This is a genomic window from Nostoc favosum CHAB5714 (assembly GCF_020829495.1).
In the GTDB taxonomy this organism is placed as follows: domain Bacteria; phylum Cyanobacteriota; class Cyanobacteriia; order Cyanobacteriales; family Nostocaceae; genus Nostoc; species Nostoc favosum.
Genome location: NZ_JAIVFQ010000001.1, coordinates 57,672 through 115,342 on the forward strand (window position 1 = coordinate 57,672; position 57,671 = coordinate 115,342).

General features: G+C 40.9%; 55 protein-coding genes and 1 pseudogene (2 of these 56 cut by a window edge). 32 read left to right on the forward strand and 24 right to left on the reverse strand.

Annotated features, from left to right (window positions below):
- The 6 genes from devC to LC586_RS00240 all read left to right on the forward strand — a co-directional run.
- Nucleotides 1-812, forward strand: partial view of an ABC transporter permease DevC gene (devC, locus tag LC586_RS00215; protein ID WP_229482402.1) — the 3' portion only. Its footprint begins 367 nt before the window's first position; 812 of the gene's 1,179 nt are visible here — the last part of the coding sequence; the start codon falls outside the window, past its left edge; it ends in the stop codon at nt 810-812.
- 208 nt (nt 813-1,020) lie between these two features.
- Nucleotides 1,021-2,025 (forward strand): NAD-dependent epimerase/dehydratase family protein, encoded by a 1,005-nt coding sequence (locus tag LC586_RS00220; RefSeq protein ID WP_229482403.1) that lies wholly within the window; start codon nt 1,021-1,023, stop codon nt 2,023-2,025.
- 240 nt (nt 2,026-2,265) lie between these two features.
- Complete coding sequence (locus tag LC586_RS00225) at nt 2,266-3,249, forward strand: glycosyltransferase family 2 protein (protein ID WP_229482404.1); 984 nt, start codon at nt 2,266-2,268, stop codon at nt 3,247-3,249.
- A gap of 79 nt (nt 3,250-3,328) precedes the next feature.
- A complete protein-coding gene (locus LC586_RS00230) occupies nt 3,329-3,793 on the forward strand; it encodes a DUF2141 domain-containing protein (RefSeq protein WP_229482405.1) in 465 nt (154 codons plus the stop codon).
- A gap of 137 nt (nt 3,794-3,930) precedes the next feature.
- The gene (locus LC586_RS00235; protein ID WP_229482406.1) at nt 3,931-5,217 is read left to right on the forward strand and encodes a glycosyltransferase family 2 protein; all 1,287 of its coding nucleotides are present in this window, start codon (nt 3,931-3,933) and stop codon (nt 5,215-5,217) included.
- A 577-nt stretch (nt 5,218-5,794) separates the two neighbouring features.
- Complete coding sequence (locus LC586_RS00240; protein ID WP_229482407.1) at nt 5,795-7,069, forward strand: glycosyltransferase; 1,275 nt, start codon at nt 5,795-5,797, stop codon at nt 7,067-7,069.
- A 299-nt stretch (nt 7,070-7,368) separates the two neighbouring features.
- Here LC586_RS00240 and LC586_RS00245 read toward each other — a convergent pair whose 3' ends face one another.
- Together LC586_RS00245 and LC586_RS00250 are read right to left on the reverse strand one after the other, a co-directional pair.
- Nucleotides 7,369-7,893 carry a hypothetical protein gene (locus tag LC586_RS00245; protein ID WP_229482408.1) on the reverse strand — a complete coding sequence of 175 codons (525 nt, stop codon included), beginning with the start codon at nt 7,891-7,893 and terminating at the stop codon, nt 7,369-7,371.
- Nucleotides 7,894-7,991: 98 nt separating this feature from the next.
- Nucleotides 7,992-8,558, reverse strand: coding sequence for a DUF6658 family protein (locus LC586_RS00250; protein WP_229482409.1), 567 nt, complete (start codon nt 8,556-8,558; stop codon nt 7,992-7,994).
- A gap of 340 nt (nt 8,559-8,898) precedes the next feature.
- Between LC586_RS00250 and LC586_RS00255 the strand changes: the two genes are divergently transcribed.
- Nucleotides 8,899-9,819 carry a lysylphosphatidylglycerol synthase domain-containing protein gene (locus LC586_RS00255; protein WP_229482410.1) on the forward strand — a complete coding sequence of 307 codons (921 nt, stop codon included), beginning with the start codon at nt 8,899-8,901 and terminating at the stop codon, nt 9,817-9,819.
- A gap of 12 nt (nt 9,820-9,831) precedes the next feature.
- Here LC586_RS00255 and LC586_RS00260 read toward each other — a convergent pair whose 3' ends face one another.
- Together LC586_RS00260 and LC586_RS00265 are read right to left on the reverse strand one after the other, a co-directional pair.
- Nucleotides 9,832-11,151, reverse strand: a complete 1,320-nt coding sequence (locus LC586_RS00260; RefSeq protein ID WP_229482411.1) for a Sll1247 family protein — start codon at nt 11,149-11,151, stop codon at nt 9,832-9,834.
- Between the two features lie 1,132 nt (nt 11,152-12,283).
- Nucleotides 12,284-12,442 carry a hypothetical protein gene (locus LC586_RS00265; RefSeq protein WP_229482412.1) on the reverse strand — a complete coding sequence of 53 codons (159 nt, stop codon included), beginning with the start codon at nt 12,440-12,442 and terminating at the stop codon, nt 12,284-12,286.
- 520 nt (nt 12,443-12,962) lie between these two features.
- Here LC586_RS00265 and ndhL point away from each other — a divergent pair.
- The 5 genes from ndhL (at nt 12,963) to LC586_RS00290 (ending at nt 16,464) form a co-directional block, all read left to right on the forward strand.
- Nucleotides 12,963-13,175 (forward strand): NAD(P)H-quinone oxidoreductase subunit L, encoded by a 213-nt coding sequence (gene ndhL, locus LC586_RS00270; protein WP_100900242.1) that lies wholly within the window; start codon nt 12,963-12,965, stop codon nt 13,173-13,175.
- Between the two features lie 24 nt (nt 13,176-13,199).
- Entirely contained in the window at nt 13,200-13,511 is a 312-nt protein-coding gene (locus tag LC586_RS00275) for a DUF3007 family protein (protein WP_229475123.1), read from the forward strand.
- Between the two features lie 197 nt (nt 13,512-13,708).
- On the forward strand, nt 13,709-14,536 hold the full coding sequence (gene trpA, locus LC586_RS00280; RefSeq protein ID WP_229482413.1) for a tryptophan synthase subunit alpha: 828 nt from the start codon (nt 13,709-13,711) through the stop codon (nt 14,534-14,536).
- A gap of 236 nt (nt 14,537-14,772) precedes the next feature.
- The gene (locus tag LC586_RS00285) at nt 14,773-15,435 is read left to right on the forward strand and encodes a heterocyst differentiation related protein (protein WP_229482414.1); all 663 of its coding nucleotides are present in this window, start codon (nt 14,773-14,775) and stop codon (nt 15,433-15,435) included.
- 321 nt (nt 15,436-15,756) lie between these two features.
- Nucleotides 15,757-16,464 carry a PEP-CTERM sorting domain-containing protein gene (locus LC586_RS00290; RefSeq protein ID WP_229482415.1) on the forward strand — a complete coding sequence of 236 codons (708 nt, stop codon included), beginning with the start codon at nt 15,757-15,759 and terminating at the stop codon, nt 16,462-16,464.
- Between the two features lie 130 nt (nt 16,465-16,594).
- Here LC586_RS00290 and LC586_RS00295 read toward each other — a convergent pair whose 3' ends face one another.
- Nucleotides 16,595-18,523, reverse strand: a complete 1,929-nt coding sequence (locus tag LC586_RS00295; protein WP_229482416.1) for a serine/threonine protein kinase — start codon at nt 18,521-18,523, stop codon at nt 16,595-16,597.
- 163 nt (nt 18,524-18,686) lie between these two features.
- On the opposite strand from LC586_RS00295, the gene LC586_RS00300 reads away from it, so the two are divergent.
- Nucleotides 18,687-19,175, forward strand: a complete 489-nt coding sequence (locus tag LC586_RS00300; protein WP_229482417.1) for a hypothetical protein — start codon at nt 18,687-18,689, stop codon at nt 19,173-19,175.
- A gap of 97 nt (nt 19,176-19,272) precedes the next feature.
- Here LC586_RS00300 and LC586_RS00305 read toward each other — a convergent pair whose 3' ends face one another.
- Both LC586_RS00305 and LC586_RS00310 read right to left on the reverse strand, forming a co-directional pair.
- A complete protein-coding gene (locus LC586_RS00305; RefSeq protein ID WP_229482418.1) occupies nt 19,273-19,611 on the reverse strand; it encodes a hypothetical protein in 339 nt (112 codons plus the stop codon).
- A gap of 83 nt (nt 19,612-19,694) precedes the next feature.
- Nucleotides 19,695-20,081, reverse strand: a complete 387-nt coding sequence (locus LC586_RS00310) for a dynamin family protein (protein ID WP_229482419.1) — start codon at nt 20,079-20,081, stop codon at nt 19,695-19,697.
- A 215-nt stretch (nt 20,082-20,296) separates the two neighbouring features.
- Here LC586_RS00310 and LC586_RS00315 point away from each other — a divergent pair, with 215 nt between their 5' ends.
- Nucleotides 20,297-20,506 carry a hypothetical protein gene (locus LC586_RS00315; protein ID WP_229482420.1) on the forward strand — a complete coding sequence of 70 codons (210 nt, stop codon included), beginning with the start codon at nt 20,297-20,299 and terminating at the stop codon, nt 20,504-20,506.
- Nucleotides 20,503-20,769, forward strand: coding sequence for a type II toxin-antitoxin system RelE family toxin (locus LC586_RS00320; protein WP_229482421.1), 267 nt, complete (start codon nt 20,503-20,505; stop codon nt 20,767-20,769). The genes LC586_RS00315 and LC586_RS00320 overlap by 4 nt, the downstream gene beginning before the upstream one ends.
- A gap of 34 nt (nt 20,770-20,803) precedes the next feature.
- Here LC586_RS00320 and LC586_RS40460 read toward each other — a convergent pair.
- Both LC586_RS40460 and LC586_RS00325 read right to left on the reverse strand, forming a co-directional pair.
- Nucleotides 20,804-20,929 (reverse strand): annotated as a pseudogene (locus LC586_RS40460) (type II toxin-antitoxin system HicA family toxin); the annotation flags it as partial.
- Nucleotides 20,930-21,161: 232 nt separating this feature from the next.
- The gene (locus LC586_RS00325; protein WP_229482422.1) at nt 21,162-21,368 is read right to left on the reverse strand and encodes a type II toxin-antitoxin system HicB family antitoxin; all 207 of its coding nucleotides are present in this window, start codon (nt 21,366-21,368) and stop codon (nt 21,162-21,164) included.
- Between the two features lie 136 nt (nt 21,369-21,504).
- Between LC586_RS00325 and ygfZ the strand changes: the two genes are divergently transcribed.
- Nucleotides 21,505-22,500, forward strand: coding sequence for a CAF17-like 4Fe-4S cluster assembly/insertion protein YgfZ (gene ygfZ / locus LC586_RS00330; RefSeq protein WP_229482423.1), 996 nt, complete (start codon nt 21,505-21,507; stop codon nt 22,498-22,500).
- Nucleotides 22,501-22,505: 5 nt separating this feature from the next.
- On the opposite strand, the gene LC586_RS00335 is transcribed toward ygfZ, so the two are convergent.
- Both LC586_RS00335 and LC586_RS00340 read right to left on the reverse strand, forming a co-directional pair.
- Entirely contained in the window at nt 22,506-23,432 is a 927-nt protein-coding gene (locus tag LC586_RS00335; protein ID WP_229482424.1) for a DUF5331 domain-containing protein, read from the reverse strand.
- Nucleotides 23,433-23,480: 48 nt separating this feature from the next.
- Complete coding sequence (locus tag LC586_RS00340; protein ID WP_229482425.1) at nt 23,481-23,819, reverse strand: (2Fe-2S) ferredoxin domain-containing protein; 339 nt, start codon at nt 23,817-23,819, stop codon at nt 23,481-23,483.
- Here LC586_RS00340 and LC586_RS00345 point away from each other — a divergent pair.
- Nucleotides 23,813-23,950, forward strand: a complete 138-nt coding sequence (locus LC586_RS00345; protein WP_229482426.1) for a hypothetical protein — start codon at nt 23,813-23,815, stop codon at nt 23,948-23,950. The two genes, LC586_RS00340 and LC586_RS00345, sit on opposite strands and share 7 nt — an antisense overlap.
- Before the next feature lie 39 nt (nt 23,951-23,989).
- Here LC586_RS00345 and LC586_RS00350 read toward each other — a convergent pair whose 3' ends face one another.
- The 3 genes from LC586_RS00350 to LC586_RS00360 form a co-directional block, all read right to left on the reverse strand.
- Entirely contained in the window at nt 23,990-24,964 is a 975-nt protein-coding gene (locus tag LC586_RS00350) for a cysteine synthase A (protein WP_229482427.1), read from the reverse strand.
- A gap of 94 nt (nt 24,965-25,058) precedes the next feature.
- Complete coding sequence (locus LC586_RS00355) at nt 25,059-25,670, reverse strand: Uma2 family endonuclease (RefSeq protein ID WP_229482428.1); 612 nt, start codon at nt 25,668-25,670, stop codon at nt 25,059-25,061.
- A 139-nt stretch (nt 25,671-25,809) separates the two neighbouring features.
- Nucleotides 25,810-26,421 (reverse strand): Uma2 family endonuclease, encoded by a 612-nt coding sequence (locus LC586_RS00360; RefSeq protein WP_229482429.1) that lies wholly within the window; start codon nt 26,419-26,421, stop codon nt 25,810-25,812.
- Nucleotides 26,422-26,700: 279 nt separating this feature from the next.
- On the opposite strand from LC586_RS00360, the gene LC586_RS00365 reads away from it, so the two are divergent.
- The 9 genes from LC586_RS00365 to rppA all read left to right on the forward strand — a co-directional run bounded on the left by LC586_RS00365 (nt 26,701) and on the right by rppA (nt 40,244).
- Nucleotides 26,701-27,027, forward strand: a complete 327-nt coding sequence (locus tag LC586_RS00365) for a DUF3040 domain-containing protein (protein WP_229482430.1) — start codon at nt 26,701-26,703, stop codon at nt 27,025-27,027.
- Between the two features lie 15 nt (nt 27,028-27,042).
- Nucleotides 27,043-29,124: a dynamin family protein gene (locus LC586_RS00370; RefSeq protein ID WP_229482431.1), complete on the forward strand. Its 2,082-nt coding sequence runs from the start codon at nt 27,043-27,045 to the stop codon at nt 29,122-29,124.
- Between the two features lie 586 nt (nt 29,125-29,710).
- Complete coding sequence (locus LC586_RS00375; RefSeq protein WP_229482432.1) at nt 29,711-31,951, forward strand: dynamin family protein; 2,241 nt, start codon at nt 29,711-29,713, stop codon at nt 31,949-31,951.
- Nucleotides 31,952-32,069: 118 nt separating this feature from the next.
- On the forward strand, nt 32,070-32,765 hold the full coding sequence (locus LC586_RS00380) for a DUF305 domain-containing protein (protein WP_229482433.1): 696 nt from the start codon (nt 32,070-32,072) through the stop codon (nt 32,763-32,765).
- A 488-nt stretch (nt 32,766-33,253) separates the two neighbouring features.
- Nucleotides 33,254-34,822 (forward strand): efflux RND transporter periplasmic adaptor subunit, encoded by a 1,569-nt coding sequence (locus LC586_RS00385; RefSeq protein ID WP_229482434.1) that lies wholly within the window; start codon nt 33,254-33,256, stop codon nt 34,820-34,822.
- Nucleotides 34,823-34,887: 65 nt separating this feature from the next.
- Nucleotides 34,888-38,028 (forward strand): efflux RND transporter permease subunit, encoded by a 3,141-nt coding sequence (locus LC586_RS00390; protein ID WP_229482435.1) that lies wholly within the window; start codon nt 34,888-34,890, stop codon nt 38,026-38,028.
- A gap of 45 nt (nt 38,029-38,073) precedes the next feature.
- The gene (locus tag LC586_RS00395) at nt 38,074-38,550 is read left to right on the forward strand and encodes a copper resistance CopC family protein (protein ID WP_229482436.1); all 477 of its coding nucleotides are present in this window, start codon (nt 38,074-38,076) and stop codon (nt 38,548-38,550) included.
- Between the two features lie 400 nt (nt 38,551-38,950).
- Complete coding sequence (locus LC586_RS00400) at nt 38,951-39,424, forward strand: DUF2808 domain-containing protein (protein WP_229482437.1); 474 nt, start codon at nt 38,951-38,953, stop codon at nt 39,422-39,424.
- Between the two features lie 109 nt (nt 39,425-39,533).
- A complete protein-coding gene (gene rppA / locus LC586_RS00405; protein ID WP_229482438.1) occupies nt 39,534-40,244 on the forward strand; it encodes a two-component system response regulator RppA in 711 nt (236 codons plus the stop codon).
- On the opposite strand, the gene LC586_RS00410 is transcribed toward rppA, so the two are convergent.
- Nucleotides 40,219-40,479: a hypothetical protein gene (locus LC586_RS00410; protein ID WP_229482439.1), complete on the reverse strand. Its 261-nt coding sequence runs from the start codon at nt 40,477-40,479 to the stop codon at nt 40,219-40,221. The two genes, rppA and LC586_RS00410, sit on opposite strands and share 26 nt — an antisense overlap.
- A gap of 153 nt (nt 40,480-40,632) precedes the next feature.
- Between LC586_RS00410 and rppB the strand changes: the two genes are divergently transcribed.
- The gene (gene rppB, locus LC586_RS00415; RefSeq protein ID WP_229482440.1) at nt 40,633-42,021 is read left to right on the forward strand and encodes a two-component system sensor histidine kinase RppB; all 1,389 of its coding nucleotides are present in this window, start codon (nt 40,633-40,635) and stop codon (nt 42,019-42,021) included.
- 7 nt (nt 42,022-42,028) lie between these two features.
- Here the strand turns inward: rppB and LC586_RS00420 are convergent, their stop codons facing one another.
- Nucleotides 42,029-42,613 carry a Uma2 family endonuclease gene (locus tag LC586_RS00420; protein ID WP_229482441.1) on the reverse strand — a complete coding sequence of 195 codons (585 nt, stop codon included), beginning with the start codon at nt 42,611-42,613 and terminating at the stop codon, nt 42,029-42,031.
- 271 nt (nt 42,614-42,884) lie between these two features.
- Nucleotides 42,885-43,523 (reverse strand): peroxiredoxin, encoded by a 639-nt coding sequence (locus LC586_RS00425; protein WP_229459887.1) that lies wholly within the window; start codon nt 43,521-43,523, stop codon nt 42,885-42,887.
- A gap of 436 nt (nt 43,524-43,959) precedes the next feature.
- Here LC586_RS00425 and LC586_RS00430 point away from each other — a divergent pair, with 436 nt between their 5' ends.
- Nucleotides 43,960-44,673, forward strand: a complete 714-nt coding sequence (locus LC586_RS00430; protein ID WP_229482442.1) for a hypothetical protein — start codon at nt 43,960-43,962, stop codon at nt 44,671-44,673.
- A 272-nt stretch (nt 44,674-44,945) separates the two neighbouring features.
- Here LC586_RS00430 and hpsP read toward each other — a convergent pair whose 3' ends face one another.
- From hpsP to glmM, 7 genes are all read right to left on the reverse strand, one after another.
- Nucleotides 44,946-46,124, reverse strand: a complete 1,179-nt coding sequence (gene hpsP / locus LC586_RS00435) for a hormogonium polysaccharide biosynthesis glycosyltransferase HpsP (protein ID WP_229482443.1) — start codon at nt 46,122-46,124, stop codon at nt 44,946-44,948.
- Between the two features lie 154 nt (nt 46,125-46,278).
- Entirely contained in the window at nt 46,279-47,454 is a 1,176-nt protein-coding gene (gene hpsO, locus LC586_RS00440) for a hormogonium polysaccharide biosynthesis glycosyltransferase HpsO (RefSeq protein ID WP_229482444.1), read from the reverse strand.
- A 111-nt stretch (nt 47,455-47,565) separates the two neighbouring features.
- Nucleotides 47,566-48,546 carry a hormogonium polysaccharide biosynthesis glycosyltransferase HpsN gene (hpsN, locus tag LC586_RS00445; RefSeq protein ID WP_229482445.1) on the reverse strand — a complete coding sequence of 327 codons (981 nt, stop codon included), beginning with the start codon at nt 48,544-48,546 and terminating at the stop codon, nt 47,566-47,568.
- 831 nt (nt 48,547-49,377) lie between these two features.
- Nucleotides 49,378-50,532, reverse strand: coding sequence for a glycosyltransferase family 4 protein (locus tag LC586_RS00450; protein ID WP_229482446.1), 1,155 nt, complete (start codon nt 50,530-50,532; stop codon nt 49,378-49,380).
- 11 nt (nt 50,533-50,543) lie between these two features.
- Entirely contained in the window at nt 50,544-52,190 is a 1,647-nt protein-coding gene (gene hpsL, locus LC586_RS00455; protein WP_229482447.1) for a hormogonium polysaccharide biosynthesis protein HpsL, read from the reverse strand.
- A 66-nt stretch (nt 52,191-52,256) separates the two neighbouring features.
- Nucleotides 52,257-52,997 (reverse strand): glycosyltransferase family 2 protein, encoded by a 741-nt coding sequence (locus LC586_RS00460; RefSeq protein WP_229482448.1) that lies wholly within the window; start codon nt 52,995-52,997, stop codon nt 52,257-52,259.
- A 231-nt stretch (nt 52,998-53,228) separates the two neighbouring features.
- On the reverse strand, nt 53,229-54,701 hold the full coding sequence (glmM, locus tag LC586_RS00465) for a phosphoglucosamine mutase (protein WP_229482449.1): 1,473 nt from the start codon (nt 54,699-54,701) through the stop codon (nt 53,229-53,231).
- A 572-nt stretch (nt 54,702-55,273) separates the two neighbouring features.
- Here glmM and LC586_RS00470 point away from each other — a divergent pair.
- From LC586_RS00470 to cobW, 4 genes are all read left to right on the forward strand, one after another.
- Nucleotides 55,274-55,990, forward strand: coding sequence for a biliverdin-producing heme oxygenase (locus LC586_RS00470; RefSeq protein ID WP_229482624.1), 717 nt, complete (start codon nt 55,274-55,276; stop codon nt 55,988-55,990).
- 577 nt (nt 55,991-56,567) lie between these two features.
- A complete protein-coding gene (locus LC586_RS00475; RefSeq protein ID WP_229482450.1) occupies nt 56,568-56,918 on the forward strand; it encodes a type II toxin-antitoxin system RelE/ParE family toxin in 351 nt (116 codons plus the stop codon).
- Nucleotides 56,915-57,208, forward strand: coding sequence for a helix-turn-helix domain-containing protein (locus LC586_RS00480; protein ID WP_229482451.1), 294 nt, complete (start codon nt 56,915-56,917; stop codon nt 57,206-57,208). The genes LC586_RS00475 and LC586_RS00480 overlap by 4 nt, the downstream gene beginning before the upstream one ends.
- A 202-nt stretch (nt 57,209-57,410) precedes the next feature.
- On the forward strand, nt 57,411-57,671 hold the beginning of the coding sequence (gene cobW, locus LC586_RS00485; RefSeq protein WP_229482452.1) for a cobalamin biosynthesis protein CobW. 780 nt of this gene lie beyond the right edge of the window; 261 of the gene's 1,041 nt are visible here — the first part of the coding sequence; it begins with the start codon at nt 57,411-57,413; its stop codon lies off the right edge, out of view.

Genomic DNA, 57,671 nt, shown 5'->3' on the forward strand with positions numbered 1-57,671 from the left:
TGATGAACATCCCAGAAGTTGAGAAAAATTTAGATAAACTCAAAATTCCCGATGTCATGCTTTTTGACCGGAGTTCTCGCCCAGAGTTTGGCCCAATAGCTACAAAATTTGATGCGGGAGATACTACACAGACAATTGAAATATTTCCCTTCAATTCATTAATTGGCTATAGAGTCAGAATTGGTGGCTTATTCAGCTTGGGGCCTTCCTTTGGGGTAGACGGTAATTTACTTGTCAGTGACTCAACTTTCTTGAGGATAAATCCCAATACTCGTCCGGCAGATATGATAGATATCGGTTTGATTTCCCTCAAACCTGGTACTGATGCAGAAGCAGTACTGAAAAATTTGCAAGCAACTTTGCCTAATGATGTCCAAGTTTTTACACGCCAAGGCTTTATTGAGTTTGAGAAAAAATATTGGGCTGTCAGAACACCCATTGGTTTTATTCTTAACTTGATGTTGACAATGGCTGCGGTTGTCGGTGTAGTTATTGTTTATCAAATTCTTTACAGCAATATTGCTACGCAGTTCGTTGCTTACGCCACTTTAAAAGCCATAGGTTATGCCAACAAATATTTATTAAATGTGGTATTTCAACAAGCTTTTATTTTGGCAATTTTAGGTTATATTCCAGGATTTATTACTTCTGTTTTGTTATATAGCTTTGCAGCAGAAGCAACTAAATTACCAATATTTATGACCATTAATAATGCACTCATTGTCTTAACTTCAACAGTTTTGATGTGTATAGCATCAGGAGCGCTTGCTATCAACAAACTCCGCTCCGCAGATCCGGGAGATATTTTCTAGCTATTCCTCGCAGCAAAACAATCAAATTATTTTGCCTTGATATAGGCTCATAAGTAAGCCTTGGTGCAAGCTCTCCACAGAAAAATTGCTCTTTATACCCATTTTAGATATTAGGTTAAAAGTCTTTACCGAAATTCCGATCCGGTATAAATTTGAAACTTTTTATCTAATAAATCAAATTCACCTATTTAACAATAAGCCCAAATTTATGAACCTCAAAAACAAAACCCTCCTAATCACTGGGATTGATGAACTTGTCGGTTTGCGTACAGCCGAGTTAGCTATAGCGCAAGGAATGAATGTTCGTGGACTGCAAAGTTCTACAGAACAGAACAAACAATTACAGAATTTAGGTGTTGAAGTAATTATTGGGAGTATTACGGATTCTGCTATTGCTCAAAAAGCTTGCCAGGGAGTAGATATCGTTTTACATACAGAGCAAATTGCCGAAGAAGCTGGCGCAATTAACCGTTTTCGTGATGTTAATGTTGGCGGTACGGTCAATATAGCTAAAGCCGCTAAACAAGCTGGTGTCAAAACATTTGTGCATCTATCCAGTGTGATGGTTTACGGTTTCAACTATCCTAATGGTATTACAGAATCCGGGACACTATCTGGCGAAAATAATCCATACTGCCAAACGAAAATAGAAGCTGAACAAGCACTATTAGAACTCAATAATACTTCAGATTTTGGCATCATCATTATTCGATCCGGAGATGTTTACGGGCCAGGAAGTATTCCCTGGATAGTCAGACCAATTCTGATGATGCGTCAAAAATTATTTGCCTATGCCAACGAAGGTAAAGGAGTAATCAATCATGTATATATAGATAACTTGATTGATGGAATTTTTATTGCGATAGAAAAAGAAACCTCCGGTGAAATATTTAATATCACCGATGGACAAGAAACTTCGTGGAAAGAGTATTTTATGCGTTTAGCAGCAATCGAAGGTTTATCAGCACCGCTTTCATTGCCGAAAGATGAAATCAAGTTGTTTCTAAAGCTACGCGTTCAAGGACAAAAACTTTTTCGCAAAAAAGTTGATATCTTACCAGAGTCGATAGATTTTATGACTCGTCCCTATGCTTGTTCCATTGCCAAAGCACAAAACCTGTTAAATTATAAACCAACAATTGACCTAGAAGAAGGAATGCAGCGAACACATGAATGGCTGCAAAAAACAGATATTCAAAGCTTGATGAAATAGTCTTTTGGGGGTGGGGAGTAGGGAGAATATAAGAATTATAATAGTAGATTGGGTTGAGGAAGGTAGCAAGATACCGCAGGGTAACCCAACATTATCAAGGCTTTGTTGGGTAACGCTTATGCTCAACCCAACCTACTAAATTCTCACTTTTTACTTTTGGATTATTACGTTGCATCTGCCTAAGAATTATCTGCAATTAAGCATCTAATAATCCACAAGTTTTTAGAATAGTTGTTTTCTATGAGTAGCAATCAGCCACGATTGAGCATCGGATTACCTGTATATAATGGTGAAAAATTTCTCAAAGAAGCCATTGATTCACTCTTGGCTCAGACCTTTGAAGATTTTGAGCTAATTATTTCAGATAATGCATCTACAGATAAAACTGAAGAAATCTGTAGAACTTATGTCGAGCAAGACCAACGTATTTGTTACTACCGCAATGACAAGAATATCGGTTGCGCCCGTAACTTCAATCAAGTTTTTAAATTGTCTTCGGGTGAGTACTTTAAGTGGGCAGCCTATGATGATCTACATGCTCCAGATTTTATCAAGAAGTGTGTTAAGGTGCTTGACGAAGATCCTACTATAATCTTGTGTCATTCCCAGACATATTTCATTGATGAAAAGGGGAGTTTTCTGCAAAACTATGATATCAAACTCAAGGCAGATGCACTAAAACCACACAAGCGTTTTCACGAATTGCTGACCAAGTATTTATGTTATCAATGTTACGGTGTAATTCGCGCCAGTGCCTTGAGAAGGATACCGCCTATGGGTGGTTACGGTAATGCAGATGGAATTCTCTTGTTAAGACTTGGTATTCTCGGTAGGTTTTATGAAATTCCTGAATACCTATTTTTTGCCAAAAGCCATCCACAACAATCAATGAGTATGTATTTTCCTAATTATTTGTTGTTTACTAACAACAGAAAAAAACACTCATTGAGTATGCTGCCTGATTTTTATGCCTATGCAGTGTGGTTTGATTCAGCAAAGAAAGGACAAATTTTATTGCCACATTGGAGAATATTCTGGGAGTATTTACTCTCTATATGGCGGAGTCCCTTGAGTTTGTATGAGCGGCTGTGTTGTCATAGAAGTTTACATCAGCAGTTAAAAGGGACAGAATATCTTCTGCTGAAAGATTTGCTAATGGTGGTGCAAAAACTTTGGAAAGGTTGGCAAGCAGCATCAATTAAAAAACAGCAAGTCACACTTTGAACAAATCAGTTAAAAAATCAAAGCTGGTAAATACAGCTTTTTCTCAACCCACGAATCACCTATTATTCCCCACAAAACTATGTTGAAACTATCTCAATGTCATGTTTTGCTTGCTACTTTAGTGAGCTTCAGCTTTGCTAAAACAGTGAATGCAGAGCCAACTGCAACACTTAATGTTGTGGTAAATGGAATACATCACCAAAAAGGTGAGATTTGCTTCAGAGTTTACGCAAATGAACAAGGATTTCCGATGAGTAATTCTAGTGGATCTCAAAGTGGCTGCGCTAAGATTACTGGCAATTCTGTAAAAAAAGAATTTTCCGGTTTGAAGCCTGGAACTTATGCTGTCGCCGTAGTTGACGATCAAAATGGCGATCGCAAACTCAATAAAGACTTTTTCGGTATTCCCAAAGAAGGTTTTGGGATTTCCAAAAATCCAACTGTGTCTATACAAACAGGTTCGCCAAAGTTTCGTGATGCCAGTTTTGTTGTAAACAAAAATACAACAGTCAACATCATCATGAAATATTCCCTGGATTCGTAAAGGGAATAAGGGACAGGTTACAGGGTACAGATTATTTCCTGTAACCTGTTCCCTGTCACCTCTCTTTCTTGAGAATTACGGTTTAGATCACACCTACATATAAACAAGCCGATATTCTACCGGAGACTAAAAATTTAATGGAAGATTTGGCGATATTTCTGTCTAAGTCTTTGACGGGTTGGTTGGTTATTCAGGTGTGTTTAACGCTTGTCTTTATATGGTATCTGCGCTCATCTAAAAAAAAATTATTACCAGATGATCAGTTACCCAAAACAGCAGTGATTCTTTGCCTACGCGGAGCCGATCCGTTTTTGCCTAGATGTTTGCGATCGCTCCTGAACCAAAACTATCCACAGTATGATTTAAAATTGATCGTTGATAGTCACGAAGACCCCGCTTGGAAAATTGCCAGTGAAACCATCACAGAGCAAGAAGCGACCAACGTTCAAATCAGCCCTTTGAGAATAGTACGCAACAATTGTAGTCTCAAATGCAGTTCTTTAATCCAAGCTGTCCGTGAGTTGGATGATTCCTACAAGGTGGTTGCTTTAGTAGATGCTGATACTATAGTGCATGTAAATTGGCTCAGAGAATTAGTCAGTCCTTTGGGGGATGCGAAAGTAGGGGCAACAACAGGTAATCGTTGGTATGTACCGACAGGTAAGTATTGGGGATCTATAGTGCGCTACGTCGGCAATGTATCCACAGTCGTGCAAATGTTTCTCTTCCAGATTCCTTGGGGTGGTACTTTAGCTGTGAAAACAGAAGTACTTCGCCAAACAGAACTGTTAGATAAGTGGGGACAAGCTTTAGGCGAAGATTTTATGATGCACGACATCCTCAAAAAACAGGGGTTGCAGGTAAAGTTTGTGCCTTCACTGCTGATTGTAAATCGTGAAGAGACTAATTTATTCAACTTAATAGATTATCTCAAGCGGCTCATCCTTTATTCTCGACTGTATCACCCACGTTGGTTAGCTTTAGTTAGTGAAGCTGTTTCTAGCATTTTGTTTCCTACTGCACTAATCATTTTAGTTCTTGAGTCGTTGTTAGAGGCAAAATGGGAAGCTGCGACTCTCTTGTTAGGCTGCTATGGTGTCTATACTGTAGGGTTACTCTTAATAATGCTTGTGTTGGAATTAGAGATACAGCGAGTGGTTCGCTCTAATGACCAGGCGATGCCTATCGGCAAGCCGTTCCACGTCTACGCAAAATTATCAGCTGCTACAATCATCAAAATGTTAATTGCGATTCCCTTGACACAGTGGGTTTATGGGTTAGCGATGCTATCATCCCTCTGGGTTTCAACAGTCACTTGGCGCGGTGTTTCCTATCGGGTTCAAGGGCCCTGGAATGTCCGCCTAGTCGAATATCGCCCTTATCAATGGTTAGATCAGCCTATTGATAGCAAGGTTTCTCTTTGAACTAAATCGCTAAATATGAACTAGGGCATGAAAGTTATTACACTAAACATTCCCTAGTCTTCAAATTATATAATCTTATATTTAGTAGAACTATATTAGTTATAACCCAATACGCTTGGGTTAAGGCTAAAACCCTTTGTGAAATCAATTTTTTTAATGAACCTTATTAGGCGCAGAGAAGCCAGTGCGCCCTTGCGGTTAAGAGACTTGAAGCAACTGGCGCGACACAGAGAGAAGGAAAAAATGCTTAACTGAACTGTATTGAGTTATAACCTTTGTTAAAATACACGTTTTTGCTTGTTAATTACCTAAGTGTATTTGTATTCATGGCAAGGGTTTAGACAAATATATTAAGGGGAATTTTGACTTATTATTTTGGAGATTTTGATAGTTTCTAATCCAGGTTTAAAAACATTATCTTAACAATCAATAACTTCGGCTATTTGAAAAGGCGTAAATCTTTAGTCTAACTATATTAGTGAGAATCTTTGAGCCAAATAATCAGGATGTTCATGAAGCATTTCCTGCGTAAGTTCTAAATTCAAAACCAGCATTTTCGTGAAAGATTCCTTTTTTTATGACTAAGAAACCACTTCGGATTGCACTGTTTACAGGATTGTACGCTCCTTTCTTAACTGGAGTTTCCGTCGCAGTCCACCAACGGGTTCGTTGGTTGCTAGAGCAGGGACATGAGGTTTTTCTAATCCATCCGCAAATCAACGATCGCTATCCCAAAAATGTTGGCGATCGCCCCATGCCAGGTTTAAATGAAATTCAGTCTTTTCCCAACTTCTCTGCTTACGCATTCCCCACCCAACCACTGCTATTTTACAAGTCTCTGCCTCAACCATTGAACTATCGCCATTGGAGCGATACCAAGTTGCTGGAGAAATTCCAGCCGGATATTATCATAGTTGAAGAAGCCGCGCAAATGAGAGGTTTATACTCATTTTTCTTGCAAGGTTATGGTCGCCCAATCGGCACCGAATACGCAAGACGAACAGGCACGCCAACAATATCACTCTTCCATACAGATATTGTTGCATATATCAAATATTACTTTGGGGATAAATTCTTTAACTTTGTTCGGCCGATCATTCCCGCTTTAGTCAAGCAATTTAGTGAGTCTTATGACTACAATTACTTTTCTTCTAAAGAACAACTCACTAAATACGAAGAACTGAAATGCCAACGTGCCGAATACGTTCCTTATCAAGGCATCGATTGCGAAAAATTTCACCCGCGAAACATTTGTTACAACCCTATTCCTAACGACAACCGACCAACTCTCTTGTTTGTCGGACGCATCACCCCGGAAAAGAATGTCAACCAACTGCTTGATATCTTTCCACTCATCGCTGCCAAAATCCCTGATGTTCATCTGGTGATTGTTGGTAGTGGCCCACTAGATGAGGAAATTCGTCAGCGTGCCGAAAAATTTGGATCGGGTATTACTGTATGGGGCGAGTCTCACGGTACAGAACTTTTAGGTTGGTTTGCCAGAGCCGATGTCTTTGTCAATCCCTCCATTACGGAAAACTTCTGCACTACAAATAACGAAGCGCTAGCGTCTGGAACCCCTCTGGTTGCAGTTATTGCACCCTCAACCTCAGAACAGGTATCTCCTGGACGTAACGGCTTTCTTGCCCAACCCAACAACCCCACAGACTTTGCCCAAAGGGTGATTGCGATTTTAGAAAATCCCGAATTGAAAGCAGATATGACTCGGAACGCTCGCCCCTCCATACTTGACTTTGATTGGTCAGCATGTATGCAAAAATTTGAAGAGAAACTTTACCAAATCGTTGAAGGATCACAGAAGGTAGTAGGTACAGGCAGTATCAGACGATAACGTTGAAGGAGGCAGGGAGAGGTTCATCGAACTCACATTAATTAGCGATCGCTTGAGTTTGACAAAGCCTTTTAGTTCAAGGGTGCGATCGTAGACTCGCACTGGCTCCCCTTAATCCCCTCCTCGCTTGCGGGGAGGGGAGATAAAGCATAGCTTTGGCGGGGTGGGGTTCTTCCGGTTTAATAAGCAATCAAGCCGACATCAAACAAAGCCTGCTTATGCAGGCTTTGTTTTAGATAACCCCAGACTAAAGCTCTGTGGGCGCTTTCATATTTTTGCAGGAGATTGAAGAACTAATTTTAATCAACTGCTCTCTTCACTGCATTGCCTGCATCTTCGGCTGCATTCTGGGTATTTCCCTTAAGATTTTCAATTCCTCGTTGAGTCCCCTTAACAACACCTTTCCGAACTTCTTCAACTGAACTGCCGATATCTTCACCCAGATTTTTCCCTCTTTGACCCAAGGGTGTACCTTCCTTGAAATTGCGGACATATTCCCCTGGACTTTCAACCCCTTTCTCATCAATCCTCTTTTCAGCATTTCTTGCCAGCGCATCAGCTTTGTCATTCGCTGCCTTTTCATCTGTCGCTCTAGGATCTACATCACTAAAGTTATTTATCCCACCAGCAGGAGAAGAGAGTGGATAATCTTTTGTGGGATCGTATCGTTTGGTATAACCTGATTGCTGCTCAGGCTGTGGTGGTTGTGTTGCTACTCCTGGATCGCCACAAGCTTGTGTCAGAAATAAGAATATTCCTGCAAAAAAAACAGTTAAAACTTTCAAGGGACGAATGCTTTTGAGCCAATTCATTGCTTTTTTCATACTTCTACTCCGTGCATTTTTGTGACTAAGTTAAACTTCAACCAAGATGGCATTTGGAATTAATTTTGCATTCCAAGCATTCAGACAAAATAAGAGTTCTATCTGCCTACTGCTGGATTTGGCTGTAATTCAGGTCTAGCAGCAGCTTCATCTCCCTTATCTTGCAAAAAGCCCGAAGCTTTTTCAACATTCTCTTTTACAGTCTCAATCCGGTCTTGAATCCGATCTCCTACGTTTGGTTCATTCTGAATCAAACCACCTGGTTCAGGTTGTTGGAAGTCCTTATCTGTGATGATTGGCAGTTCTGCTTCTTTCTGGACTCGACCTGCTGGTGTTTCGGCACCAGGATAAAGTATCTCGGATTCTCTATTTGTAGCAATCAACAATTCCGAACCTGGTTGTAAGCTAGCTTGGTCGTGTCCCCGATTGGCTTTTGGGTTTGCTATTTTCGGATCGGTAGACAATCTGTTGTTGGTATAGTTGTCTCCACCATTCTTATAAGGATTGTTTGCTCCACCAGCTTGTACAGCAGGATTTTGTGGATTTGCACCTTGAGCATTTGCCCCACTACAAGCAGTGCTAACTATCAACAATAGTCCAGCTAAAAAGATAGTTACTATCTGGCGCAATCTTATTTTTTTCAAGAATAGTCTCACAGTGTTCACGTAGTCCTCCTTACCAAAATATTAATAAGTTAAGAGTTTGCTGAATCTTTGGAGTGGTCAGCAAGTTATTGTGCTTGTCTTGGTTCGCTCATTCGATAACCTTTTTTAAGGATATGAATAATAAAATGCACTTGACCTCTAGCGCAGGCTACATTTTAAGTACTACAAAAATAATATTTTTATCTAACTCTAGAGAGATATAAAATAAAGTAATATAGGTTTCGTAAAAAGAACTGCATCAACCTGTTTGATACTTCAAAAGCTTTGAATAGGTAGCTGATGTACTGTAATAGTTGAGGCATTGGCCCCTTGTTGCTCTAACCGTTAAATTACTAAATTGATGAAGCAATTTTCACGTTGGATAATTTTGGGCGCAACGCTGTTTTTTTTAGCGAAAGCTCTGAAGGATAACTGGATTGGAGTGACTGCCATCCGCATTGATGGGGTAGGATGGGCAATTATAGCGATCGCTACAGGCGTAACTTTACTAGCGCATACTTGGGCAGGCTGGATCTGGACTTGGATTCTGCAAGACTTAAATCAACCTGTATCGCCTCCCCAGTTCATCCAAGTTTACCTAAAAACGAACATAGCAAAGTATTTACCAGGTAATATCTGGCATTACTACGGGCGAATTGTAGCCGCCAAAAATGCCAATGTTTCTGCTGGTGCAGCCACCTTAAGCGTTTTGCTAGAACCCCTACTCATGCTAGCGGCTGCTTTAATCATCATTGTCTTATGCAGTAGCCAATTTGCAGCAGCTAATAGTACTTTTGTTCTGCAAATACTACAATTGCTGAGTTTAGCGGTAGTTCTTTGTGCGATTCATCCTTGGTTTTTAAACCCAGTTATTCGCTTTTTGTACAAATTGAAAGCAAAAAAGTCTGCTGTCACGACTGAACCAACTGTTCCCTTCAGTCTTAAAAGCTATCCCTTACGGCCTTTGTTAGGAGAATTGGGCTTTATGGGACTACGCGCCACTGGGTTTATATTAACTATGTTCGCCTTGGGTTCGTTTAATGTGAATCAAGTTCCTTTGTTATTAGGGGCTTTTAGCTGCGCTTGGTTGTTGGGGCTTGTGATTCCGGGTGCGCCTGGTGGGTTAGGTGTTTTTGAAGCGACTGCGTATGAACTTTTACGACACCACTTTCCATCTGCCCTAGTATTTAGTGCGATCGCTCTATATCGCCTCATTAGTATTCTAGCTGAAACTGCGGGTGCTGCTTTGGCTTGGTTAGACGAACGCCTTGCTAAATCATGAATCAGACGACACTCATTTTTGTCTATCCACCTTCATCTGTGAAAACACCCGATAAGCATCCAGATTTAACTGCGGATTACTACTTTGGTCTTCTTCGATCTTAATTAAGTTGTATTCTACATTTTCTGCGTAAATTGCAAACGTTATATTAAAAATTTCCATAAAATTGATTACCCACTTACACTCATCTTCAGGATATTTTTCGTAATAGCGAATCAGATGAGCAATTTTAATCTCTAAATGCCTACGGGAATTTCTACAAATCAAAATAGTCTTTAACAGGATAATAACTAATGTTAAAGAGTGACCTTGGGTAAGCAATAGTATAAATAATAACGAAGGTTCTTTACCATTTTCTGTTGTAAAACAATCAATAACTCGATTACAGGTTCTCAAAAATAATTCCTTAGTGAGAATTTCTTGATTATAATCTTTCTTCCATAAAGATAAATTTTCTGCAAACTGCTGCCGCAAAGTCTTAACTAATTCTTGATTATCTACAGAAAAAAATAGATATTTTTCTATACTTATTTTAAATTGTTCAAGGGTTTGCCCTTGAGTTTGCTTAATAAATATATTGGCAATATTCTCATGGCTAAATACACCCTTTTTTAAAACAATCGCTTTTATTAAACGCAGAACATTATCTCCCAAGACACTGGGATTTTTGTAGCGTGTTGTGCTTGAGACGGCAGATTGAGAACGAGCTATATACATTGCCAGTTCAAACTTATATTTATCTTTAATCTGTCTAGAAAGCTTTCTGGCAGCCTCTTGTTGCTCTCTTGGATTATTCTCATTAACAGATTGAGCAACTAAGAAATAGGAAGTGTAGCGATTAGCCCAATGACCTTTATATAATTCGTCATGTTTAGCAGCAAATAGTTTTATTTCTTGATAGTCTTTGCTATTTATAAAATTCTCTAGCCAGCTTTTACAGATATTTATTGCTGGAAAATAATTAGCTTTTAATTCTAGGTTTTTAATAGCAAATAAATTAATTAATTCTTGGATATACTTATCTTTTCTGTTAGTTTTCCAAGTATTAATTATTATATATATGCACCGCTTAAGTGTATTACGAAAATCATCTTCTTTATCATCTAAAAAAATCTTGTATATTCCAGGTATAGAATAACAATATTCTGAATCGAGTCCGTCTATAAATAAAGCTTTGAATTTGCGTAAAACTTCATCTGGCGACATTGTGTTGACAGCTTCTATGAAGAAAGTATAAACCTCTTCTTGTGCAATTTGCACATTTACCTGTCTAGAGTGAGACGTAATACAATGGGGATATTCCTGACTAATTGATAAACTATTAGCGGTCATTTCAGTTATCAGGATAAAAAGGTTTCATGTTCATATTATTACCAGCTTAACCTTGGTGAACAGTAGCATCAATCTATTCTTGAGAAATTCAGTAATCTTTTTACACAAATTTGATAAACTCCGGCTATAGATAAAGTATTAAAGATAAATTGTTTAATCCTTTATCAAATACTCCAGTGGAACTGCTTACTCTTATAGCGATTCTCATTTGCATAAGCTACATGGGTAGGGACACGGCATTACCCATAGGTGTCAACTTAAGCGCTTAACTGAAGGCTTGACTCACCCGCCTGGAACTAAAGTTCAAGGCTACAAGCTTTAGTCTACTTCAGTAGACTAAAGATTCTTGAGTATATTTATTTAGTCATCTGAAGATGACTTTTGCTATTAGCAAGGAACTTCAGTTTCTTGCGGGACATGACTTTTACGTTAAGTTCACACCAATGGGCATTACCGTGTTCTTATTCGTGTTCATCTGTAGTTAATTCTTTTTTCTGTACCTTATACCAATTCACGAAAACCTTGATACATATAAATTTATCGCAGGGGCATGGCAAAGACAAGCCCTTACTAGCGTATTTGTATCATTCATTATTAAAGTGAAATGGTATTACCCATGCGGGAACCCCTATAACCATCACAGCAAGTAAATAACTGTACAGGCGAGTTCATCTATTCATTATGTATGCGAAAAGACTCCTATACAAAATATGGGAGTCTTTTCATATGTCAGATGGGGGTGGAGGGACTTGAACCCACACGACCTATTACGGTCAACGGATTTTCATTCTCCCGCAGTTTTCACTGCTACCTGATGGCTTTAGCAAAGTCAGGATTTTGAGAATTGGACTCTCCCTTTACCCTCGGCTTAACGTTAGGGTAGCTCCCGTCGGGTCTCTGCACCTTCCCTTAATTTTGGATTTTGGATTGTCGACTAATCGCAAATCTAAAATCGCAAATCTAAAATTTTTGGGCTTGGCTCAGGATTGCCATGTCTGTCACCAGATTTAGGTTTCCCTGAGTTTGAGAGCTTTCACTTGAGGGATTTCTCCTTCAAGGCTCAGTTATCTAAGTCCGTAGCGTCTACCATTCCGCCACACCCCCGCAGGTGTTTGGCAACTAGTATAACTAGTTATTTTTTGGAGGCAGCAAATACCTCCTCATCTATTCCACCATCAATTGTGTCTTTTGTCCAACTAGATTGAAAATATTTTTTCCAGATTGGGCGATTGTTTTCTAGAGTTACAAGTTTTCCTTGTTTCCTCGTAATCAATCTGGATGAGTTTTCCATCTTGTCTTGCTAGAGCATTTTTTATGGCAGATTTAGTATCTTAGCATAATACTACCTTTTGTCAATCAATCTGGACATAAACGAGGAATTCTGGGGTAGTTATGTTGCAATACGCTTGGGTTAAGGCTAAAACTCTTTATCAAAGTCATTTTTTTTAACGACGAACCACAGAGGCGCAGAGAAGCCAGTGCGCCCTTGCGGTTCCCCGACTTGTTCGCGCAGCGTCTCCCCTTGGGAGAAGCAACTGGCGCGACACAGAGAGAAGAAAAAAATGCTTAACTGAACTGTATTGAGTTATGTTGACCAAGAGGCAAGGGAGCAGGGAGCAAGGGGAAGAAGACAAAGGCACAAGGAGAATTGGGGACAAGGGGAAAGACTTATTGCAAGTTCTCACTTCTTGTCCCCTTGTCTCCCCTGCCCCCTGCCCCCTGCCTCTTCTTTGAAAGCGTCATAACTATACTTTCCTCAGTTTCGCTCTTCAGCCTATGATGGAAAACAGATGCTTAAGACTTGAAAGTTTATGATTGTCGCCCTGCTGTATCTGATTTTGGCTGGAGCTTACCTTCTGGTAATCCCAATTGCTATTTTGCTGTACCTGAAGCAGCGTTGGTATGTAGCTACCTCCATCGAGCGTACCTTTATGTACTTTTTGGTGTTCTTCTTCTTTCCGGGTTTATTGGTTCTATCGCCGTTTCTAAATTTTCGACCCCAACGGCGACAAATTGAAGTTTAACTAAATTGGTAGGTCATAACTCTCATGCGACGGATTGACGCTATTGGAATTGGCTTGGGCGTTTTTATTGCTGGCGGCTTGGCTTATGTAGGATTGCAGCTAGTCGGTTTGGATAATCAGCAAGCTGGTATATGGAGCCAAGTCTTACTAGTCAGTGGGTTAGTTGGCTGGTTAGCCACCTATTTTTTCCGTGCGGTGGGACAAAAAATGACCTACCACCAACAACGGGAACAGTATGAGCAAGACTTCCTGCAAAAGCGGTTAGATGAGCTTACTCCCGAAGAACTAGCACGAATTCAAGCCCAAATAGAACAAGAAGAGCAATCTCAGGTGTAAAGTTATCATTGGTCAGTTGTCGTTTGTCTTTTGTTGAGTTACAAATGACCAACGACTAATGACCAATGACTAGTACCGCAAGGCGGAAGTCAAAAGTTAACACTGAGCGAAGTCGAAGTGTCACGCATAATTCTATTACAAGCTTTTGCACCATTTGAAATGGTATGTTTATTTACGCCGTGCTGTACTAGTGACTAATGACTGCGATTTCTGATTGCTTTGAAACCCTTGGGCAAAATGGTGAGTGCGCTTTAATTCCGTTTATTACTGCTGGCGATCCAGATTTAGAAACAACAGCAAAAGCGTTGCAGGTTCTAGATCGTGGTGGAGCCGACATTATAGAACTGGGTATACCCTATTCCGATCCTCTAGCTGATGGGCCAGTAATTCAAGCTGCTGCTACTCGCGCCTTGCAAAGGGGTACGAAATTAGAGCAGGTGCTAGAAATGTTGCAAGGGATTACTCCCAAATTGCGATCGCCTATTATCCTATTTACCTACTACAACCCAATTCTGCACCGTGGAATTGAAAAATTCCTCTCTTCAGTTGCTGCTGCTGGAGTCGCAGGATTGGTAATACCTGACTTACCCTTAGAAGAAGCAGCAGGCTTGCTCCAACCAGCTAGTGAGATGGGAATTGATGTAATCTTGTTGGTAGCTCCCACCAGTTCTGCCCAACGGATAGAAGCGATCGCTCATTCTTCTCAAGGTTTTATTTATTTAGTCAGCGTCACAGGGGTAACAGGGGTGCGATCGCAACTGGAAATCCGGGTGTCCGATTTACTCAAACAAATTCGTGGTGTTACTGATAAACCCATCGCTGTAGGCTTTGGGATCTCCGAAGCTGCACAAGCCTATCAGGTAAGGGAATGGGGCGCAGATGGAGTGATCGTAGGCAGCGCTTTTGTGAAACTGTTAGCCCAAGGCACACCAGAGCAGGGACTTTCGGCGATCGCCCAATTTTGCCAAAGTCTCAAGGCTGCCATCAAGACCACCAGCACCAGCACAAATACTCCTGTTGATTAGACCAATAAAGTAGATTAAAAAAGTATAACAGCGCAGTTTTTCTATGCTTGTTTGGTAGACAATTTGACCGTTATGGTTTTGAATATTAACATCAGATATCATCATGTAAAAAAACTAGCTGATCCGGTCGCTTATAGTTTGAGTATTATGTGAAGTCAAGTAGGCATAATTTATGAGTGTGAGAGTGAGTCAATCACAAATGGTTATAATTAGGTCGCAATTGAGGAGCAAAGGCGATGAGTGAGAGTATGGCGTTTATCGGTGGGGTTGCTGTAGCTGGGCTGGCGGCTCTCGTATTGCTCAAAGGAACAAATACCCCCCTACAGCCTAACTTTGCTGTTGCTCCGCAAATGCCAGGGACTGTAGTAGCGCCGGGAATGCAGCCACAATTGTATCCTTATGGGCCTTATGGACAACCAATGTATCCCGGTCAGGTTCAGCCACCGACTGCTCCCAATACTGACCAGCGTCTGGAGATGGAGAAGCTGAACACGCAAATGCAGCTGGAGCGTTTAAAAAACGACAATGAACAGCTGAAGTTGCAAAATCAACAGCTCCAAGGTCAAGTTCAAAATTTCAATACTCAGCAGCAGTGGCAACAAGCCCAGCAGTATAACCAACAAAAATCAACAGCACTCCAGCCGCAAAATTCTTGGTGGTCTTCACCTGTGCTTTGGGCTGTGGGAGGCGCAACTCTCACTATTGGTGGTGGTGTTGTCGTCGCTGGGGTATTGGCTTTATTCTCACCACGGCAGCGTCCAGCCCGTACTGTACAAGTGATTCACCCCTACCAAGGAAATACGCCGCCCTTGGTTCCAGTCCGTCGCGCTGAGTTTCTGCCTGCTTCGCGGATGGAAGCAAGAGGAGTTGAAGCCCCAGAATACGACGAAATGCACTAGTGGGAAATATTTGTTACTAGAAATAGCAATTACTACAATTGTGAGTAAGTGTAAGTAAAAAATGTTGGACAAAAGCATTTAGGTGAAAAGTATACAGGTTAGCACTGTTAAATTCTCACCTAGATGCTTTGCTTTTACATAAATTATTAATCATTCAAAAACAGCCGTTTGAAGTTCAGAGGGATTAAAAAAATTGTCAATCTTGAAGCTGGGATGAATTTTTTGGAAAATTTTTATGCTTTGCATGAAGAATAGATATAAATGTTGCAAAAGTTACTAATATATCATGGAAATCTACGTTGGTAACAACACTTAGTTTGTATGAAAAGGATACATCTAGCTTTTGCCACAGCATCAATTCTTGCTTTGTTAAGCCTTGACACGCAACAGGCAAAGGCTATTACAATTTTCACTTCACGTACTGATTGGAACACCTCTGTCTCAGGAAGTGACACATTCGTTGAAGATTTTGAAAGTTTTACTTCTGATACAGAATTCAGAACCACCCCTATTGACGTTGGAGAGTTCACACTCCTTCAAGTCGGCGATAATCGTGCATTCCGCAACTTGATTGAGGTGCCCCTTTTCCAGTACGACGACAATAATGGTACAAACCATGCCTCAGTATTCACTGATTTTGGGGCTACCAAAGTAGACTTAACTTTAAATACTCCAGTTTTTGGATGGGGAGCAGATTTCTTTGATGCAAATGATGGAGAAGGACTGAATTTAGACCTTGTATTGGATATAGGTGGAGTTTTGGACACCATTCCGGTAACAGTCAACGATGGCTTCTTTGGGTTTGTTACTAATCCTGTAGAAGACATTCGTAAAGTGACTTTCATATCACGAACTGACAATTTGGAAGGAGGAGAAGGTTTCGGATTGGACAACGTGACTGGGGCTATATCTAAGGGACGAACCATACCTGAACCTGCTTCTGGATTAGGTTTATTAGCGTTTGGCGCTTTAGGTGTTGGTTCACTACTGAAGCGCAAACAGCAGTACAAAGTCAGAGCGAAAGTGTAAACTAACAACGTTAGTATAGCTTCCACAGTTTCCTTATCTTCGTGTCTATTGGTAATAAATAAAGGTAATAAAATTATCTATTATTCATTATCAATAGATGTTTAAACAGGATGGTTAATCAACTTTGATATTACAAACCGTCTTTCGGAGCTTCTGTAGCATTATGACTCTCTTTAGTGGCAGGTTGGTTACTATCGGGAAGTTTCTGTTGGGTATTCTTTTGATTACCTTGATTTTTTAGCTCAGTAAGTGCCTGTTTTGCCAGATTTTCGGCTGCTTGTTTAAATAATGGTTCTATTCTATTTCGCCAATATTGAGTATTAGGCAACTTTTCTGGATGGTTTCTATAATCTAAAACTTTATCCCATTTACCATCATCTATTGCTTTGTTGATCTCATCAGATAATGCCTCTGCCTTAGCCCAATCTTCTTGCCACTGGGCAATTATTTTGCCCGTCTCTTGGATACCAGAAGCAGCATTTGCTGGAATCGATCTTAAAAGTGCGATCGCTCTAACTATATCTCCTGATTCATACTTCTGTCTTGCTTGTTCTATAATATTAACACTGTTATCACTAGGCTGCGATCGCTCTGTTTTCCCAGCATCGTCAGTTGACCCTTTCGGCTTTTCGGGTAATGCAGTTACTACATCCCTAGATTTTGGGTTTGCCTTGGGAGCCGGTCGAGTTGCAATCAACCTACTATCATCTACAATCGTAGTTGCAATGCCTTTTTCGCGCAGGCAAGAAGCCCATTCTTGATTATTGGTTATCACATTCGAGCGTGCCCAAGCCAATTGACCAGATTTAAGTTTAACTTCTATCCAACCTCGTTTTGTCCGTTTGCCAGTCACCTCGAAACTGGTGTTATCGGCAACTGTTTGCACAATATTATCAGAATTTATCGAACTAGGTTCAGAACGAATATTAGAATTTCTGACGACAACAGCCGAGCATTTGTTTGCTAAGGCAGTATCGTTACCTGTAAAATTAAAAACTGAATTTTTCACATTTGGATATACATTTGCTACCAAAGCAGCCGCACCACCTACCAATAATATGCCAATTAATATCGGCCATGGGTCGGATTTGTCAGAGTCTTTACGCGCAGGTTTAGCGGGGACAGGATTTGCTGGTGCAACTGCAACAGTTTGCAGCCGAGATACTTGAGGCTGGGATTTAGCTGCTTGGTAACTGGAATTTTTGGCGGATTCTTGAGGTGTGGAAAGTGCTGGTACTGGATTAATCGCCTCTTTACATGCTTGCAGTGCTTGCGTGGCGTTTAGGTAGCGGTCTTTGAAGTGATAACGCACCATCTTGGTCAACACTGCCGCCAGCCGATGGTTCACGGTTACTGAATGACGCCAGATGATTTCCCCCGTTTCTGGGTCTTCTTGCAATTCTGTTGGTGATAATCCTGTTAGTGCTTGAATGGCGATAATGCCGAGGGAATAGATATCACTGTTGGGGCGGGGTTTACCTTGCCCTTGTTCTGTGGGCATATAGCCAGGAGTGCCAATAACTACTGTAGCAGAGGGTTGTCCGCCCACTGTTACCAGTTGTGTACGCAGTTGTTTCACTGCCCCAAAGTCCACTAAAACTAACTTATTATCTGAGGCGCGACGGATGATATTATCCGGTTTGATGTCGCGGTGAATCACGCCTTGGCGATGGACAAATTCGAGAATTTCCAGAACTTCTTGCAATAGTTGAATTACTTGGCTTTCACTCCAGCGCTTACCAGATATAAGTTCCTCAGCTAGGGTATGTCCTTCAATATATTCTTGTACTAAATAAAATTCTTGGTTTTCGTCAAAGTACGCCAGCAGCCTGGGTATTTGGTCATGATTGCCCAGTTTTTCTAAAGTTTCAGCTTCGCTGTTGAACAGACGTTTAGCAGTATTAAAAACTCTAGGGTCAGTTCCGGGTTTGAGGTGCTTGACAACGCAGAGGGGATTGCCTGGCCGCCTAGTATCTTGGGCAATGTAGGTTTGACCAAATCCTCCCATTGCGAGGACTCGAATTACTTGGTAACGATGGTCTAGTAGCTTGCCTATCATGTTCACTCCCCAGAGTTATTACCTAATTTTCCAGCTGGTAATAAATATCTCCAAATTTTCTTCAATGAAATCCGCTATCTTGAGAAAAGATTTAGATTAAAAACGCAGCTTTTTAATAAACGCAGACTGTTTATTTTTCTTTTAGTGCCCCTGTTTACTACCAATGCCACCTAAAATAACAAACTCAGTTGCATGGCAGCAGGCTGAAATCCTCATGCAGCCTGCTTTCATTCGCGTTATCGACAATATCCGCAAGTCCCTTGATGAATCTTCCTGGACGGGAACTTACCACGATGTCTTGATTTGGCCGCCTAGCACCACTGATGAAATCAAAGCATTGGTGACTGAGTTGTTGCAAGAAATGGAAACTGCAACACCCCAAGAAGCAGATGAAATCAGAGAGACTCTGGCTCGTCTGCCGATGCCCCATCCAGGATATCATCTACGTTTGCAGCGTCAACAGCAAGAAGCGAGTATCGATTTGTGGGAACTGTGTTACGAAGTGTGTTTTCTTGAATACACCCCAGAGAAGGAAGTTGCTGTTATTGATACTAGTTTAATTGATGAACTGGGTGAAGTCGATTGGCTGCGTTTGGATGGTAAGGCCAAGGAGTTAGTTGAGGAGGCGTTTGCTAAATTGCCAGAGAGTTGAAGCCCTCAAAATAGAATACACGAACAAAGCCCAACTGCGTGGGCTTATGAACTAAGGTGAGGCTTTTTCAGACTGTTTTAGCCACCTATCTAACAGTTTATACTGGCTTCCAAGTATTTAAAGATGCTTGAATAGGAGGAAATTCGCTCAAATATTTATTAAGCTTTGCTTTCTGAGCTTCAACGGTTGCAAGAATTTGCTCTTTTTCGGTTTCTCTAGTTTCCCGTTCTCTCAACACACAGTCAAACTGCTCTTTAAACCTATTCATATAGGCATTAATTTGCTGTTCTGCATCTTTGAAGTCTTTTGCTACCTGTTTATCAATAACTCGCTCTAGTAGGTGTTGGTTTCTCGAAACTTGTTCATCTATCTTTTGCTGAATTAATCTTGCTGTTTCTTTTAAGTCAATGTCATAAACATCTCCTCGAATCGGCACATCAACATAATAATCAGGTTGACAGCAACTACCACTTCTCTTTTCTGGTGTTTTTCCAATAATGACATCTTGTTGATGTTGAATTACTGCGTCAATACCTTAATAACAACAGGTTCTCTTTGCCCCTGTCGATACTCTAGCAATCTTGGTGTAGCTATAGTGTAAATTGGTCGGATATCAGTACGGCAGATTGTACACGCTTCTGCTTCACTTGCCAAAACATCAGCACCAATCACAGCATTCAAAAAAGTACTCTTGCCAGCTTTCATTGCTGCAATCACAGCTACCTGATACTTCTGATCTTTCAATGCCTGTAAAGCTTTGTTGATATTATTCTCGACACTCTGCAAACCTTTGGTATCGTCTCCTTCGCTGAGGCGACCTTGGCGAATTTCCTGAAGGTACTGTAAAAGACGTGTGCCAGTGTTGTATATGCTGTCGTGCGCTGCTTGGAACTGTTCAGAGGACATAATTTATGTGAGGGAAAGTTTAGCTAAAGCACGTACAGCTTCAATTACTAATGAAAATATTTGCCTCAGTGATTACACTGTCATACTAAAGGCGATCGCAAGTTGTTAACAAAATTGCGATGTTGGTAACGGCAGCTTCTCCATTCATCTGCATATATAGAAAATGAAATAGGAAGCGTGCTAGTATCAGGCAAAACGGAGCCAGTAAAGGATATATGCCAGAAATCAACTTAGATGAAATTAAACTTAAAGAACTGTTGAAAACAGTAATTGTTGAGGTACTTCAAGAGCAGAAAGAAGTACTTTATGATTTATTCGCAGAAATTATGGAAGATATAGCCTTAGAAAGGGCTATTAAAGAAGGTGAAAATACTGAAACTGTCAGCCGCGAAGCTATTTTCAAAATTTTGGATAGTAAAGGATGAATATAGAGTTCAGAAAAAGCTTTGAAAAAGATTTAAATAATATTCGGGATGAAGCCTTACTTAAAAAGATTAAGGCGGTTATTGAAGAAGTAGAAAACGCCGAAAATCTATCAAATATAAGTAATATTAAAAAACTCCAAGCTGATGGTAACTATTATCGCATCAGAATTGGAGACTACAGAGTTGGAATTGCAGTATCAGAGAGTGTAGTGCTTTTTTTAAGGGTATTACACAGGAAAGATGTTTACAGGTACTTTCCGTAGTGTAAACCTAACCCCTTTCACCCCTACGCCGCCCTTACAAAACCTCAAACTCTTCTACAGTTATCCCAGCTTGTCGTAAAATACTGCCCAGCGTACCGATAGTAATTTCTCGATGACGAGGCATAATCGCAGTACGGGTTCCTTCATCGGTAGATTTGGCAAACTTTACGTGATATCATGTCCGCTTGATTGCTTATTAAACCCGAAGAACCCCACCCCGCCAAAGCGTAGCTTTGTCTCCCCTCCCCGCAAGCAGGAGGGGCTGGGGGTGGGGTGTAATGGCTGTGGTTAGCATAACTATTTATGCGGACATGATATGACTACTCTTTTGGCTAACTTCCCCAAAGCCTGCTGCTTCTAATCTACGCTTAACCTCACGATAAGGTAATGGTTTAAGCGGCACCTATTTCTACCTGAAGTGTCTTAATTTGAGGAAGAACAGTAGCTACTGGTGGTTCAAAATGCAGTGACAAAGCTTCTTCAAGATTAGCCAATGCCTCAGTTTCAGTCTCGCCCTGACTAGCAATATCAATCTCTAAGCATTGTGCCACAAACCAGTTACCTTCCTGCCATACACTTGCAGTAAAAGTTCGTTTCATAAGTTTTTATTGTTCGGCACTTTCTTTTGATTTGATTATACGCTACAAGAAAACCGGAGATGCATTGAAGCCGCAAACGCTTATTTGCTAAGATTTCCAGTGCGACAACATTGAAACAGGGCAACTTCTCATCACCATGCCAACATCTACAATTGACGATAAAGACGCAGCAGCTATCCAAGCCGCCAGAGTTGGGGTTGCAATATGCGATCGCACCGCCTGGGGACGCATCAAAGTGTCTGGCGACGATCGCCTCAATTTCTTACACAACCAAAGTACTAACAATTTCCAAATACTCAAGCCTGGACAAGGTTGTGATACTGTTTTCGTCACTTCCACAGCCAGAACAATTGATTTAGCAACCGCCTACGTTAGAGAAGATGCAGTAATCCTGCTAGTTTCACCCAACCGCCGCCAATATCTCATGGAATGGCTGGATAAATATATTTTCTATGCCGATAAGGTGGAATTATCTGATATTACAGAATACACCAACACCTTCAGCCTCATTGGCCCAGGAAGCGACGCTGTTTTAGAAAAGTTGGGTATTGGCGAACTCATCGGGCAACCTTACGGTAGTCACAAAGTATACACCATTGCTTCGGCTGAAGGAGTGCGGATTGCTGTGGGTAGTGGGTTAGCCGCTCCCGGATACACCTTCACTTTCCCCTATACTGATAAATCTTCGGTGTGGAACAAATTGTTAGAAGCCGGGGCGGTAGAGATGAGCGATCGCGCCTGGGATGCTTTGCGAATATTACAAGGCCGCCCCGCCCCAGATGCAGAACTCACAGATGATTACAATCCTCTGGAAGTTGGTTTGTGGCAAACAATTTCTTTTACTAAAGGTTGCTATATTGGGCAAGAAACTATCGCCCGATTAAATACATATAAAGGTGTAAAACAACACCTTTTGGGTATACGACTCAGTGCCCCTGCGGAAGTTGGAAGTGCGATCGCAGTTGGAGATGAAAAGGTCGGCAAACTTACCAGTTACACAGAAACCACTGATGGTTACTTTGGACTAGGTTACATTCGCACTAAAGCTGGTGGCGTGGGGTTGAAAGTCAAAGTGGGAGAAACAGAAGGTGAAGTTATAGAAATCCCGTTTGTTTCTCATGATTACCCATAAGTAATTCAAGTCAAAATATCTTCTTTATTCCTAACGCCGTAACAAAATTCATCTACCCAAGAAGCTATACTACGGGCATTTGTGGTTGGTAGATTCACTTTGCTCTTAACATCTTGTGGTTGAATATTCGGATGTTTGCCGTTGCTTTTAACCTCAGTAGTAGTTGCTAGCGATCGCACTGGTTTACCATTACTAGAAATCTCAGTGGTAATTGCCAATGATGCGCCCACAGGGATTCGGCTAGATGGCGCGTTGCTCTTAACTTCGGTAGCTAATGCCATAGATGGCATAATTTTAGCTTTGCTGTTAACCTCACTGGTCATTGTCGCCGATGCTCCTGAAGGTAACTGACCAGAGTGCCAGCGTACTGGTTGATATTTCCTTAGCAAACCGGAGGATGGCGTTTTTGCCGGAGTATCTGGAGCAATTTTAGTTGCATTTGCTACTATCAACTCAGGTTTGCGTGTGCGAACTACCTCAGTAGTAGCTGTAAATGATCGCACAACTTGATCGGCGCGTGGCAAGTTGGAATCTAGAGTATTGGCAAGAGAATGAGAGGCAATCTTGCTGGCAGTTACAACCGATGACAGATATTTATCCTCAGAATGCTTCTCTGGCGACTCGCTTTCAACTTGGGTTATAGCCATAGAATGGTCTGATTTTATTAAACGTAACTCTTCATCAGGACTGAAGTTAAGACCTAAAGCGGCGACTATTTTATCTGGATCGTTATTCAGATCCAGCATAAAAGCAAGTATTTCATCAAACTGGGGTTCTAAAACAGACAGTGTTGCCAAAATAAAACCGGACAAAGGACGGCGCAGACCATCGTAAGTGCCCCAAATTCGCATTTTGACCAGCCAGGAAATATTTTGCTCGTAGTAACTTAGCCACTTTTGTTTTAAGGATTGACGCAGCTGTTGGATATTCATTGGATGCCTCACTTCAGTCAACAAGATTGCAGAGATTGATATTATTAATTAGTTTGATTTCTGGGGATGAAACCGATAATAGAGCATCTGTTGGACTCTTTGACCACCTAGCAAATGATTTTCTATCAGTAGAGATACTTCATCGGGTTGAACGCCGCTATACCAGACCATATCGGGTAATACCAGCACCATCGGCCCATTGCCACATTGTCCCAAACAGCTGCTAGCCGTTACTGTTACACCAGGGATTGGCAAGGCTGCAAAAGCTGCTAAAACCTTAACTGCACCTTGCTTTTTGCAAGTGCGATTTTGACAAACCCGCACACATTTAGGAGAAGAGGGTTGGTCTGTTGTAGGGAAGTTTGATGGTTGAGCTATGTTTGACATTTTTTAACGAACCACAGAGGCGCAGAGGAGAGGGAGATGAGGGAGATGAGGGAGATGAGGGAGATGAGGGAGATGAGGGAGATGAGGGAGATGAGGGAGATGAGGGAGATGAGGGAGATGAGGGAGAATAAATAACCCATGCCCCATGCCCAATGCCCAATTCCCCATAACTAATCTATTGAAAGTCCTTTTGAGGCTAGCCATTCAGCGTTAAATATCCGCGACTGATAGCGGGAACCACTATCACATAAGATGGTGACAATGGTATGTCCTGGCCCCAACTGTTTCGCTAGGGCAACAGCTGCGCCAACATTAATACCTGTTGAACCGCCCATTAATAGCCCATCTTTCCTCAGCAGTTGGTAAACTACCCGTAAAGCTTCTTGGTCATCGATTTGAATCGCATCATCAGCAGGTGCGCCTTCCATATTGGCTGTGACACGACCATTGCCGATGCCTTCGGTGATGGAATTTCCTTCTATATTGATTTCGCCGGTTTTGACATAGCTATAAAGTCCACTACCCAATGGATCGGCAACAACGCATTTAATCGCCGGATTTTGTTCTTTCAAGTACAACGCCACACCAGCATAAGTACCACCAGTACCAGTTGCAGCTGTCCATGCATCTATTTTACCATCTGTCTGTGTCCAAATTTCTGGCCCTGTGGTTTCGTAGTGGGCGCGACGGTTGGCTAAGTTATCAAACTGATTCGCCCAAATAGCGTTTTCCAACTCAGCAGCGACTCTGCCAGATAGTTTGACGTAATTGTTTGGGTCTTTGTAGGGTACAGCAGGAACGGGACGAACTTCTGCGCCTAGTGCTGTCAGTGCGTCTATTTTTTCTTGTGACTGAGTATCGGGAATAATAATTAGGCATTTGTAGCCTTTGGCGTTGCAAATATGCGCCAGCCCAATGCCAGTATTACCAGCAGTTCCTTCTACAACTGTGCCACCGGGTTTGAGTAAACCTTTCTCTTCTGCATCTTCGATGATATAAAGTGCGGCGCGGTCTTTGACGGAACCGCCAGGATTGAGAAATTCAGCTTTAGCGAGGATTTCACATCCTGTTTCTTCACTGAAACTGTTTAAGCGAATCAGAGGTGTGTTGCCAACAGCACCGACGAAGCCATTCTTAATATCCATTTTGACTGTACCTGTGTGAGTATCTATAAAAATTTTGGCTTATAGCGGTGGCATAATTTACAACTGATTTGCCTAAAATCAAATGATGCGTACACTACCAAACTTTACTCATATTCAGAACAAACCCAGGCAATACTGATTCACCGCTAACAGTCGCGGGATTTTCCAAACATTCCTCTGGTACACCAGGACGATAAATATAGACTCGGCGATGCTTGCGGTCAATTAGCAAGCCTAGCTGTACTCCTGGCTCCCTCATATATTCCTCCATTTTTTCCTTCAACGGTTGGAGGTTATCAGAAGCCGACCTTAGTTCAAGTACAAAATCTGGACAGATGGGGGCAAATCTTTGCTGTTTTTCTGGGGAGATAGCATTCCACCGTTCCAGTTTAATCCAGGAAGCATCAGGCGTAGACACGGAGTGGCTTGTCGTCAGACATCGCTCTGCACCCGTTGAGAGCTTAAATCCTGTGCTGGAATCAAAACAAATACCTGTCCCGTCTTTTTCTGCCCAAACTCCTAGCTGTAAGGCAACGTTGAAGTTACGATTACCCGTCTCTGAACCAGTGGGGGACATAATTGATATTTCTCCAAATTGATTCCGCTCAATGCGTAATTCACGATTAACCTGACAAAGGTCAAAAAACTGCTCGTCTGTCATTTGCATTGAGGGAGGAATTTGCACAACTAAAGGGGATGAAAACATGATGATTTCCTCTAGGTTTTGCTGTCTACCCGACTGGCTTGTATTTCTTATTCTCTCCCAAACCATTGTTACTGTTGAATTCAGCAAGCATTAACTGGGGATTCTACTAATGATTTAAGACTTAGGTATTCATTTGCTCCTACCACACTTTATTCAAATTCAGAACAAACCCAGGTAATACCGATTCATCGCTAACAGTCGCGGGATTTTCCAAACATTCCTCTGGTACACCAGGACGATAAATATAGACTCGGCGATGCTTGCGGTCAATTAGCAAGCCTAGCTGTACTCCTGGCTCCCTCATATATTCCTCCATTTTCTCCTTCAACGGTTGGAGGTTATCAGAAAGCGACCTCAGTTCAAGGACAAAATCTGGACAGATGGGGGCAAATCTTTGCTGTTTTTCTTGGGAGAGAGCATTCCACCGTTCCAGTTTAATCCAGGAAGCATCAGGCGTAGACACGGAGTGGCTTGTCGTCAGACATCGCTCTGCACCCGTTGAGAGCTTAAATCCTGTGCTGGAATCAAAACAAATACCTGTCCCGTCTTTTTCTGCCCAAACATATAATTGACCAGCGATGCTGAAGTTACGATTACCTGTCTCTGAACCAGTGGGGGGCATAATTGATATTTCTCCAAATTGATTCCGCTCAATGCGTAATTCACGATTAACCTGACAAAAGTCAAAAAACTGCTCGTCTGTCATTTGCATTGAAGGAGGAATTTGCACAACTAAAGGGGATGAAAACATAATGATTTCCTCTAGGTTTTCCTGTCTACCCGACTGGCTTGTATTTCTTATTCTTACGCAAGTCATTCTTTTGGTGAGACGGTAATATTCGTTTTCGCCACAATTTTCTGGAAAGCAGGTGTATTTTGTGGTATTTAACTCCAACTTAAGTTTAGCAGGCAATGAAAATTAAAATAGTAATTTTACTGGGGTTGTTAAATATTTACGTGAGTTACGATACAGCATGAATAACGAGCGAATACTAACATCTTTTCTTTGTCTTAGACGGGGTGGATACTGATGACATCTGAAAGCGAGCGTGAAAAAGAACTTGAACACCGAGAACGTATATTACGAGAACGAGAAGTTGAATTGCGGCTCCGGGAAATGGAAAGTAACATCTATGCTACCGATGCGGTTTTTCATCAAACTGTCAAGCATCAACCAGAAAATTCCCAGAAACCTTGGATGAAAAAAGTGATTCTGGGTGGGAAGCTGTTTGTTCTTGGTGTGGTAGCGCTGGTTGCAGTGAGGTTAGCCTCAGTGCTGGCTGGGTTTATCATTGTTGGTGCGCTGGGGTGGATGTCTTACAAATTATTTTTGGAATCTAAAAAAACCAATCTTTAATTAAGGTGTATTGTTATGACTGATCAAGTAGCAAATGACAGATTTATCCAAGATTTAGAGCGAGTTGCTCAAGTGCGATCGGAGATTTCTGTGTGTTTAAGTAAATTAGCCCAAACAATTAATCAAGCTGAGTTGGCTGGAGACTCTTCATCAGGTAAACTCAGTTTAGAGCGAGATATTGAAGATATTACAATAGCTAGTAAAAACCTCCGGCAAGGTGTATTTCGCCTTTTGGTATTGGGCGATATGAAACGCGGGAAAAGTACGTTTCTCAATGCCTTAATTGGGGAAAACTTATTACCAAGTGATGTTAACCCTTGTACCGCAGTGTTAACAGTTTTACGCTATGGGCCAGAAAAGAAAGTTACCATTCATTTTAATGATGGGAAAAGTCCGCAACAGCTAGATTTTCAAAACTTTAAATATAAATATACCATTGATTCGGCTGAAGCTAAAAAACTAGAGCAGGAGAAAAAACAAGCATTTCCAGATGTTGATTATGCAGTAGTTGAGTATCCCTTAACGCTACTAGAAAAGGGAATTGAAATTGTCGATAGTCCAGGATTGAATGATACAGAAGCGCGAAATGAATTATCTTTGGGTTATGTAAATAACTGCCATGCAATTTTGTTTGTGATGAGAGCTTCTCAACCTTGTACCTTGGGTGAGCGTCGCTACCTAGAAAATTATATCAAAGGTCGAGGATTGACAGTTTTCTTCTTAGTTAACGCTTGGGATCAGGTGCGGGAATCATTGATTGATCCTGATGATGTGGAAGAATTAAAAGCATCTGAGAATAGATTGCGGCAAGTATTTAACGCGAATTTAGCAGAATATTGTACTGTAGAAGGTCAGAATATTTATGACGAACGAGTGTTTGAGCTTTCGTCAATTCAAGCACTCAGACGACGGTTAAAAAATCCCCAAGCTGATTTAGAGGGGACTGGCTTTCCGAAGTTTATGGAAGCGCTTAATACTTTTCTTACCAGAGAACGTGCGATCGCAGAACTCCGTCAAGTGAGAACCTTGGCAAGACTTGCCTGCAATCATACCCGCGAAGCAGTTGCAAGGCGCATACCATTACTCGATCAAGATGTAAATGAATTAAAAAAACGGATTGATTCAGTGGAACCTGAGTTTAACAAACTCACAGGTATTCGAGATGAATTCCAAAAAGAAATTATCAATACAAGAGACACTCAAGCAAGAACAATTTCCGAATCTTTTCGCGGCTACGTTTTAAATTTAGGTAATACTTTTGAAACCGATTTCTTGCGCTATCAGCCGGAATTAAATCTGTTTGATTTTCTCAGTAGTGGTAAACGAGAAGCATTTAACACCGCACTGCAAAAAGCCTTTGAGCAATATATCACTGACAAATCTGCTGCTTGGACATTAACTGCTGAAAAAGATATCAATGCCGCTTTTAAAGAACTTTCTCGGAGTGCTTCACAATATGGCGCGTCTTACAGTCAAGTCACAGATCAAATCACAGAAAAACTCACCGGACAAAACGTCAAAGTAAATGCCACTACTACAGCTGAAGAAGATAACTCTCCCAGCTGGGCAAAATGGGCAATGGGATTGTTATCACTGTCTAAGGGAAATCTTGCTGGTTTCGCACTAGCAGGAGCCGGATTTGATTGGAAAAATATCTTGTTAAACTACTTTACTGTAATTGGCATTGGCGGGATAATTACAGCAGTGACAGGTATTTTTCTTGGCCCCATCGGGTTTGCACTGCTAGGTTTAGGAGTAGGATTTTTGCAAGCAGATCAAGCGCGTAAAGAATTAGTTAAAACGGCGAAGAAAGAGTTAGTTAAACATCTCCCCCAAGTCGCACATGAGCAATCTCAGGTTGTATACAATGCCGTTAAAGAGTGTTTTGACTCTTACGAAAGAGAAGTGAGTAAGCGGATTAACGATGATATTGTATCTCGGAAATCTGAATTAGATAATCTAGTCAAGCAGAAACAAACCCGCGAAATAAATCGTGAGGGTGAGTTCAATCGTTTAAAAAATTTACAAGAAGATGTAATAGCTCAGTTGCAAAAAATCGAGGCGGCGTATAGCAATTTATTAGCTTATTATAGTTGATAATAGTTTATTACTCTCATTCCCAGATAGAAGCTAAAAATGCTTATAGGGAAGCTCTGAACTATGCCTCCCCTAACTATAAGTCAATACGATTCAGTTAACTATTTCTTTCTTCCCTTCGCGTTCTTTGCGTCCTTTGCGGTTCGTTAAAATAATTGACTTTGGCAATTAGCAACGAACCGCGAAGAGCGCAAAGGACACAAAGAAATAAAGAAAGGAACTTTGGCGCAACCTAAGAGGCTGTTTGAAAAGTAATTGGTTATGATTTTAAGTACTTCTAGATCCCCCCTAGCCCCCCTTAAAAAGGGGGGAACCGGAATCAAAGCCCCCCTTTTTAAGGAGAAGAATCAAAGTCTCCCAATTTATCGGGGGATTTAGGGGTATCTAAAACGTTTTGCTACCGACAAGAGGACTTTTCAAACATCCTCTAACAAAAAATAATGGTGTCAGAAGCTTAGTCTTAATAAGCTTTCCTATAAACGATAAATTGCTCAGTCCGAACTAAAATTTTATTATATGTTTAATTATGCCTAGCATAAACATAAAACGATATGCATGACTAGCTAGAAGCTGAGAACGAGGAACTATGCAACAACAGTATGAAGGTTATAAGGATTTAGCAGATTCTCTCAAATCTGCATCTGCATTACTGAATTTAGAACGCAAATCGCAACTGCATCAAGATATAATTACCATCTGCAATCATCTCGTTAATCCTAGCTTTCGGATTGCGGTATTTGGCCCCTTTAATCATGGCAAATCTACCTTACTTAATGCCATGCTAGGGAATCGCACCTTACCAATTGATTTAATTCCCACTACAGGCGCAGCGATTACTGTCAAGTATGGTTCTGATGTACGAACTCGCATCATGTTGGTAGATGGTACAGAAATATATCGCAGTGGCACAGAAATTTTACAGCAATTTGCTATTCTTGATGGCAATAGGCAGATGCGAAAAGATGTAGCATCTGTAGAACTTTTTTGTCCGCATCCCTTTTTAGAAACAGGTGTAGAATTTCTCGATTTACCAGGAACCAATGATAGAGATGAACAAGATAATTTGGTCAGAGAACAACTTTTAAGTGCAGATTTAGTTATACAATTATTAGATGCACGTAAGTTAATGACTTTAGGTGAGCGGGAGAACTTACGAGATTGGTTATTAGATCGCGGTATTAAAACAGTTATTTTTGTCGCTAATTTTCTTAACTTACTCGAACCCGACGAGCAAAAACAGGTTCAAAATCGCTTGCTGTTTGTTGCAGAAAGCTTTAGAGCCGAATTACCTCCAGGTTTTAGTAATTTATATCGCGTTGATGCTTTACCTGCTTTAAGAGCCAGGTTAAAAGGCGATGTTGCGGCTGCCAATAGTAGCGGGTTAGCGGCTTTTGAAACAGCTTTACAAAATATTGTGGGGATTTTGCAACCAGATCGTGGTAGTGTGCGTTTGCCAAGAGTGCAAGCGATCGCTTCTGAAATCCAATACTCATTAAAAGCTAAAATTGACCCGATTGCTCTTGAAATAAAATCCTTTGATGATAAAGAAAATACTAAAATTGAAATTAAACGAAAAGCCGCTAATTTAATCTATAAAGGTTTTTTTACTAGCGTGGGAGAGTTACGCGATTGGCTAGCATTACCCAATCTACTCACAAAATATCAATCTAATGCGGCAGTTGCATTGGCAGAAAGTAACTTTAAATATTGGCAAACAAATACTCTTAAAAAAGACCTGACACAATTACAATTTGCTGCGGTGAAATGGCTTTATCAAGCTTACGAATTTTTCCAAGAAGAGCGACCGCAAGATTTAATAATTCCCTTTCCTAGCGAACCACAAGTAATATTACCATCAAAGCCAAGTAATACTGATGATTTGAGCGAACCTGGTTCTATTGCTGTTGGTGGTGGTATTGGTTGGTTGTTAGGCGGCCCAGTTGGTGCTGCTGTCGTCGGGAGTATTTCTTATTTGCTAAATAAAAATATCCAAAAACAAGACGATCAATTAGCAAAGGAATCTTATCATCAGGAAGTTGCTAAACTTTGTATAACTGCAATTGAAGATTATTTATCTGGCTTCAGTACTCAAGGATTATCTATTTTGGCTGAATATGAACAGAAAGCCGAAAAAGTAATTTGTTTTGAAGTTAGTCAAGAACCACTAGAAATTACTAATAAACGTGAAAGTTTGCAGCAATTGCAAAACGGTTTTAATCAGTTGCTGCAAGAGTTAGAGAAAGTAAAAATATCCTCAAATCATCAACCTTATAAAGAAATACCTAAATACAGTAATACCAATAGAAAATATTCACCACAGCCAGAGAAAGTTCAAGGTTCTCCTAAAAAAGATACTGGTGTTAAGCAACAACAGGAAAATACTGCTAAGAATACTCAGACAAGGGTAAAATCTGTTTCTCCACCGCCAAAAGCTTCTCCCTCTCCACGTCCAGAAGAAGTGGAGACGAAATTTCGTGAGTGGGAACTCAATGAGGAAATAGCGCGGATGAAAGCAGAGATGCGTAGCCCTAAGGCTTGTCGTCAGACATCACCTGGTTCCCAAACTAGCAAACAGCAAAATACAACTCAAAGCAACAAAGCACCCAATCAACCAAAAACCCAGACGGAAAAATATAAGATTACTCGCGCCTATAGTATTTTAGGATTGCAAACAAATGCTTCTCAGGCTGAGGTAAAGCAGGCTTATCGAACTTTAGTAAAAAAATGGCATCCAGATTTGTTTGTTAATCAGCCACAACTGCTAAAACAAGCACAAGAGAAAATGCACTTAGTTAATGAAGCTTACACAACTTTGAGTGATAAATGAACAACAAGAACCCCTATTTATCAAGGAAGTTGGGGTTCTTTAGATTTCATCCTAATTTCATTTCTGGCTGCAAAGCTAAGAAGTAAATATAGAATTAGGAAACTGTTAGGTGAGATTTATGCAACTGCTATCTTTGAGGAATGGGTTTTTGGCGTTAACCTTGACTGCGATCGCTTCAGGCGGTGGGTTAATCACAGGCTGTACCAATACTGCTTCCCAGAACCAAAGCCAAGCCCTAAAGGAAACTGTCACTAATGCTAATGACAAGCAGATGATGAATCACGGTGGTGGCATGAATCACAGCATGGGAATGGATTTAGGCCCAGCCGATGCTAATTTTGATTTACGATTTATCGATGCTATGATACCGCACCATCAAGGGGCTGTGGAAATGGCGAATGTTGCACAGCAGAAATCAAAACGTCCTGAAATCAAAAAATTAGCAGACAATATTATCAAATCGCAAAACCAAGAAATCACTCAGATGAAGCAGTGGCGACAAGCTTGGTATCCCAAGGCGGGAGATAAACCAATGGCTTACAACAGTCAAATGGGCCACATGATGGAAATGTCGTCTGACCAAATGAAAACTATGATGATGAGTCAAGACTTAGGTGCAGCCGATACCGAATTTGATCTGCGCTTTATCAATGCGATGATTCCTCACCACGAAGGGGCTGTAACAATGGCAAAAAATGCCTTAAGTAAGTCTAAACGCCCTGAAATCAAGAAATTAGCTCAAGAAATTGTTAAAGCCCAAGATATAGAGATTAAACAAATGCAACAGTGGCGAAAAGCTTGGTACAACAAGTAATTCGTAATTCGTAATTCGTAATTCGTAATGACGCTCGTTCGCCTTTGGCGTCTCCCCTTGGGAGAAGACTCGCTAACGCTGCGCTAACGTAATTCGTAATATGGTTTTTGCGGAAGTTTTATAAGTATCTGTGTAAATCGGCAAGTAACCAATATGCATTTGCGGTTGGGAATTTCAGGTAAGTGTTTGGTTATTTCAGGAGCGATGTCTACAATCTGACTTTTCACGGTATCTGGAAAACCTCACTTCTATTTCTCTCTTCCTTTAAGGAGAGAGACTTTGAATTTTCCCCCTTCCCGCCACGGGTTGGGGGTTAGGGGGTTAGGTTTTTGGTGGACTTTTCCACATAACGTGAAAAGTCAGGTCTACGACGGGCTACGCCTACACAGCCCAATTTCATCCTAATTTCATTTCTTAATGAAAGACTGGGTAGTGAGACCGAACCACTGTATTTTCTCTGCCTCTGTATCCAAAGACTTTTGATAGCGATGCCTAACTCCTATTCCCAACCACTTACAGTTATTCGCTGTGTTTCTGGGACACTTTTCAATATTTTGTTACTTGCTAGTCCCGCAGTTGTTTTAGCTCACGCTGGACACGGAAATGAATTTCAAGGAGGAAGTGAAACAACTGGTGCTATTGGTTCTATTCAAGTTGATGCCCAAACAGCCAAACGGCTAGGAATTAAAGTTGAACCTGTCAAACGCCAGCAGCTAGCTGTTGGTATTAAAACTATTGGACAGATTGAAACTCTACCCAGCCAAAAAGTGGAAGTAAATACACCAATTTCTCAAGCGAAAGTGGTTGAGTTATTGGTAGAACCTGGTGTCATGGTGAAAAAAGGTCAACCAGTTGCCGTTATATCCAGCCCTGAACTGGTGGAACTGCGGGTTAACTCCCAGGAAAAACTTGCCCAAGGTCAGGCTGATTTACAGCAAGCGCAGGCTGATTTAAGGCTAGCTCAACAAAACCGCGATCGCTATCAACAAATAGCCGCAGCTGAAATAGCTCAAGCACAGAGCCAAGTGGCTTTTGCTCAAGAAAAGTTTAACCAAGATCAACGGTTAGTTAATGCTGGCGCTTTACCACGTCGTAACGCTCTTGAATCGGAAACTCAGTTAGCTCAAGCCAAAGCCGACCTTGCTAAAGCTGCCAGTCGTCGGGACGTTATTGAGGCAGAAAATCAGCTAAAACGCGCTGATTCAGCCGTTCAGGTAGCAAAGTCTCGTATCCAACTAAGTAATAGTATTTATCAAACTCGGCTTTCTCAATTAGGAAACCGCGCCAATGCTCAAGGACTTGTTACCGTGACATCTCCAATTTCTGGCAAAGTTGCCGATCGGGAAGTTACCCTCGGTCAATCATTTGAAGATGCGGGTGGGAAGTTGATGACAATTATCAATGACAGTCGCGTTTTTGCCACCGCGAATATTTATGAAAAAGATTTGAATCAGGTAAGAAGTGGTCAACAGGTAAGCGTTAAAGTTGCTTCTATGCCTAACCGTACCTTCGTCGGACGAATTACCCGAATTGGTTCTGTGGTGGAAGGAGAAACGCGAGTCGTACCAGTGCAAGCTGAACTGGAGAATTCTGGTGGAGTGCTAAAACCAGGAATGTTTGCAGAACTAGAAGTTGTTACAAACCAAACATCACCAGCCAGATTAGCAATTAAGAGCGCGGCTGTAGTTGAAGCCAATGGCAAACAACAGGTTTATGTACAAAATGGCAACGCCTATCAGCCTGTTGAAGTTACTTTAGGTCAAACCTCTGGGGATATGGTTGAGGTCAAAACTGGCTTATTCGAGGAGGATTTGATCGTGACTGTGCGATCGCCTCAGCTTTATGCTCAGTCTTTGCGTGGTGATACTAAGCCAAAAGTAGACGAACACACGGAAACTCCTAGACAGAGTACAACAGAGGCAGCACCACTGTGGCTGCTGGGAGCAGGAGGAGCAGCATTAGCCACAGTAGCTTTTATGGGAGGTGCTTTTTGGTCTAGTCGTCGCACCAATCAACTTCAACTAGCACAGCACAACATAAATAAACCACCCATTTGAAATGTCTAAAAACCTTACACCATCTTAATTACGAATTACGAATTACGAATTACGAATTACAAATAATGCTGAGTGCGATTATTAAATGGGCGATCGCTCGCCGTTGGTTAGTTATTCTGGGTGCAATTGTCCTAACACTTTGGATATTTCGGACAATTATCCAAATGCCGTTGGATGTTTTCCCCAGCTTTGCACCACCCCAAGTTGAAATTCAAACTGAAGCACCAGGACTAGCACCAGAAGAAGTTGAATCTTTAGTAACTTTACCAATTGAAAGTGCAATTAACGGTACTCCAGGAATTACAGCAGTACGTTCTTCTAGTGCGTCCGGAGTTTCCGTTGTCAAAGTAATTTTTAACTGGGGAAGTAATATTTATCAAGCTCGCCAATTAGTAACAGAGCGATTGCAACAGAGTTCTAGTAAGCTTCCTGAAGGAGTGGAAACGCCACAAATTTCCCCCACCAGTTCCCCCATTGGTACTGTACTGCAATACGCTTTCACTTCTGAAAATACTCCTTTGATGGAAGTGCGGCGCATTGTCGATTGGCAAGTAACAAATCGCCTTTTGGCTGTTCCAGGTGTTAGTCAGGTTATAGCGTATGGCGGCGATACTCGCCAATATCAAGTATTAATTGACCCAGAGAAGTTACAAGCATTTAATGTCACTTTAGAAGATGTGCAGGAAGCTGTATCTGCTGCCAATGTTAATGCACCGGGTGGCTATTTGATTACCCCCGATCGAGAAAAATTAATTCGAGGCATTGGACGGATTGAATCTATTGAAGAATTACAGCAGTCAGCAATTACTGCCCGCAACGGTACACCTGTGAAAATATCCGATGTAGCTGATGTCCAAATTGGTGCAGCTATCAAACGGGGTGATGGCAGTTTTAACGGTCGAAAGGCAATTATTGTGATGATTAATAAACAGCCTCAAGCCGATACTCCTACTGTTACCCGTGCCATAGAAGAGGCGATGTCAGAAGTAAAAACTGGCTTACCACAAGATATTAATATCACCCCTACCTTCCGACAAGAAAACTATATTGATTCTTCAATTGCCAATGTTAGAGAAGCTTTAATTGAAGGCAGTCTTATTGTTGCAATTATCCTCATTCCATTTTTGATGAATTGGCGTAATCTAGCTATTTGTCTAACTGCCTTACCTTTATCTTTACTAATAGGAGTATTGTTACTAAATTGGCTAGGACAAGGGTTAAATACTATGACTTTGGGAGGATTAGCAGTTGCAATTGGTTCAGCAGTTGATGATGCAATTGTCGATGCCGAAAACGTCTATCGTAACTTACGAGAAAACAAATACTCTTCTAATCCGCGCCCAGTTTTAGATGTGGTATTTGACGGTTGTCAAGAGGTACGCGATTCGGTATTTGGAGCCACCATAATTACCATAGTTGTCTTCTCTCCAGTTTTTGCTTTGGCTGGTGTAGAAGGTAGTATTTTTATCCCAATGGGATTAGGCTATATGGCGGCAGTTATTGCTTCTAGTATCACAGCATTAACGGTGACTCCGGCATTATGTGCCATCTTATTGCCTTACGGTAACTTGCCAGAAACCGAGCCTTGGATAGCAAGATTTTTTAAGAAGCTTTATCATCCCCTGTTAACATTTTCTCTGCGGCATTCTGGAATTATTTTAACCCTAGCTGCGGCCAGTTTAGTAGCATCTGCTGTGATTGCTCTCTCCTTTGGAAGAGTGTTTTTACCAGAATTTCAAGAGCAAACTTTGGTAAATACCCTGACTCTCTATCCTGGTGTATCTTTGGAAACTACCAATGCAGCTGGAGAAGCACTTCAAGATGCGCTGAAGGGAGACTCTAGATTTCCTTACGTGCAGTTGCGTTCTGGACGTGCGCCTGGTGATGCAGATGCAGCAGGGGTGAATTTGGGACATTTAGATATTGAGTTGAGTAAAGCGGGGATGGAAGATAGGGAGGCGAGTATTAAAAAGCTGCGGGAAGAGTTTGCTAAATTACCAGGGGTAGCGCCGAATATTGGAGGTTTTATCTCTCATCGGATGGATGAGGTTTTGTCTGGTGTGAGAAGTGCGATCGCTATCAAAATTTTTGGTTCGGAATTAGAAGAACTCCGCATCATTGGGAGCCAAGTAAATGAAGTAATGAAAAGTGTTAATGGGATTGTTGATTTACAACTTGAGCCTCAAGTACCAGTGGAACAAATACAAATTAAGTTCAATCGCCAAGCCGCTTCTCGATATGGTTTAACGGTAGGAAAACTTTCCGAAATTATTGAAACTGCCCTCAATGGAAAAGTAGTTTCCCAAGTTTTGGAAAAACAACAAACTTTTGACTTAGTTGTGTGGTTAAAACCAGATGCACGTCAAACTTTGGATACCATTGGCAATTTATTAGTTGATACTCCTGATGGTCAAAAGATTCCTTTAGCACAAGTTGCCATAATTAACAATGGCTCAGGGCCTAACACTATCAATAGAGAAAATGTTTCCCGCTTGATTGTTGTTTCTGCTAACGCTAGCGGTAGAGATTTGCGCTCTATTGTCAATGAAATTCGAGATAAAGTTAACCAACAAGTGCATCCTCCCTCTGGTTACTATATTCAATATGCAGGGCAATTTGAGGCGCAAGAACGAGCCACTCAGAATATCTTAATTTCCAGTGCGATCGCCTTTGTCGTCATTACAGTAATTATGTATCTTTCAGTCAAATCTATTCCTTCTACCATCATGATTATGATTAACTTACCTTTGGCATTGGTGGGAGGAGTATTTTCAGTAGCTTTGACAGATGGTGTGATTTCTATTGCTTCCTTAGTTGGCTTTATCACTCTATTTGGAGTTGCTACTCGTAATGGTTTGCTACTGGTAGATAATTACAATACCAAATTTGCTGTTCGCAAAGCGTCCCGTAGGGAAGGAGTGCCTCTTAAAGAAGTGCTTATTCAAGGTTCAATGGAAAGGCTAAACGCCATTTTGATGACAGCTTTTACCTCAGCTTTAGGATTAGCACCATTAGTAGTTGAGAGTGGCCCTGGTAAAGAAATTTTGCAACCCCTTTCGATAGTAGTGTTAGGTGGCTTGTTTACCTCTACAGCATTAACACTGTTAGTTATTCCAGCTTTGTATTCTCAGTTTAGGAAGTTTTTGGTTCCTAAAGATACTATATCAGTACAAAAAATTTATGTAGCTAAAACCCCAGTATCATAAATGGGTTTTTATATTTGTTTATTATTTGTGACCCGGAGGAAATTAATGATTTCACTAAAATCAAGCTTGATTGTTATAGGAAGTGTAGGGCTGCTTTTTTTTGGAGCTTGTAGTAACAGTAATCAAGTAGCTACTACCGAAAAAAGTCCAGCTATTTCTACCTCAAATCCAGCTTCGCCTGCTGGCAAAACATCTAGCCAGCATGGTGAATCTAAAGGAGGTCAAGTTGTGGAAACAGGAGCCTATCATTTAGAGTTTGTAGCTGAGAAAGAAGCTAATGGAACTCACATGGATTTTTACTTACAAAAAGGCGACAATCACGAAGCAATATCTAATGCCAAAGTTAAAGCTCAAGTTCAGACACCTGATGGAAGCCAGAAAACTTTAAACCTTACTTATGACCAAGAAGGTAAACACTATACTGTTTTGCTACCAGAAAAATCTTCTGGTCAATATCAAGTGAAGATGCTTGTGGATGTTGACGGCAAAAAAGTAGACGGTCGTTTTAGTTTTAATAAGTAAATCTGCAAGCAATTCTCAGAGGATGTCTTAAAAGTATTGGGCGAATATAATTCAATATGGGTTAAGGATAATCTTAGGTTGGGTTGAGGAACGAAACTAAACCTACCTAGCTTAAGCTTTTTAGAACTAACTAAACCGTATTAGAATATAATTCGCTACTACACAAGTAAAATCTACCTGCGTGGAATAACGAAAAAATTAAATTTTTTAAACCTGCATAAGTAGGTTTTCTTAGTGTAGCCGTCATTTCCAATCGTCAGCTATTTTTTTAAAAGTGGGACGCACCTAAATTTCATCTTGATTTCATCTATCTCTATCAAGCTAGTTAATAGCAGATTTATTTAAAAATAATGAGTCTGATACTAGATTAACAAGATTGGTTTATTGGAGATTTGAAATCGTGAAAAAATTCATTTTTACAACGGCGATTAGTTTGACACTTACAGCTTCATTCTCTGCTGTCTATGCAAGTCAGATACCAGCTAATAAGAGTTTTCCTCATATTCTTAGCACAGTGCAATTTCCCCAAATTAAATGGGGAACTGTTCGACATACTTTCAAATTGGAAATTCCTCAAAATAGCAGTGCTATTACCCAGATAAATATCGATGTTCCACCTGGTTTAAGTGTAAAAAATAATTTCAGTATTTCTGATCAATCTGGTCGAAAAATTCAGGCAAATACCACTGTTAACGATCGCAAGATTACGATCGCTTTCGCCCAACTTGTCGCCCCTGCGAATATACTCAATATTGATATGAATAGAGTAAACCGGACGGGAACTTCAAATGCTTGGCTCTACCGAGTTTCTGCTAAATTTGTTGGTAGTGATGCAGAAATTCCCGTAGGTGTAGCCCAGTTTCGGATCTACTAATCTACAGTTTTTGATGGTAAATCATAGATTTTTAAACTTTGAGGAGGTGAAGGTGGTTCTTATGATATCAATCTAGGAGATACAAATTAATCGTTGGCTGGTAAATTATATGAGAGTTCTGCTAGTCGAAGATGAGCCAGATTTGGGTTCGGCAATTAAGCGTACATTGAACCTGGAAAAGTATGTAGTTGACTGGGTTTTAGATGGTAATGAGGCATGGGATTATCTAGAAAACCAGTGGACGCAGTACACTCTAGCTATTATCGATTGGATGTTGCCAGGATTGTCTGGGTTAGAACTGTGTACTCGGCTACGAACACGACGTAATCCTCTGCCGGTTTTGATGCTGACAGCCAAAGATCGGATGGAAGATAAAGTTGCTGGACTAGATGCAGGTGCTGATGATTATCTGGTGAAGCCCTTTGGTATGGCGGAATTGTTGGCGCGGTTGCGTGCTTTGCAGAGGCGATCACCTCAATTTCAATCCAAGGAGTTAACTGTTGGCAATCTGACTCTCGATTACGGTAACAGTACGGTTGTCACTCAGAACCATCAGGGGGATAAACAGGTAATTCCTTTAACTAATAAAGAATTCCAGCTACTAGAGTATTTGATGAAGCACCCGCACCAAATTGTCACAACTGAACAGATTCGCAATCAGCTTTGGGAGGTGAGTGCAGAACCCGTTAGTAATGTGGTGGCGGCTCAAATACGTTTGCTGCGCCGCAGATTAGCTAATAGTGGTTGTGGAAACCCCATTGAAACTATGCATGGTGTGGGATATCGTCTCAATCTCACCGATGAAAGTCCCCGTTTTTAAGAGTGAAATAATCGTCATAGATACTCATTTTTGCGCTATCCCAATCATCTGCAAAGGTTGCTAGATGCGATCGCAAAATCTTAGCCTGCGATTTGTTAATTCCCTGAGAAGCTAGGTCAATCTGATTCGACCTCATAAAAGTCACAATTACTCGCGTTCCTTCATCTATATCAGTGGATTGTTCAGTGAGTTCCACTCGACTATTACGATATATGCCTTCAATATTATTCAGCATTTTTAACCTCATTGCTACAATATAATGCGGTTTATGGCAACATTTTTCTTCTGATTAAAGATATTTAGTCATGTTTCTATGATATCGTTATTTGCTTTTCTGATTTGTTGCATTTGTGCTATAGGTTCAAGCGGCTGCCAATGATGTTTTGTTATGAATCAAAATAAACTTTTTAACCTAACGCGAGTACGTTTGGCTTTGTGGTATACACTCGTCATGGCTGTGATTTTAAGCCTATGCGGATTCGGCGTATACAAAGCCGTATCCCATGCTCATTGGGTAGCATTAGACCGAGAACTGGAATCTGTCGCGGGAACGATACACGACGCGATCGAACTGAAACTAAAGCAACCCGGACGCGTTGAACCAGTTGTACAGCAGCTTTTACCAAATATTTGTGTAATTGGGGAAAGCTGCATTCAACAGCAGTCAAGTTCTAAAAGGCATATTCTCAGCGCAATTCATCAAGGCTACTACTATGTACGTTTTTTTGATAATTCAGGACGCTTGATTGCGATCGCAGGTTCTCATCCAGATGAACTTTCTCTAGTCTTTAACAAAAAACTTTGGCAAACTCTCAAAGATAGCAAAGGTAAGCCATATCACCAAATTTCATTTGGACTGCACACTCAAGACAATCGTGATTGGGGATACATCCAAGTGGGGCGAAGTCTGGAAGATTTCAATAGTTATCTGGATGCTGTAAAATTAATTTTAGCCGTGGGATTACCTACAACTATGGTTGTAGTTAGTGTTGCTAGTTGGTGGTTAGCAGGATTAGCGATGCAACCTATTTATCAATCCTATAGACAAATCCAACAATTTACAGCCGATGTAGCACATGAGTTGCGAACACCTTTAGCTGCAACACAAGCAACAGTGGAATCAGCGTTGTTGATGCCGAAACTGGATGAAATCGAAGCCCAGGACATTTTGCGAACTATACAGCGTCAGAATCATCGACTTACTTCTTTAGTTGTAGATTTGCTCCTCTTGGCTCGCCTAGATCGGCAACCTCTGCCATTACGACATGAATGTTGCTTAAATGATATTGTCAGCGACTTAATAGAGGAATTTGCAGCGATCGCCTTTTCTGCCAAAGTAACACTAACATCTGCAATGCGAGTCGAGCAACCTCTAAATATCGTAGGTGATTCTGAGCAACTTTATCGTCTGGTTTCTAATTTAATTATCAATGCAATTCAATACACGCCACAATCTGGAAAGGTAACTGTTGTCTTAGATCGTAGTGAAAATTATGCTGTGATTCAGGTTCAAGATACAGGTATTGGTATCCCCCACCAGGAACTAACTCGGATTTTTGATCGCTTTTACCGAGTGAATAGCGATCGCTCTCGTAAAACTGGTGGTTCTGGATTAGGATTAGCGATCGCTCAGGCAATTATTCATGCACACCAAGGTAGGTTAAACGTACAGAGTCAATTAGGTAAAGGTAGCACTTTTACCATTCAATTACCCTTAGATGTCACGCCAATTTACCAATTTCAATTGCTGTATCGTCGCCAGCCTAAATTTAAATAAAACTTTTTTACCAAACTTTACTTATATTCAAAATAAACCCAGGTAATACCAACTCGCCGCTAACGGTAGCAGGATTATCCAAACATTCCTCTGACAATCCAGGACGATAAATATAAACTTTACGCTGCTTACGGTCAATCAACCAGCCTAACTGTATTCCTGGCTCATTCATATATTCCTCCATTTTTTCCTTCAAAGTCTGGAGGTTGTCGCTGGGAGATTTGAGTTCGACTACAAAATCTGGACAAATGGGTGCAAACTTTCGCTGTTGTTCTGGAGATAGAGCATTCCACCGTTCTAGTTTAATCCAGGAGGCATCTGGAGAGCGTTCTGCACCTGTTGATAACTTAAATCCTGTACTAGAGCTAAAAGTTATACCTGTACCATCTTGTTCTGACCACACCCATAGCTGTCCTGAGATATTAACTTCTCGGTTTCCTGTCTCTGAACCAGTAGGAGGCATAATTACCAATTCTCCAAATTTATTTCGCTCAATGCGTAAATCACGATTCACTTGACAGAACTCAAAAAATTGTTCGTCTGTCATTTGCATTGATGACGGAATTTGCAAAACCAAAGGGGATGAAAACATCGGGATTTCCTCCAGGTTATGATGCCTAGCCCACTGACAATTCAGGTCATGTGCAAAAGCCCACGAAAACCTAACCCCCTAACCCCCTTCCCGTGGCGGGAAGGGGAAAATTCAAAGTCTTTCTCCTTAAAGGAAGAGAGAAATAGAAGTGAGGTTTTCCAGATGACCTGAATTGTCAGCTAGCCCACTGACTATATTCTCACCCAAATAAACAAAGAAGCAAAGATATAACTTTGCGTCTTTGCTTTTTTATCCGAAATCATTTTCAGATTTACTTGTTAGGCTGAGGAGTCATCCGCAGATAGGGTTTGATTTCCTCGTAACCTTTGGGGAATTTTTCTTTGAGTACTTCTGGATCTTTCAGTGAGGGGACAATTACAACATCCTCTCCATCTTTCCAGTCAGCTGGTGTCGCCACGCTGTAGTTATCAGTCAATTGCAGAGAATCAATTACCCGCAAAAGTTCATCAAAGTTACGTCCCGTGCTGGGAGGATAGGTGAAACTTAGGCGGAGTTTCTTATTAGGATCAATTACGAAAACCGATCGCACTGTCACAGCCGCATTAGCATTCGGGTGGATCATGTCGTAAAGCTCAGAAACCTTGCGATCAGCATCCGCCAAAATTGGGTAGTTGAGGGTGGTGCTTTGAGTTTCTTCAATGTCTCCCACCCAGCCTTTGTGAGATTCTACGTCATCAACGCTGAGTGCGATCGCTTTGACATTGCGCTTGTCAAATTCTGGTTTTAGCTTGGCAACTGTTCCGAGTTCTGTTGTGCAAACAGGTGTAAAATCAGCAGGGTGAGAGAACAGCACAACCCAGCTGTCACCTGCCCATTGGTAAAAATCGATGTCGCCGTGTGTTGAGGCTTGCGTAAAGTTGGGTACTGTGTCACCTAGACGGAGAGCCATGTGAGATTCCCTGTAGTTAAAAGATCATACGTGTTCTACTTTGCCATCATGACATAAAACCCCTATTCCCCAATCGGAGTTTAGCGGTTTGAAACAAAATTTTAGGTTGTCAGCACTCTCGGATAAGGGACGAGAGGATGGTAAAATTTATTGACTAAAGTACACATATATGCTCTAAATTAATATGTTTTGGTTACAGGTTTTTCTTTACTAGAAGACTGCAAGTATCAGGGCGATATCTGACTATAAACTATTGCATGTCTAGGCTCATTTAGTTGCAACATTTCCACATTATTGCAGCATTACGAGAAAATTTCTTCGCATAGATACAATATTGTCATAAGTTTCTAACCTGTTAAAAATTGAATTTTTATAAAGCAAATAGTCAGAATAAAGACTACAAATATGTTTATTATTTTTGGATTTTGAATTACTTATGATGATATTAATTTTTTTGGTTATTGGTGTTATCTTCAGCACAACTGCGAGTTTTGTTTTTGGAGTTCCGTGGTTGATGCCGATTTTAGGTGCTGCTGTCCCCTATCCCATTTTCTTTTTACAAGTGCGTCGTCAACAATATAAAAGTGCTTTTTGGTGGATGTTACTGTGGGGAGTTTTGCAGAGTATTGCTGTAATTGTAGCAACAGCGAACGCACCAGAAACAGCAGCAAAAGTCATCCTCCGTGGACAGTCATACACTACAGAAATGTTGCACTGGATTCGCACGGGAGAAGGTATGGAAGGTTCACTCAATTTATTTTTACCAGACCATTTATTGCACTACGGGATTTTTTGTATTCTCTGTATTGTCACTTTAAGTAGCATGGCATTGATATTCGGCACTTGGATGCTGAACTACATGAATTTTTATGTTGCAGAATTAGTGAAAATTAGTGCTAAACCTTGGTTAGCAGCTATTTTAGGGTGGTATCCGTGGTCAATTTTGCGGATAATTGGGTTTATCGCCACTGGTGTAGCTTTAGCTGCATTAGGATTAAATTTAGTAACTCGCATCAGAGGCGAAATTCCGAAATCTCCCTTTCCGAAAACTTATATGTTAATTGGGATTGGTTTTGTGATTGCGGATATTGTTGTCAAAGCAGTTCTAGCGCCTATTTGGCAAAAACTGCTGTTGTCTGCGTTGGGTTAAAAGAGAAGTCATATCATGTTCGCATAATTAGTTATGATTTCCACAGTCATTGCACCCCACACGCCAGATGCTCCACTTGGGGAGACCCCAAGACCGCACTGGCTCCCCTTAATCCCCTCCCCGCAAGCAGGAGGGGAGACGAAGCGACGATTGTCGGGGTGGGGTTCTTCGGGTTTAATAAGTAATCAAGCGAACATGATATCACAAGTCAGAATTCAGAATTCTGAAATTCAATTCTGAATCCTGGCTCCTAACTCCTGAATTCTTTCTTGTTAAATTAATTTGTTTGCCAGAATTTTCTGGTAGGCTTGGATTGTTTGCCTAGCGATCGCATCCCAGCTAAAATTTTCCAATGCATATTTTTGGGCGTTTAATCCCCGGCGTTGGCGTTCTGCGGGATTTTGCAAAGCTTCTTGTAGTAACTCTACCAGTGGTTGGATATCTGTTGCACCCACCCAACCCGACTCGCTATCACGTATCTGTTGACAAATATGTACTTGGTCAGAAATGACTACGGGTATACCTGCTACCATTGCTTCAGCTACAGCAATCCCAAAATTTTCGTAGTAGGAAGGCAAGACAAATAAATCAGCAGCTTGTAGTAAACTAACTTTTAGCTCACCAGTGACAAAGCCAGTAATTGTAGTGTGCGATCGCAGTGGTGAATTTTGAATTTGGGATATTATCTTTTTTTCGTAATCTGGATCTTGGGGATTTGTACCAGCTAAGACAAAATGAAACTTATAACCAACCGCTAACAGCTTCTCTAGCGCCGGAATCAGCAAATTTAACCCCTTTTTCGGGTCAATTCGTGACATAAACAATACTAAAGGCACATCCTCTGGTATTTTTAACTGACTATATACATTTTTAACGGGCGATTGAGGGGGAATCACACCCAAGGGAATCACCAAATCTGGCGTAGATACTCCAAATCTTTCTGATATTTTAGCTTCTTGCTCGCTGGTAAAATGAATTGCTGCTGCACCAGCTAAATTTTGACGTTCTATGATTGCGACATAAAGCTGTTTTAATTGTTTTTTCTTTTGTAAATCAGCCGGATCGAGAGTACCTAAAGGACGGAAAATATAAGGTAGCTTTTGCTGACGACACACAATAGCAGCAGCACTACTTATGGGAGAGAATAGAGCATGAATATGTGCTATATCAAACTCGTGAGCATGACCTTTTAGCCAGTTTAATAAATCTAGGGAAAATTTGTAGCGACGAAATGGGGCGCAACGAAAGTAAATTATTTCATAACCATCTTGTTTAATTGGGTGATTTAAAGGAACATCCAGAGGTATTTGACCATTATCACCATTACTATCAGTTGTGAGAATTGTAACTTCCACTCCCTCTTTTACCAAAGCTGGAGCTAATCCTAGTACCATTTGACTGGGGCCGCCATAAATCAGAGAAATTGAGGGAACAATTTGTAATATTTTCATTTTTTTGTCATTTGTTATTTGTCATTTTTTATTCACTAGATATCTTGCAAAAGTCCACCCCACCCCTTAATCCCCTCCCCGCCTGCGGGGAGGGGAGACAAAGCGTAGCTTTGGCGGGGTGGGGTTCTTATTTGTGATTTATGCAAGAAGTCTACTAATGACTAATCACTAAATCTTGATAAAACTCTAATTGCTGTTTAGCCAAGGCTTTATTTGTATATTTAATCATTGCTTTTTGATAGCCGATTTCACCCAGAGTATGAGCAAAATCTGGTTTATCCATTAATTGAACTAAGCAATTAGCAAGGGCTTGAGCATCACCTTCAGGAAATACTAAACCAGCATCACCAATTACATAGGGAATTTCACCAGAATCAGAACCAATCACAGGTACTTGGCAAGCCATCGCTTCAATTAGCACATGACCAAATTGTTCTTTCCAGCCAACAGAAGTTAAGGTTTTAAACTTGTAAGTTGTTTCTGAAGGCAGTACTAAAGTACTCATTAAATTAATATAGTTTGCAACTTCGTTATGGGGAACACTTTCTACCAAAATTAATCGTTCTTCAATATTATTTTCTGCCGCGATTTTGATTAATTGACTCTGCAACTCTCCTCGTCCCAGTAGAAGTAATTTCCAAGGTTTATCTTTCAAAGTGATTAAGGCTTGCAAAAGCGTTAACAAACCCTTCTCTTGCACAAATCGTCCAACAAAACCTACAATAAAATCTTCTTTTTTAATATCCAACTTAGCTGCTAACTCGGGTTGAGCTTTGTGAGTAAATAAACTTTCATCTACACCCAGTTGCGGCATAACTTTAATTGCCCCTTTATATCCCCGTTGCCTTAAAACTTCTGCTCCATCTTGATTGCCAGAAATAATGCCGTGACTGTGATTGAGGTTATATTTTTCTAATAAAGCAACTGGTAATTTCAGATGATATGGTAAATTCCACCAGGTAAAAAATACATTTTTTGCCTTGAGTCCTAATAGCTGATTTAAAGCAATCATCTGAGTATAAGCTAACCCCCTAGACCCTTGTTCAACTTGGATAATTTGGGGACGAAATTCTTTTAACAAAGAGATCAAATCAGCACCAAAGGTAAGGAGTCCCTGATGATTTTGACTGAAATTAGAAACGGGAACTATTTTAAATGTGCCTTCATCGCGGTATTCAGTTTCAATAATTCTATTTTGTACGCCACCTGGTTTCCAGCGCTTTGGGACTACAACTGTTACTTCAATTTCCGGTTCTAGTTGAGATAAAGCACGTAGTTTTTCACAGTTGAGGTCTACGATATAAGTGTGACTAGCAACTAAGATTTTCATTGATATTTATTAATTGATATTTATTCTTTGTCAGCTATTCTTTGTTATTCACTAACTCCTAACTCCTAACTCATAACTCCTAACTTCTAACTCCTAACTCCTAACTCCTAACTAAACTTGTTCATCCAATCGGCTGTAAATTTGACCATCGTTCCATAGTGATTCAATGACAGTACCCAAGGCTTTGAAAAAACCCAAAGTGTAGAAAATAGTGCGAGTGGCAATTTTGATGGGGGAACCGCTTTTGTGACAAGGTGGGCGTCCCAGTACATGACAGTCAAATAAACGGGCGTATAAGCGTAAAGCTTGAGTAGCAGTAAGGTTTTTCAGCCCTAGTAGGAAATGGTTGTGATAAAAGGTGAGTTGATATTTGAGCGATCGCATACTAATATCATGACAACCCCCTGTTTCTTCGCCTAAATGCACCAAATGGGCTTCTGGGTCGTACCAAATTTTATACCCCGTCTGTCGCACCCGCAAACAAAAATCTGACTCTTCGCGTACTGCACTACCACGAAACCTCTCATCAAACCTTAGCCCATACTTAGTAAAGATTTCGCGGCGAAATGACATATTGCAACCCCTCGCTGTCAGTACTTGCTGAGGTTTGATGGTATGTACTAAATCAATATGATACCAAGCAATTCCTGGGTCCATAGCTTGGGGAGGCAGATATTCAATCTGTAAATCTCCTCCAGAATCACCCAATTTCATTCTGTCAAATACGCGGCCGGCTACAGCCCCCACTTCTGGATTTTGCAAATAATTTTTTGCATGGGCTGCTAACAATTCTGGGGTTAGCTGAACATCATCATCAATAAATAATATTATTTCACCAGATGACCGCCGCACTGCATAATTCCGCGCCCCTGGCAAACTTGCCCAATCTAAGCGCAACCACTTAATTTTACCTGCCCCCGCCATCTCTTCTAGGTAGGCTTGAATTTCTGGCTGGTGTTTTGGGGTTTGGTCTACTACTAAAACTTCAAAATTTGGATAGTCTTGTTTCAAAACATCTACAATGCTATCCCGTAGGGCTTCCTCTCGACCATAGGTCGGGATAACCACAGTAATTAATGGCCAATTATCCATGATTTTTATTAAGTGATTTTTCTACTTTGATAATAACCTTATCGAAACAGAATACATGCGTCAGTCGTCATAATTCAGTTGGGTATTCTGTATGACTGGCGGATGAATAAGCGGCGTTTTTGTACCCCCACTAAATATGCAGATTTAAGTAGAGCGGCGTAAATAATTAAAGGTTCGTAGTGAGGACTTTAGTCCTCAAATAAGCACTAAAGTCCTCACTAAGAAGTAATTTCAATATTTTTTACATTACTTAACTTTCTTTAATTTATTCTCGCCTACTTACTTAGCGCTCTTCAATCAGTGGTGAGTCTGAATCCCCAACTGATAGCGTAGCGTTAGCGTTAGCGATAGCGTAGCGTTAGCGATAGCGTAGCGTTAGCGATAGCGTAGCGTTAGCGATAGCGTAGCGTTAGCGATAGCGATAGCGTAGCGTTAGCGATAGCGTAGCGTTAGCGATAGCGTAGCGTTAGCGATAGCGTAGCGTTAGCGAGGAACGAGCGTCGGAACGAGCGTCGGAACGAGCGTCGGAACGAGCGTCGGAACGAGCGTCGGAACGAGCGTCGGAACGAGCGTCGGAACGAGCGTCGGAACGAGCGTCGGAACGAGCGTCGGAACGAGCGTCTTGATTCTGGCTCCTGAATTCTGACTTCTGTAGGACTTACGCACGGGTAACGGAAAACGTAGACGCTGCATCGGCTTGCCGCAGGCTACCACAGAGGGCGCAGAGAAGCCAGTGCGCCCTTGCGGTTAAGAGACTTGAAGCAACTGGCGCGTCACGGAGGAATGAGAGTTTGAGAGGGTTTTTGCGTAAGTCCTATTCTGAATTCTTGTTCAAACTCCTGCTGCTGCATAAAGATCATCAAATAACTCATTTTGCTTTTCAGAGTTATGCACAATTTGCGCTTGAGCTAACGCTCCTGCACTTAAAAATTCGTAATGTTCTCGCTTATCACTTCTATCAAGAAATTGAATTATTTGTTGCAATGCTTGCTCTGCCAAATAATCATAAGTGCTATTTAAAATTTCCCAATATTCATTAGTTTTAGTTTTTTCTCCATGTAGCCAATTACTCCAGTGCCTAATTTCATTAATTGGTAACTGTAAAATATAGCCATTTTCGCCATGACGAATAAACTCTGGTAAAGCGCATACATTTGTTGTAATCGCAGGAGTTGCAACTGAAAAACCTTCTATGATGCTATAGCCGTAAGTATCATGCAATGTTGCCATTAATTGAAAATGACTTTGCGATAATAATTCAATAACCTTCTCATTAGGAATATTTTTATGAAAGACAACGTTATTTAAATTCAATAACTTTAAATCCTCTACATATTTGGTGCGATCGGGGAAATCCGTCGGCACTCCTGAACCATGTCCCAGTTCTGAAATTATATGTAAAGTAATAGGTAAACCTAATTTCTCAGCTTTTTTAGCGAGTCTTAAACCAACAACTCCGCCTTTGCGGGCAATGTGATTTCCTATAAATACAAGCTGGAGATTTTGCTGTTGCTGATAAAGCTTTGATTGGTTAACCCTAACTGGAAAATTTGGATGAATAACATCTAATTTTTTACTTACTTTTTGTTCTATTTTCCAACCTTGTATCCGGTTAATTAATCTCAACTTGGCATAATCAGAAATAGCGATAATTTTTTGGCAATTATCTAGCGCTAAACGATTATTTAATAACTCATAAATTACAGCTTCGCCTTGATTTTGAGGATTTCTATATAAAACACGATGATCCTCAAAGGTGAGAAACCAAGGTTTGTTTGTATATAAAATTTTGTTGAAAGAATGAATAGCCTGGTATCTTCCCCATACAGGTTGCCAGGCCATAAAGCTGCCTAAAGGATACCAAATTTTATCTATAGGATATCTGCCTGCGGGGAAAGGCTTGGGGCGGATAAGTGTATGCCGAGAATTTCGAGGTAGGTTTGGAATGCTGAGGTGTTTTTGACCTCCTATGATAACTTTTGCCATTTTTATTTCATTTAAATTGTTTTTAGACGTTTTTTCTGGTTTTTTTGCTGAGGGTTGGCATCTTCTATATCTTGTTTCTCCAGTTCTGGCAATTTAAAAAGAACTCCCGCAAAAAACCAATAATAGACAGCAACCGGATCAACATCCAGAGGATAGTAGTAGGTGTTGTAGCTAATAAACAATATAAACACCCACAAAGCTGCTCCGTAACTGCGGAAATTACGGTTCTTTATGGAGCGATAGGTTTTAAAGCCAATAATTGTTAAACTTGTTACCAAAGCCAGAAAAGCTAGCACTCCAAAAATTCCAACTTCAAAAAGTACTTTGGGGTAGTAGGTTTCCACCAGCTTAGTTTTACCCATTACGCGGGCAGAGTTAGTTGCTCGTCCTAAACCACTTCCCAGTGGGCCGTCTACGTTTTTCCAATTCTCTTCAAATTGCTGGACGATAAAATCTTGAGGTGGTGAAGCTTCCCATCGACCTGTAAAACTCTCGGTTCTCTGTTGCACTACATCAGGGTTAGTCACCATTGCTATTCCCAGAACTAGGGCAAGTCCTATCCCTATGGGGATAAATCGTTTAAGGTTGCCAAGTTGACCAGTGAGCAATAGCAAAATCCCGAAGCAGATTGGTACTAAAGCTAAGGCGATTCTTTGTCCAGAGATTACAGCATTAATAAAGACTGTTACTAAAGTACCTAAACCGATCAGTCGCCATATTGGGGAGGGGTCGGTGAAGCCGGTGGCAAAGGTAAAAAAGGTGCTGGAAATTAAGAACCATGCCCACTGCCAAGGAGCTACAAATGTCCCTGGTAGGCGAATGACTCCTTCTTCGGGACTATATAAGAGCGCTCCACCAAAATAACACCGGGCTTCTAGTGATGTGACAAATAGGGCATTTCCTTCAAGACCTCTAGTGCCTTGACATACACCAGTTAGTAGTAACAGGTATTGAATAAATCCCAACACACAGCAAATCAGTATTAGGACAATCTGGAGGCGCGATAAAAATAGAAAATCCCGCTTATCTCGAATTAGATAGTAGGCACAACCAAGTAGGGGGACATAGCCTAAAAATACTTTCAGTCCCAGAATGCCCATGCCTAATGGTATTTCTTGGGGTGCTTTTTCCAATAGTCCTACACTAGGCGGGTTAAACTGCTGTCCACCATTGATAAACAACAGCGTTAGCAGACTACAACCCAAGACAATATAAAGTGGGGTTTTAATGCCTTGGGGAATAATTAGGGGTAGCCCCTGTTTACGACAAGTCTGCCAAAGTCCAATTAGGGCTGGAACATAAAAGGCATCTTTAGCTAATTGGAGTATGGGACTATTGCCCAAGTAGTAGGTGATAGTACCCCCAATAGGTACGTAAATGATGAAGGCATATAGCGCTTGACGCGGGTATTTGTAGGAAAGGGATATGATGAATATCCCTAAGACGCCAGGGACTGCCACTTTTATTCCACCTACGAAAAAAAGTAGAATGCCAACTAAGACACTGGCAAAGGTGGCGGTGGTGACTAAGCTAGTGAGTTCTTTACGTGCTTGGGCTGCTTTGCGCTTTTGGGCTAACTGTTCTTTGAGGCTAAGACTAGAAGCTTCTTTTTCACCCTGTTTTTTTGATTTTTGATTTTTTGACTTTGATTTCGGCATAGTGGCGCTGTAGCCTATCAGCCTTAAAAAATAATCTATAGCTTACATACAAATGGATTGCAATGGCTATAGCGTGTACAAGCCGAATTCATCCTTAACTGATTGAGTTAGGGATTTTCGATCAAAAATATTGAAGTTTAACTTCATTGAACCATAAAAAAGATTTTCTCCTGTTTCTACAATGTAAACTGCTCCGGGAAATGGTAATGGTTCAATAGGTTTAGCTTTGCCTTCTAATACGCCTCTGACTTTACCGTGGTCTATATAATATTTGTAGTATCCATAACCGCGATTATATTCGGCATTTTCTGGTAAAAAATTTAAGTCATATCGGATAATATTGGATGTGCCGCACATTGAATAGAAATTTTTTCTTTTAATATATATATATTTACTACCTTCTTTATATTTATAACCTTTATTGATAAACCATCCATTAGAGTTAGGATGTTGCTTAATAAATGCGGCTAATTTGTTACTGATGCAATCATCTGCATCAACTGCCATAGTGTGAGTTGGAGAAAATTGATGAGCATACATTAATCCCTTCAAGATTTTTCGCCCTTTATCTGTGTCTCCTCTAGCTATAGGGTTTGTCTCGTTGGGAGGAGGAAAATTAACTGTAATGTACGTAATTTGGGGATGATTAAAATCTATTTTTGGCTGTTCATGGCAAACGACAATAGCGTGAAAATCAGAACAGGTTTGATTGCAAATTGATTTGATGCATCTTTCAAATGATTGGGTGACACGCTCCCAGGAGTTGGAAACTTTAGCACTTTTAAGTGGGATAATAAAAACAAGCATTATATTATCTTAAAACAAATAGCTAAGAGAATCTTGAAGTAAATAATAACACGTTAAACTAATGTCAGTACTGATTATGCGGATGCAGTGAGTTTTGTTGACAATTAATTGGGCGGGCATGATCTAACAATACAAATATAAATGCCACAGCTTCTACAGATAACCAAGGGTAGTTAATTTGTAGAAGCTGTAAGGTATTGACGTTTGTTAAAAGCTGAGATAATAGCTAATTTAGTCCATCAGATGCTGTTGGACTTTTGAAACTAATTCATTTGTCCAGTAGTTGGTAAGTTCGGCATTGGCAGCTTCCACCATAACCCTGATTACTGGTTCTGTACCAGAGGCGCGAACCAAAATTCTGCCGGAATCACCCATTGCAGCTTCAGCAAGAGCGATCGCTTGTTGCACAGGTTGGCAATCTTGCCATCCTAAACGGCGATCGCGATCAACAACTCGCACGTTCCGCAATAATTGTGGATAGGTCTGGAAGCTTTGATCTACTAATTCGCTAAGGGGAACACCCGCCTTTCTCACCAAAGCTGCTATATGTAATGCTGTTAACAAGCCATCTCCAGTAACAGCATAATGACGGCAAAGAATATGACCTGATTGTTCGCCGCCTAGCATTCCCCCAGTTCGCTGCATTTCGGCTTGCACATATTGGTCGCCGACTGCGGTACGAATTAAGTTACCCCCAATTTTTTGCCAAGCTTTCTCAAAGCCTAAGTTGGCCATGACTGTAGATACAATCAGGTTGTCTGGCAGTTGGTGATTTTGTTGTAAGTGGCGTCCCCATAGGTAGAGAATGTAATCGCCGTTAACTTGCCTGCCAGTATTGTCTACCGCTAAGACGCGATCGGCATCGCCATCAAAGGCAAAACCGATGTCGGCGTTGTGTTCTTGTACTGTGGCTGCAAGAATATCTAGGTGGGTGGAACCGCAGTTAACATTAATGCGATCGCCATCTGCTTCGTTATGTAAGCAGATCACCTCTGCCCCCATTTCTCTAAATACTGATGGTGCTAATCCTACTGCTGCTCCCCACGCCAAATCTAAAACAATCTTCATTCCCTGAAGATTTAGGGCACCATTCAAGGGTTTTTTCAACGCCTCGCCATAATGTCCCACTAACTCAAAACGTGAGTAATGCCGTCCACAATTACTAACTCTAGCGATCGGTGATATCTTGCCACGCAGTCCGGCTTCAATTTCTGCTTGCAATATTTGCGGTAACTTTCCACCATTCGCACTAAAAATCTTAATCCCATTGTCTTCTGGGGGATTGTGGCTGGCAGAAATCATCACTCCGCCGATGGCATCACTGATGCTGGTGAGATAGGCAATGCAAGGAGTGGGACATAATCCCAAATACCAGACCTCTAATCCTGCTGCTGTTAACCCTGCACTCAAAGCCATTGCCAGCATATCGCTAGAGTTTCTAGAGTCCTGTCCAAGAATGACTGGCCCTACTTGAGTTGCATGGTTACGTAAAACAATCCCCGTCCAAAAACCAACTTGTAATGCTAGGGGCGCACTTAGTAATTCTCCGACTCGTCCGCGAATCCCATCTGTACCAAATAAGGGATTTGCTGGTAATGGGATTAAATTCAGTGCAAAACTGCTCTCAATGCCTTTGCCCAATGCATCAACTTCGGAAGCAGAACCCCCAGAAATGCCCGGTGTCCGAGTTATAGATGAAACCATATTTTTAAACACTCCACACAATCACACTGAAAAATAGCACCTAAGACTTTATTCAGCAATTTCGACATGCTTTTTTTCTTTAGAAATTCATTCTAAATCAAGCTCCTATTACGTAATAATACGTAATTTATGCCCTTTTATTGTAAAGTTTTCATGAAGCCAGTATTGATTTTTACATTATCAGTAAAGTCTTCACATCTTAGCTAATTATTCCTTTTATGCCCTCAACCTAGTTTTGATTTTTATCTGTATTAGTTTACACTTTGCAATGCTACCAGCCGAGAGTCAGTTGTAACAAATATAATCCGTGTTTAATCACAAGTGTTTTTCTGTAAAGCTGAGAATGAAAGCGAAATTTAGCTAATACCAACAAAAATATCAAAACGCTAGAATGTAAAATTATATTCACTGAGTCTATTTATCGTGTAAAAAAATACAATATTATTTGAACTTAAAAAATTTTAATATAAATTCTCATCAAATAGTTTTAAGGTAACGTTTTAATGGCTTTTTTAGCCGTTAGTGAATTAAAACTTCGGCAGTTAACTTTATTAAAAGTTGAGAAATTTAGCATGAGCAGCAATTTAGCAACCAAATTACGTGTAGGCACTAAGAAAGCCCACACAATGGCAGAAAATGTAGGTTTTGTCAAGTGCTTTTTAAGAGGAGTAGTCGAGAAAAACTCTTACCGGAAACTTGTTGCTAATTTCTACTTCGTCTACTCAGCGATGGAAGAGGAAATGGAAAAGCATCGCCAGCACCCAATTCTCTCTAAAATTAACTTTCCTCAGCTAAACCGCAAGTATACCTTAGAGCAAGACCTGAGTTATTACTTTGGTGCTAACTGGAGAGAGCAAATCAAGCTATCTCCCGCAGGTGAAGCTTATGTAAAGCGCATTCGAGAAATATCTGCCACAGAACCGGAACTGTTAATCGCTCATTCATATACTCGTTACTTGGGTGACTTATCCGGGGGACAAATTCTCAAAAATATTGCTGTAACGGCGATGAATTTGTCTGATGGGCAAGGAACAGCCTTTTATGAGTTTCCAGAGATTCCTGATGAGAAGGCATTCAAAGCCAAATATCGTCAAACTTTGGATGAATTACCCCTCGACGAGGCGACAACCGATCGCATAGTTGATGAAGCTAACGCCGCCTTTGGCACGAACATGATGATGTTCCAAGAATTGGAAGGCAATTTGATCAAGGCGATCGGGGTAATGCTTTACAACAGCCTCACACGGCGACGGACACGCGGCAGCACTGAACTCGTCACTGCTGAGTAACTGTGTTGAGATTGCGGAGTATGGTGTGTGGAGTCATAAGTTCAGATAGCCTGATGAAGGATAATTCATAAGTGTTTCTGGGGAAAGAGCAATCAACGCTCAAAATATTTAGGGGCAATAGCCTTGTGACTGCTTTCTATTGGTGAAAGCAAACATGGGGAGATTGCCCCTCAATTATTTTTAATCTGGTTTTCAGGTTTGTATCTGTTATCTGTGTATCCGCTCAATAAATCGGGGCGAACTACAAGTTGAGGAATGATTTTACGCCATTTGAGCCTTGTCACTGAGTGATTTACCCCGGATTATTGAGCGGTTACGTATCTGTGACATTCTTTTTTAAAATTGGTATGATTCCATCGACGCTGGCTTGACGGCATTGGGGATTGGGGATTGGGGGATTGGGGCGATCGCCCTTAGAGTAAATGGGTGAAAAGTAACTTATGTCTACTGTTGACTATTAGTACCAAAAAAGGTACAAGAGTAATGTGATGTCAAATTTATCTAATTAAACATAGCTCTGTAAAGCTACAATATCTGCTTTTGCAGGTTTATGTATTTTTAGAGAAATTTGATATAAATGGAAGAAAAACGAATTCCTGCACAGTTCTATAAAAACGAAAATGGTACAGAACCGGTTCGTGATTGGTTAAAGGACTTAGACAAAGAAGATCGAAAATTAATTGGTGCTGATATTAAAACAGTAGAGATTGGATGGCCAATTGGGATGCCAACTTGCCGTCCAATGGGTAAAGGGCTATTTGAGGTACGTACAAATTTACCTCAAGGTCGAAAAGCTGGTGTGTTGTTTTGCATTTATGACGAAAAAATGATTCTTCTCAATGGGTTTATCAAAAAAACTCAGAAAACTCCACAAAAAGAATTGGAGTTAGCCTTAGAACGCAAGCAAAAACCGGAGGCGCAAAGATGAACAAAAATCCACATGTTGGTTCGTCTCTTGATGACCTTCTTGAAGAGGAAGGGACACTTGAAGAAATTAACCTAATTGCTGCTAAACGTGTTATTGCATGGCAGATTAGCAAAGCAATGGAAGAAAAAAAGTTGAATAAGGCAGCAATGGCAAAAGAGATGAAAACTAGCAGATCATCTCTTGATCGGCTGTTAGACCCCAATAACTCATCTGTATCCTTAGACACCATTGAGCGTGCTGCCAGAGTGGTTGGTAAACGGATACGTTTTGAATTGGTGGATGCAATCTAGGCATAATTCAACATCACCTATCTTCCTAACCCATCTGATCAAAGATGGGTTAAATTTTGCCCTTGCTGTGCCCCTAAATAGCGAGTTAATTTACCTGAAAATAGCTGTAAAATAACTAAGTCAATCTTCAAACCAAGCTTAATCTCAGTATTTAAGTTTGTAACCTCTAAAACTTACCATACTGAGTAAATCAGGCAAAAATATGGCTACGAAAATTCCTGTCACAGTGATCACAGGCTTCTTAGGTAGTGGAAAAACCAGTCTAATTCGCCACCTGCTACAAAACAATCAAGGACGCCGCATTGCCGTTTTAGTCAATGAATTTGGCGAACTCGGTATTGATGGCGAATTGTTAAAATCCTGTCAAGTTTGCCCGGAAGATGGTGAGGGCGACACTAATATCTTTGAATTAACCAATGGCTGCTTATGCTGCACCGTGCAGGAAGAGTTTTACCCGACGATG

Bases quoted from the DNA above. Each gene is read 5' to 3' on its own strand.
- LC586_RS00220 (WP_229482403.1), top strand. From the start codon at position 1,021: ATGAACCTCAAAAACAAAACCCTCCTAATCACTGGGATTGATGAACTT.
- LC586_RS00225 (WP_229482404.1), top strand. From the start codon at position 2,266: ATGAGTAGCAATCAGCCACGATTGAGCATCGGATTACCTGTATATAAT.
- LC586_RS00230 (WP_229482405.1), top strand. From the start codon at position 3,329: ATGTTGAAACTATCTCAATGTCATGTTTTGCTTGCTACTTTAGTGAGC.
- LC586_RS00235 (WP_229482406.1), top strand. From the start codon at position 3,931: ATGGAAGATTTGGCGATATTTCTGTCTAAGTCTTTGACGGGTTGGTTG.
- LC586_RS00240 (WP_229482407.1), top strand. From the start codon at position 5,795: ATGACTAAGAAACCACTTCGGATTGCACTGTTTACAGGATTGTACGCT.
- LC586_RS00245 (WP_229482408.1), bottom strand. From the start codon at position 7,893: ATGAAAAAAGCAATGAATTGGCTCAAAAGCATTCGTCCCTTGAAAGTT.
- LC586_RS00255 (WP_229482410.1), top strand. From the start codon at position 8,899: ATGAAGCAATTTTCACGTTGGATAATTTTGGGCGCAACGCTGTTTTTT.
- LC586_RS00260 (WP_229482411.1), bottom strand. From the start codon at position 11,151: ATGACCGCTAATAGTTTATCAATTAGTCAGGAATATCCCCATTGTATT.
- LC586_RS00265 (WP_229482412.1), bottom strand. From the start codon at position 12,442: ATGGAAAACTCATCCAGATTGATTACGAGGAAACAAGGAAAACTTGTA.
- ndhL (WP_100900242.1), top strand. From the start codon at position 12,963: ATGATTGTCGCCCTGCTGTATCTGATTTTGGCTGGAGCTTACCTTCTG.
- LC586_RS00275 (WP_229475123.1), top strand. From the start codon at position 13,200: ATGCGACGGATTGACGCTATTGGAATTGGCTTGGGCGTTTTTATTGCT.
- trpA (WP_229482413.1), top strand. From the start codon at position 13,709: ATGACTGCGATTTCTGATTGCTTTGAAACCCTTGGGCAAAATGGTGAG.
- LC586_RS00285 (WP_229482414.1), top strand. From the start codon at position 14,773: ATGAGTGAGAGTATGGCGTTTATCGGTGGGGTTGCTGTAGCTGGGCTG.
- LC586_RS00290 (WP_229482415.1), top strand. From the start codon at position 15,757: ATGAAAAGGATACATCTAGCTTTTGCCACAGCATCAATTCTTGCTTTG.
- LC586_RS00295 (WP_229482416.1), bottom strand. From the start codon at position 18,523: ATGATAGGCAAGCTACTAGACCATCGTTACCAAGTAATTCGAGTCCTC.
- LC586_RS00300 (WP_229482417.1), top strand. From the start codon at position 18,687: ATGCCACCTAAAATAACAAACTCAGTTGCATGGCAGCAGGCTGAAATC.
- LC586_RS00310 (WP_229482419.1), bottom strand. From the start codon at position 20,081: ATGTCCTCTGAACAGTTCCAAGCAGCGCACGACAGCATATACAACACT.
- LC586_RS00315 (WP_229482420.1), top strand. From the start codon at position 20,297: ATGCCAGAAATCAACTTAGATGAAATTAAACTTAAAGAACTGTTGAAA.
- LC586_RS00320 (WP_229482421.1), top strand. From the start codon at position 20,503: ATGAATATAGAGTTCAGAAAAAGCTTTGAAAAAGATTTAAATAATATT.
- LC586_RS00325 (WP_229482422.1), bottom strand. From the start codon at position 21,368: ATGAAACGAACTTTTACTGCAAGTGTATGGCAGGAAGGTAACTGGTTT.
- ygfZ (WP_229482423.1), top strand. From the start codon at position 21,505: ATGCCAACATCTACAATTGACGATAAAGACGCAGCAGCTATCCAAGCC.
- LC586_RS00335 (WP_229482424.1), bottom strand. From the start codon at position 23,432: ATGAATATCCAACAGCTGCGTCAATCCTTAAAACAAAAGTGGCTAAGT.
- LC586_RS00340 (WP_229482425.1), bottom strand. From the start codon at position 23,819: ATGTCAAACATAGCTCAACCATCAAACTTCCCTACAACAGACCAACCC.
- LC586_RS00350 (WP_229482427.1), bottom strand. From the start codon at position 24,964: ATGGATATTAAGAATGGCTTCGTCGGTGCTGTTGGCAACACACCTCTG.
- LC586_RS00355 (WP_229482428.1), bottom strand. From the start codon at position 25,670: ATGTTTTCATCCCCTTTAGTTGTGCAAATTCCTCCCTCAATGCAAATG.
- LC586_RS00360 (WP_229482429.1), bottom strand. From the start codon at position 26,421: ATGTTTTCATCCCCTTTAGTTGTGCAAATTCCTCCTTCAATGCAAATG.
- LC586_RS00365 (WP_229482430.1), top strand. From the start codon at position 26,701: ATGACATCTGAAAGCGAGCGTGAAAAAGAACTTGAACACCGAGAACGT.
- LC586_RS00370 (WP_229482431.1), top strand. From the start codon at position 27,043: ATGACTGATCAAGTAGCAAATGACAGATTTATCCAAGATTTAGAGCGA.
- LC586_RS00375 (WP_229482432.1), top strand. From the start codon at position 29,711: ATGCAACAACAGTATGAAGGTTATAAGGATTTAGCAGATTCTCTCAAA.
- LC586_RS00380 (WP_229482433.1), top strand. From the start codon at position 32,070: ATGCAACTGCTATCTTTGAGGAATGGGTTTTTGGCGTTAACCTTGACT.
- LC586_RS00385 (WP_229482434.1), top strand. From the start codon at position 33,254: ATGCCTAACTCCTATTCCCAACCACTTACAGTTATTCGCTGTGTTTCT.
- LC586_RS00390 (WP_229482435.1), top strand. From the start codon at position 34,888: ATGCTGAGTGCGATTATTAAATGGGCGATCGCTCGCCGTTGGTTAGTT.
- LC586_RS00395 (WP_229482436.1), top strand. From the start codon at position 38,074: ATGATTTCACTAAAATCAAGCTTGATTGTTATAGGAAGTGTAGGGCTG.
- rppA (WP_229482438.1), top strand. From the start codon at position 39,534: ATGAGAGTTCTGCTAGTCGAAGATGAGCCAGATTTGGGTTCGGCAATT.
- LC586_RS00410 (WP_229482439.1), bottom strand. From the start codon at position 40,479: ATGCTGAATAATATTGAAGGCATATATCGTAATAGTCGAGTGGAACTC.
- rppB (WP_229482440.1), top strand. From the start codon at position 40,633: ATGAATCAAAATAAACTTTTTAACCTAACGCGAGTACGTTTGGCTTTG.
- LC586_RS00420 (WP_229482441.1), bottom strand. From the start codon at position 42,613: ATGTTTTCATCCCCTTTGGTTTTGCAAATTCCGTCATCAATGCAAATG.
- LC586_RS00425 (WP_229459887.1), bottom strand. From the start codon at position 43,523: ATGGCTCTCCGTCTAGGTGACACAGTACCCAACTTTACGCAAGCCTCA.
- LC586_RS00430 (WP_229482442.1), top strand. From the start codon at position 43,960: ATGATGATATTAATTTTTTTGGTTATTGGTGTTATCTTCAGCACAACT.
- hpsP (WP_229482443.1), bottom strand. From the start codon at position 46,124: ATGAAAATATTACAAATTGTTCCCTCAATTTCTCTGATTTATGGCGGC.
- hpsO (WP_229482444.1), bottom strand. From the start codon at position 47,454: ATGAAAATCTTAGTTGCTAGTCACACTTATATCGTAGACCTCAACTGT.
- hpsN (WP_229482445.1), bottom strand. From the start codon at position 48,546: ATGGATAATTGGCCATTAATTACTGTGGTTATCCCGACCTATGGTCGA.
- LC586_RS00450 (WP_229482446.1), bottom strand. From the start codon at position 50,532: ATGGCAAAAGTTATCATAGGAGGTCAAAAACACCTCAGCATTCCAAAC.
- hpsL (WP_229482447.1), bottom strand. From the start codon at position 52,190: ATGCCGAAATCAAAGTCAAAAAATCAAAAATCAAAAAAACAGGGTGAA.
- LC586_RS00460 (WP_229482448.1), bottom strand. From the start codon at position 52,997: ATGCTTGTTTTTATTATCCCACTTAAAAGTGCTAAAGTTTCCAACTCC.
- glmM (WP_229482449.1), bottom strand. From the start codon at position 54,701: ATGGTTTCATCTATAACTCGGACACCGGGCATTTCTGGGGGTTCTGCT.
- LC586_RS00470 (WP_229482624.1), top strand. From the start codon at position 55,274: ATGAGCAGCAATTTAGCAACCAAATTACGTGTAGGCACTAAGAAAGCC.
- LC586_RS00475 (WP_229482450.1), top strand. From the start codon at position 56,568: ATGGAAGAAAAACGAATTCCTGCACAGTTCTATAAAAACGAAAATGGT.
- LC586_RS00480 (WP_229482451.1), top strand. From the start codon at position 56,915: ATGAACAAAAATCCACATGTTGGTTCGTCTCTTGATGACCTTCTTGAA.